Source organism: Delftia tsuruhatensis NBRC 16741, from assembly GCF_001571325.1.
In the GTDB taxonomy this organism is placed as follows: domain Bacteria; phylum Pseudomonadota; class Gammaproteobacteria; order Burkholderiales; family Burkholderiaceae_C; genus Comamonas; species Comamonas tsuruhatensis.
Genome location: NZ_BCTO01000007.1, coordinates 112,632 through 166,520, shown reverse-complemented (window position 1 = coordinate 166,520; position 53,889 = coordinate 112,632). Strand labels below are relative to the sequence as shown.

Annotated in this window: 57 protein-coding genes (2 of these 57 running past the window's edge); 42 read left to right on the top strand and 15 right to left on the bottom strand. The window is 67.1% G+C overall.

Annotation, left to right across the window (positions count from 1 at the left end; all coding sequences use genetic code 11):
* Positions 1-1,372 carry the 5' portion of a hypothetical protein gene (locus DTS01S_RS02075; RefSeq protein ID WP_016452028.1) on the bottom strand. The gene continues 17 nt to the left of window position 1, outside the view, so only the first 1,372 of its 1,389 coding nucleotides appear in the window; the start codon lies at positions 1,370-1,372; the stop codon falls past the left edge of the window.
* Positions 1,369-2,355, bottom strand: coding sequence for an ABC transporter ATP-binding protein (locus DTS01S_RS02070; protein ID WP_016452027.1), 987 nt, complete (start codon positions 2,353-2,355; stop codon positions 1,369-1,371). The genes DTS01S_RS02075 and DTS01S_RS02070 overlap by 4 nt, the downstream gene beginning before the upstream one ends.
* A gap of 268 nt (positions 2,356-2,623) precedes the next feature.
* Between DTS01S_RS02070 and trxA the strand changes: the two genes are divergently transcribed.
* Complete coding sequence (gene trxA, locus DTS01S_RS02065; protein WP_016449132.1) at positions 2,624-3,580, top strand: thioredoxin; 957 nt, start codon at positions 2,624-2,626, stop codon at positions 3,578-3,580.
* Between the two features lie 63 nt (positions 3,581-3,643).
* Here trxA and DTS01S_RS02060 read toward each other — a convergent pair whose 3' ends face one another.
* Positions 3,644-4,450 carry an aminotransferase class IV family protein gene (locus DTS01S_RS02060; RefSeq protein ID WP_061287303.1) on the bottom strand — a complete coding sequence of 269 codons (807 nt, stop codon included), beginning with the start codon at positions 4,448-4,450 and terminating at the stop codon, positions 3,644-3,646.
* A 99-nt stretch (positions 4,451-4,549) separates the two neighbouring features.
* Between DTS01S_RS02060 and DTS01S_RS02055 the strand changes: the two genes are divergently transcribed.
* Entirely contained in the window at positions 4,550-5,461 is a 912-nt protein-coding gene (locus DTS01S_RS02055) for a LysR substrate-binding domain-containing protein (RefSeq protein ID WP_017406461.1), read from the top strand.
* A 3-nt stretch (positions 5,462-5,464) separates the two neighbouring features.
* Here the strand turns inward: DTS01S_RS02055 and DTS01S_RS02050 are convergent, their stop codons facing one another.
* Positions 5,465-6,361, bottom strand: a complete 897-nt coding sequence (locus DTS01S_RS02050) for a LysR family transcriptional regulator (protein WP_017406462.1) — start codon at positions 6,359-6,361, stop codon at positions 5,465-5,467.
* Between the two features lie 94 nt (positions 6,362-6,455).
* Here DTS01S_RS02050 and DTS01S_RS02045 point away from each other — a divergent pair, with 94 nt between their 5' ends.
* Positions 6,456-7,316: a DMT family transporter gene (locus DTS01S_RS02045; protein ID WP_016449138.1), complete on the top strand. Its 861-nt coding sequence runs from the start codon at positions 6,456-6,458 to the stop codon at positions 7,314-7,316.
* Between the two features lie 29 nt (positions 7,317-7,345).
* On the opposite strand, the gene DTS01S_RS02040 is transcribed toward DTS01S_RS02045, so the two are convergent.
* Both DTS01S_RS02040 and DTS01S_RS02035 read right to left on the bottom strand, forming a co-directional pair.
* Positions 7,346-7,930 carry a DJ-1/PfpI family protein gene (locus DTS01S_RS02040; RefSeq protein ID WP_016449139.1) on the bottom strand — a complete coding sequence of 195 codons (585 nt, stop codon included), beginning with the start codon at positions 7,928-7,930 and terminating at the stop codon, positions 7,346-7,348.
* A 142-nt stretch (positions 7,931-8,072) separates the two neighbouring features.
* Positions 8,073-8,996 (bottom strand): phosphoribosylaminoimidazolesuccinocarboxamide synthase, encoded by a 924-nt coding sequence (locus tag DTS01S_RS02035; protein WP_016449140.1) that lies wholly within the window; start codon positions 8,994-8,996, stop codon positions 8,073-8,075.
* Between the two features lie 364 nt (positions 8,997-9,360).
* Here DTS01S_RS02035 and hpf point away from each other — a divergent pair, with 364 nt between their 5' ends.
* From hpf to DTS01S_RS01990, 9 genes are all read left to right on the top strand, one after another.
* Positions 9,361-9,720 (top strand): ribosome hibernation-promoting factor, HPF/YfiA family, encoded by a 360-nt coding sequence (gene hpf, locus DTS01S_RS02030; RefSeq protein ID WP_016449141.1) that lies wholly within the window; start codon positions 9,361-9,363, stop codon positions 9,718-9,720.
* Between the two features lie 155 nt (positions 9,721-9,875).
* Complete coding sequence (locus DTS01S_RS02025) at positions 9,876-10,349, top strand: PTS sugar transporter subunit IIA (protein WP_016452020.1); 474 nt, start codon at positions 9,876-9,878, stop codon at positions 10,347-10,349.
* Positions 10,350-10,381: 32 nt separating this feature from the next.
* Complete coding sequence (gene hprK, locus DTS01S_RS02020; RefSeq protein WP_016449143.1) at positions 10,382-11,338, top strand: HPr(Ser) kinase/phosphatase; 957 nt, start codon at positions 10,382-10,384, stop codon at positions 11,336-11,338.
* A 246-nt stretch (positions 11,339-11,584) separates the two neighbouring features.
* Positions 11,585-13,762, top strand: coding sequence for a TonB-dependent receptor (locus tag DTS01S_RS02015; RefSeq protein ID WP_016449144.1), 2,178 nt, complete (start codon positions 11,585-11,587; stop codon positions 13,760-13,762).
* Positions 13,763-13,766: 4 nt separating this feature from the next.
* Positions 13,767-15,533, top strand: coding sequence for an enterochelin esterase domain-containing protein (locus DTS01S_RS02010; protein WP_017406463.1), 1,767 nt, complete (start codon positions 13,767-13,769; stop codon positions 15,531-15,533).
* A gap of 53 nt (positions 15,534-15,586) precedes the next feature.
* Positions 15,587-16,558 carry a siderophore ABC transporter substrate-binding protein gene (locus DTS01S_RS02005; RefSeq protein WP_353734936.1) on the top strand — a complete coding sequence of 324 codons (972 nt, stop codon included), beginning with the start codon at positions 15,587-15,589 and terminating at the stop codon, positions 16,556-16,558.
* A gap of 46 nt (positions 16,559-16,604) precedes the next feature.
* A complete protein-coding gene (locus tag DTS01S_RS02000; protein WP_026062663.1) occupies positions 16,605-17,588 on the top strand; it encodes an ABC transporter permease in 984 nt (327 codons plus the stop codon).
* Positions 17,585-18,583, top strand: coding sequence for an iron chelate uptake ABC transporter family permease subunit (locus DTS01S_RS01995; RefSeq protein ID WP_017406466.1), 999 nt, complete (start codon positions 17,585-17,587; stop codon positions 18,581-18,583). The genes DTS01S_RS02000 and DTS01S_RS01995 overlap by 4 nt, the downstream gene beginning before the upstream one ends.
* Positions 18,580-19,338 carry an iron ABC transporter ATP-binding protein gene (locus DTS01S_RS01990; protein WP_016449149.1) on the top strand — a complete coding sequence of 253 codons (759 nt, stop codon included), beginning with the start codon at positions 18,580-18,582 and terminating at the stop codon, positions 19,336-19,338. The genes DTS01S_RS01995 and DTS01S_RS01990 overlap by 4 nt, the downstream gene beginning before the upstream one ends.
* Positions 19,339-19,406: 68 nt before the next feature.
* Here the strand turns inward: DTS01S_RS01990 and queA are convergent, their stop codons facing one another.
* Both queA and DTS01S_RS01980 read right to left on the bottom strand, forming a co-directional pair.
* A complete protein-coding gene (gene queA / locus DTS01S_RS01985; protein WP_017406467.1) occupies positions 19,407-20,507 on the bottom strand; it encodes a tRNA preQ1(34) S-adenosylmethionine ribosyltransferase-isomerase QueA in 1,101 nt (366 codons plus the stop codon).
* Between the two features lie 97 nt (positions 20,508-20,604).
* Positions 20,605-21,858, bottom strand: a complete 1,254-nt coding sequence (locus tag DTS01S_RS01980; RefSeq protein ID WP_016449151.1) for an HD-GYP domain-containing protein — start codon at positions 21,856-21,858, stop codon at positions 20,605-20,607.
* A 184-nt stretch (positions 21,859-22,042) separates the two neighbouring features.
* Here DTS01S_RS01980 and recG point away from each other — a divergent pair, with 184 nt between their 5' ends.
* From recG to ubiA, 6 genes are all read left to right on the top strand, one after another.
* Positions 22,043-24,307: an ATP-dependent DNA helicase RecG gene (gene recG / locus DTS01S_RS01975; RefSeq protein ID WP_061287265.1), complete on the top strand. Its 2,265-nt coding sequence runs from the start codon at positions 22,043-22,045 to the stop codon at positions 24,305-24,307.
* A 343-nt stretch (positions 24,308-24,650) separates the two neighbouring features.
* Positions 24,651-25,424: an MHYT domain-containing protein gene (locus DTS01S_RS01970; protein ID WP_043789162.1), complete on the top strand. Its 774-nt coding sequence runs from the start codon at positions 24,651-24,653 to the stop codon at positions 25,422-25,424.
* Between the two features lie 226 nt (positions 25,425-25,650).
* Positions 25,651-26,616 (top strand): LysR substrate-binding domain-containing protein, encoded by a 966-nt coding sequence (locus DTS01S_RS01965; protein WP_016449154.1) that lies wholly within the window; start codon positions 25,651-25,653, stop codon positions 26,614-26,616.
* Between the two features lie 120 nt (positions 26,617-26,736).
* Positions 26,737-27,324 (top strand): Dps family protein, encoded by a 588-nt coding sequence (locus tag DTS01S_RS01960; RefSeq protein ID WP_016449155.1) that lies wholly within the window; start codon positions 26,737-26,739, stop codon positions 27,322-27,324.
* A gap of 50 nt (positions 27,325-27,374) precedes the next feature.
* Positions 27,375-28,172, top strand: a complete 798-nt coding sequence (locus tag DTS01S_RS01955) for a phosphatase PAP2 family protein (RefSeq protein ID WP_061287263.1) — start codon at positions 27,375-27,377, stop codon at positions 28,170-28,172.
* A gap of 126 nt (positions 28,173-28,298) precedes the next feature.
* Complete coding sequence (ubiA, locus tag DTS01S_RS01950) at positions 28,299-29,168, top strand: 4-hydroxybenzoate octaprenyltransferase (RefSeq protein WP_046242069.1); 870 nt, start codon at positions 28,299-28,301, stop codon at positions 29,166-29,168.
* 73 nt (positions 29,169-29,241) lie between these two features.
* On the opposite strand, the gene proC is transcribed toward ubiA, so the two are convergent.
* The 4 genes from proC to DTS01S_RS01930 all read right to left on the bottom strand — a co-directional run bounded on the left by proC (position 29,242) and on the right by DTS01S_RS01930 (position 33,723).
* Positions 29,242-30,081, bottom strand: a complete 840-nt coding sequence (gene proC, locus DTS01S_RS01945; RefSeq protein ID WP_046242070.1) for a pyrroline-5-carboxylate reductase — start codon at positions 30,079-30,081, stop codon at positions 29,242-29,244.
* 32 nt (positions 30,082-30,113) lie between these two features.
* The gene (locus DTS01S_RS01940) at positions 30,114-30,905 is read right to left on the bottom strand and encodes a VOC family protein (protein WP_061287261.1); all 792 of its coding nucleotides are present in this window, start codon (positions 30,903-30,905) and stop codon (positions 30,114-30,116) included.
* Positions 30,906-30,943: 38 nt separating this feature from the next.
* A complete protein-coding gene (locus DTS01S_RS01935) occupies positions 30,944-31,960 on the bottom strand; it encodes a tripartite tricarboxylate transporter substrate binding protein (RefSeq protein WP_061287259.1) in 1,017 nt (338 codons plus the stop codon).
* Positions 31,961-32,025: 65 nt separating this feature from the next.
* Positions 32,026-33,723 (bottom strand): thiamine pyrophosphate-binding protein, encoded by a 1,698-nt coding sequence (locus DTS01S_RS01930; RefSeq protein ID WP_061287258.1) that lies wholly within the window; start codon positions 33,721-33,723, stop codon positions 32,026-32,028.
* Between the two features lie 95 nt (positions 33,724-33,818).
* Between DTS01S_RS01930 and DTS01S_RS01925 the strand changes: the two genes are divergently transcribed.
* Positions 33,819-34,514, top strand: a complete 696-nt coding sequence (locus DTS01S_RS01925; protein ID WP_016449162.1) for a GntR family transcriptional regulator — start codon at positions 33,819-33,821, stop codon at positions 34,512-34,514.
* Between the two features lie 7 nt (positions 34,515-34,521).
* Here the strand turns inward: DTS01S_RS01925 and DTS01S_RS01920 are convergent, their stop codons facing one another.
* The 3 genes from DTS01S_RS01920 to DTS01S_RS01910 form a co-directional block, all read right to left on the bottom strand.
* Complete coding sequence (locus DTS01S_RS01920) at positions 34,522-35,679, bottom strand: esterase-like activity of phytase family protein (RefSeq protein ID WP_061287256.1); 1,158 nt, start codon at positions 35,677-35,679, stop codon at positions 34,522-34,524.
* A gap of 11 nt (positions 35,680-35,690) precedes the next feature.
* Complete coding sequence (glpK, locus tag DTS01S_RS01915) at positions 35,691-37,187, bottom strand: glycerol kinase GlpK (RefSeq protein ID WP_061287254.1); 1,497 nt, start codon at positions 37,185-37,187, stop codon at positions 35,691-35,693.
* Positions 37,188-37,260: 73 nt separating this feature from the next.
* Entirely contained in the window at positions 37,261-38,025 is a 765-nt protein-coding gene (locus DTS01S_RS01910) for a DeoR/GlpR family DNA-binding transcription regulator (protein ID WP_016452008.1), read from the bottom strand.
* Between the two features lie 277 nt (positions 38,026-38,302).
* Between DTS01S_RS01910 and DTS01S_RS01905 the strand changes: the two genes are divergently transcribed.
* The 23 genes from DTS01S_RS01905 to rpsD form a co-directional block, all read left to right on the top strand.
* Complete coding sequence (locus tag DTS01S_RS01905; protein ID WP_034363480.1) at positions 38,303-39,382, top strand: ABC transporter ATP-binding protein; 1,080 nt, start codon at positions 38,303-38,305, stop codon at positions 39,380-39,382.
* Position 39,383: 1 nt separating this feature from the next.
* Entirely contained in the window at positions 39,384-40,466 is a 1,083-nt protein-coding gene (locus DTS01S_RS01900; protein WP_016452006.1) for an ABC transporter ATP-binding protein, read from the top strand.
* Entirely contained in the window at positions 40,463-41,356 is an 894-nt protein-coding gene (locus DTS01S_RS01895) for a carbohydrate ABC transporter permease (RefSeq protein WP_034363482.1), read from the top strand. The genes DTS01S_RS01900 and DTS01S_RS01895 overlap by 4 nt, the downstream gene beginning before the upstream one ends.
* Positions 41,357-41,431: 75 nt before the next feature.
* Positions 41,432-42,247 (top strand): carbohydrate ABC transporter permease, encoded by an 816-nt coding sequence (locus tag DTS01S_RS01890; protein ID WP_013804448.1) that lies wholly within the window; start codon positions 41,432-41,434, stop codon positions 42,245-42,247.
* Positions 42,248-42,407: 160 nt separating this feature from the next.
* Positions 42,408-42,716, top strand: a complete 309-nt coding sequence (locus DTS01S_RS01885; protein WP_016449169.1) for a DUF2160 domain-containing protein — start codon at positions 42,408-42,410, stop codon at positions 42,714-42,716.
* 100 nt (positions 42,717-42,816) lie between these two features.
* On the top strand, positions 42,817-44,550 hold the full coding sequence (locus DTS01S_RS01880; protein ID WP_061287252.1) for an ABC transporter substrate-binding protein: 1,734 nt from the start codon (positions 42,817-42,819) through the stop codon (positions 44,548-44,550).
* A gap of 344 nt (positions 44,551-44,894) precedes the next feature.
* Entirely contained in the window at positions 44,895-46,484 is a 1,590-nt protein-coding gene (locus tag DTS01S_RS01875; protein WP_061287250.1) for a glycerol-3-phosphate dehydrogenase/oxidase, read from the top strand.
* Between the two features lie 520 nt (positions 46,485-47,004).
* Positions 47,005-47,166 carry a hypothetical protein gene (locus DTS01S_RS30830; RefSeq protein WP_016449172.1) on the top strand — a complete coding sequence of 54 codons (162 nt, stop codon included), beginning with the start codon at positions 47,005-47,007 and terminating at the stop codon, positions 47,164-47,166.
* Positions 47,163-47,531, top strand: a complete 369-nt coding sequence (gene rplN, locus DTS01S_RS01870) for a 50S ribosomal protein L14 (RefSeq protein WP_016449173.1) — start codon at positions 47,163-47,165, stop codon at positions 47,529-47,531. The genes DTS01S_RS30830 and rplN overlap by 4 nt, the downstream gene beginning before the upstream one ends.
* 10 nt (positions 47,532-47,541) lie before the next feature.
* On the top strand, positions 47,542-47,862 hold the full coding sequence (rplX, locus tag DTS01S_RS01865) for a 50S ribosomal protein L24 (RefSeq protein ID WP_016449174.1): 321 nt from the start codon (positions 47,542-47,544) through the stop codon (positions 47,860-47,862).
* 10 nt (positions 47,863-47,872) lie between these two features.
* Positions 47,873-48,412, top strand: a complete 540-nt coding sequence (gene rplE / locus DTS01S_RS01860; protein WP_016449175.1) for a 50S ribosomal protein L5 — start codon at positions 47,873-47,875, stop codon at positions 48,410-48,412.
* Between the two features lie 8 nt (positions 48,413-48,420).
* Entirely contained in the window at positions 48,421-48,726 is a 306-nt protein-coding gene (rpsN, locus tag DTS01S_RS01855; RefSeq protein ID WP_012202967.1) for a 30S ribosomal protein S14, read from the top strand.
* 20 nt (positions 48,727-48,746) lie between these two features.
* Entirely contained in the window at positions 48,747-49,142 is a 396-nt protein-coding gene (gene rpsH, locus DTS01S_RS01850) for a 30S ribosomal protein S8 (protein ID WP_016449176.1), read from the top strand.
* Between the two features lie 24 nt (positions 49,143-49,166).
* On the top strand, positions 49,167-49,700 hold the full coding sequence (gene rplF, locus DTS01S_RS01845) for a 50S ribosomal protein L6 (RefSeq protein ID WP_016449177.1): 534 nt from the start codon (positions 49,167-49,169) through the stop codon (positions 49,698-49,700).
* A gap of 11 nt (positions 49,701-49,711) precedes the next feature.
* Positions 49,712-50,077, top strand: coding sequence for a 50S ribosomal protein L18 (gene rplR / locus DTS01S_RS01840; protein ID WP_012202970.1), 366 nt, complete (start codon positions 49,712-49,714; stop codon positions 50,075-50,077).
* Between the two features lie 15 nt (positions 50,078-50,092).
* Positions 50,093-50,614 (top strand): 30S ribosomal protein S5, encoded by a 522-nt coding sequence (gene rpsE / locus DTS01S_RS01835; protein ID WP_016449178.1) that lies wholly within the window; start codon positions 50,093-50,095, stop codon positions 50,612-50,614.
* Positions 50,615-50,628: 14 nt separating this feature from the next.
* Positions 50,629-50,811 carry a 50S ribosomal protein L30 gene (gene rpmD / locus DTS01S_RS01830; RefSeq protein WP_012202972.1) on the top strand — a complete coding sequence of 61 codons (183 nt, stop codon included), beginning with the start codon at positions 50,629-50,631 and terminating at the stop codon, positions 50,809-50,811.
* A gap of 11 nt (positions 50,812-50,822) precedes the next feature.
* A complete protein-coding gene (gene rplO, locus DTS01S_RS01825; RefSeq protein ID WP_016449179.1) occupies positions 50,823-51,254 on the top strand; it encodes a 50S ribosomal protein L15 in 432 nt (143 codons plus the stop codon).
* A gap of 24 nt (positions 51,255-51,278) precedes the next feature.
* Positions 51,279-52,598 (top strand): preprotein translocase subunit SecY, encoded by a 1,320-nt coding sequence (secY, locus tag DTS01S_RS01820; protein WP_012202974.1) that lies wholly within the window; start codon positions 51,279-51,281, stop codon positions 52,596-52,598.
* A gap of 132 nt (positions 52,599-52,730) precedes the next feature.
* Complete coding sequence (gene rpmJ, locus DTS01S_RS29335; protein WP_003050535.1) at positions 52,731-52,844, top strand: 50S ribosomal protein L36; 114 nt, start codon at positions 52,731-52,733, stop codon at positions 52,842-52,844.
* Between the two features lie 22 nt (positions 52,845-52,866).
* The gene (gene rpsM / locus DTS01S_RS01815) at positions 52,867-53,232 is read left to right on the top strand and encodes a 30S ribosomal protein S13 (protein WP_012202975.1); all 366 of its coding nucleotides are present in this window, start codon (positions 52,867-52,869) and stop codon (positions 53,230-53,232) included.
* A gap of 18 nt (positions 53,233-53,250) precedes the next feature.
* Positions 53,251-53,655 carry a 30S ribosomal protein S11 gene (gene rpsK, locus DTS01S_RS01810; protein ID WP_012202976.1) on the top strand — a complete coding sequence of 135 codons (405 nt, stop codon included), beginning with the start codon at positions 53,251-53,253 and terminating at the stop codon, positions 53,653-53,655.
* A 90-nt stretch (positions 53,656-53,745) separates the two neighbouring features.
* Positions 53,746-53,889, top strand: the 5' end (the start) of a protein-coding gene (rpsD, locus tag DTS01S_RS01805) for a 30S ribosomal protein S4 (RefSeq protein WP_034363487.1). 480 nt of this gene lie beyond the right edge of the window; 144 of the gene's 624 nt are visible here — the first part of the coding sequence; it begins with the start codon at positions 53,746-53,748; its stop codon lies off the right edge, out of view.

The window sequence follows — 53,889 nt, the reverse complement described above, 5'->3', positions numbered from 1 at the left end:
GCTGCTCGCGCGCAAAACCCAGCACACGCTGGCGAAACACATGGGCCAGCCAGGCCAGGGCCATCGCCACCTGCACGGCCAGCGACAGCCACATGCCGCTGGTGACGGGCTTGGTCAGGCCGGCTGCCAGCGGCTGGGCCAGCATGGCGGCATCGGCCCCGGCAAGGCCAAAGGCCAGCAGCGGCAGCACGATGTTGACCAGCAGCCAGGTGACGGCGAACGCGGCCAGCGGCGACTTGATGCGCCCGGCCAGCAGGGAAAAGCCCGTGGCCAGCGCGGCATCACGCAGCAACTGCGCCGTTGCCAGTGCCGCCAACTGGGCTGTACCGGGCAGGATGGGCTGGCCGCCTGCGGGCCACAGCAGCCACAGCGCACAGGCCAGCACGGCCAGCAGCCAGCTCACGGGCCACAGCGGCAGGGCCTCGAGCGCGCCACGCCAGCGCCCCTGCAACACGCACCATTGCACCTGGCGCCAGCTGCGCAGGCCTTCGTCCATGCCGTGCAGGCAGACATAGGCCGTGCCCGCCAGCGCCAGCCCCGTGGTCCATGCGAAGAAGGAGGCCGGGCCGGGGCCCTGCAACTGCATTGCATCGAGGTGCATGCCGCCAAAGGCCAGGCCCGCCACGCACAGGCCCAGCGGCCAGGCCCAGGGCAGGGTGCGCACATCCAGCCGCGTGCACAGCAGCCGCCACAGGGCCAGCAGGCCCAGCCCCAGCGCGATGGCGCCGAACAGGTAGATGGCGCCGCGCCCGTGCAGCGGTACGGACCACCACAGCACAGGGCGGCCTTCCTCGCGGCCCAGCTGCTCGGTCAACCGGCCCAGGATGGGGCCGGGCAGCACCATCACGAACAGCAGCGGCACCAGCACGAAGCGGATGCGGCGCGCGGGCTGCTCCTTCGGCCCCCAGCCCATGAGCACGGAGTGCATGCTCCAGGCCTGCAGGGCCAGGCCCCACAGCACGGCCTGCAGCACGGCGTGCACGCCCCAGGCCAGCCCGCCCGGCTGGCCCGCCGAGGTGGCCAGCACGGCCAGCGCGCACCACAGCATGTACAGCCAGGCCGGCAGCGGGGCGCCCAGCAGCTTGCCCCAGGCCATCTGCCAGGGCGTGAGGGCCGACAGGCGCTGCCAGTCCCAGGTGTGCTGGCGCGCTTCCTCGTTGAGGCCGCGCCCGGCCAGCACGCTGCCCAGGCCGGCCGCGGCGATCCACATGCCGACCAGGGCGGCGATCAGCAGCGTGTGCAGGCGGCGGTCGGGCTGGACCAGGGCCATTGGCGTGGCCAGCAGCAAGGCGGTGAGCAGCAGGCTCCAGCCCAGCTGGGACGGCCGCCAGTTGAGCCAGAGCTGGCGCTGGAATTCGGGGTTGTGCGTCATGGCTGCTCCGCAGGGGTGGGGGTTGCTGCGTTCTGCAGGCCGCGCGCATAGCGGTCCTGCAGGCGCTCGCGCACCGGGGCCAGGCTGGCCACGGGCAGGCCGGTACCGACCAGGCGGGCCAGCAGATCGGCGCGCTCGCGCGGCAGGGTGGGCAGCCACAGCTGCAGATGCACCAGGCCCTGGTCATCGGGCGGCGGCACAGGGGTGTCGGGAAGGACCAGATGCAGCTGCCGTGCCAGCGACCCGGCCGAGGCACCCGGGGGCGGCGCCAGCTCCAGCGCGTACAGTGCCAGCGGGGCATCGTCGCCGGCGGCAGGTGACTTGATGCCGCCGTGCAGGGCCTCGTGGCTTTCCACGCGGCCGCCGCGCAGGCTCAGGATGTGGGTGCAGTACTCGTCCAGTTCGCTGAGGATGTGGCTGGAGACGATCAGGGTCATGCCCTGGGCCTGCAGCGCACGTATCAGCCGGGACAGGCTGGCGCGTGCCTCGGGGTCCAGGCCGCTGGCCGGCTCGTCCAGCAGCAGCACGCGCGGCTGGTGGACGATGGCCTGGCCGATGGCCACGCGCTGGCGCTGGCCGCGAGACAGCTCGGTGGGCAGGCGCTCCAGCAGGTCGGCCAGGCCCAGCTGCCCGGCCACGTGCGCCACGCGCTGCGGCGCCTCGGACGGGGGCACGCCCATGGACAGGGCTGCGTACTGCAGGCAGCGCCGCACGCTCAGGCGGTCATAGAGGCCGAAGAAATCCGACAGATAGCCCAGGTGCCGGTGCACTTCGCGGGGCTGCTCCTGCACGGCAATGCCATGCACCTCGACCTGGCCCGACAGCGGCTGGTCCAGCCCGGCGATGCAGCGCATCAGCGTGGATTTTCCGGCGCCGTTGGGGCCTACCAGGGCCGTGACGGTGCCTGCGGCGATATGGACGCTGACGCCGTCCAGCGCGCGGTGGCCCGGGTACTCGAACACCAGCTGCGAAACCTTGATCAAGGCGAGCCCTCCCTCATTGTGTTGATGGCAGGCCGCAATGGCGGCTCAGCGCGCCAATATAGCCCAGCGCTGCCGCGCCTCGTCCCCGGCCGGGCGGCTTGAAATGCACGCAGCCGGCTCCCAGCTGGGGTGGTTGCCGTCCATGGCGCCCACGCCATGGAATTGCTGGAGAATCACACGGTCCGCATCGGAGGCATCCGGCCGCCGAACTCCGAACCGCCACAGTTCGCGCGCCCTGGCCGCGCGCCTTGCCACAGGGTCTGATCACATGATTGATGTCACCATTGAGAATTTCGAAGCCGAAGTCGTCGCCGCCTCCATGCAGGTGCCGGTGCTCGTCGACTTCTGGGCGCCCTGGTGCGGCCCGTGCAAGACGCTGGGCCCCATCCTGGAAAAGCTGGAAGTGGCCTACGAAGGCCGCTTCAAGCTGGTCAAGATCGATTCCGACCAGGAGCAGCAGCTGGCCGGCATGTTCGGCATCCGCTCCATCCCGACCTGCATCCTGATGATGGGCGGCCGGCCCGTGGACGGCTTCATGGGCGCCCAGCCCGAAGGCAAGCTGCGCGAGTTCCTGGACAAGCACCTGCCCTCCGAAGGCGAGCTGGCGGCCGAGGCCGAAGCCGACGAGGCCCACCAGCTGCTGGAAGCCGGCGACACGCAGGCCGCCCTGCAAAAGCTGGCTGACGCCCTGGCCGCCGACCCGGCCAATGACGATGCGCGCTTCGACTACGTGCGCCTGCTGATCGCCACGGGCGGCTACGAAGAGGCCGGCGCCCTGCTGACCGAGCCGCTCAAGCGCATTCCCCAGCCCACGCGCTTCGAGGCGCTCAACCAATGGCTGCAGTGCATGCTCTTCGTGCACAACGACGATCGCGGCAACTGGGAGTTTGCCCAGTTCGATGCCGTCATCGCACAGAACAAGCGCGACTTCGACACCCGCTTCGGCAAGGCCCAGGCCCTGGCCGCCGAAGGCCAGTGGGCAGCCAGCATGGACGAGCTGCTGGAAATCATCATGCGCGACAAGGAATGGAACGGCCAGGCCGCGCGCAAGCTCTATGTGGGCATCCTGGAACTGCTCACACCCCCGAAGCCCAAGAAGCAGGACGCCATCCCCGGCAAGAGCAGCGGCGGCATCGAACTGCTGGGCAAGGGCGCGGCCGAGCAGGACGAGGCCACGCAGCTGGTCAACGGCTACCGCCGCAAGCTCAGCATGGCGCTGAACTGAGTCCTGCCGCACGCCGGTGAAGAGACGGGGAGCCTTGCGGCTCCCTTTTTTCATGGCGAGGGCTCAGGGTGCAACCGGCTCCTCGGCCGCATGCGCGCGGTGCAGCAACTGCACGAAGCCGGGCGCATCCGGCAGATGCACATCGGCCAGGCGCCTGACCGCAATGCCGGGGGACCATGAATTCATCACCACGGCGCCGGCCATGTCGGGCAGGTCGGCCAGGGTCAGCACGGCCTCGCGCTGCGCCACGCCCAGGCGCTGCAACTGGCGCCGCAGCATGGACTCGGTCGTGCCCTGCAGCACCTGGGCGCGCGGCCAGACCACGGCATCTCCATCCCAGAAGGCCAGGTTCCAGATGGTGGCCTCGCCAATACGGCCGTGGCGATCGGCAAAGGCGGCATCGTCAAAGCCCTGGGCTACGGCGCGACGCAGCAGATGCGTCTTCGCCACCTCGCCCACATGCTTGAGGTGGGGCAGCATGCGTTCATGCTCGAACAGCGCCAGGCTCAAGGGCCCGGTAGGGCCCGAGGCGGGTGCCGAGGTCCGCACCAGCATGCGCGGCCGCGCATCGGCGGCCGTGAATTCCCCGGCAGGCGAGTACACCGTGGCGGTCAGCGAAACATCCTGCGGGCCGTTGGCAAGCGCCGCCCGCAGCTGTGCCTGGGCATGGTCATCGGACAAGGCCTGGCCGTACAGCTCCAGCGAGGCCTGGCGCAAGCGCTGCAGATGCAGGTCCAGCCCGCGCAGCCGGCCGCCGCGCACCTGCATGGCCGTGAAATGGGCATGGCCTGCAAAGGCCAGGGCGGCGAGTTCGGCCGCCGTAGCGGGCTGCCCATCGATAAGGCTGGTGAAGAAAGAGGCGGTTTCCATGGATTCATCCATCAACAAGTTTTCTTGATTGTTCGATGGCGGTTCCAAAAGAGGAAGCAAGTAGTATTCGATGCTCCATCAAGAAAGATTTGAAGATCCATGCGCCAGCTTCCACCGGGCACACGCGCCCTGCGCAGCTTCGAGGCCGCAGGGCGCCACCTGAACTTCACGCGTGCGGCCGACGAACTGGGACTGACCCCGGCGGCGGTCAGCCACCAGATCAAGGAGATGGAGGAACAGCTGGGCCTCGTCCTCTTCACGCGCAACAGCCGCAGCATGCAGCTCACGCCCGCAGGCAGCGTGCTGCTGGAGGCCACGGCCGAGGCGCTGGGCCTGCTGCGGCGCGCCACCGGCCGGGCGCGCCAGCTGGCCCGGGGCGAGACGCGGCTGCGCCTGTCGCTGGGCGCGCGCTTTGCCACGCAGTGGCTGCTGCCCCGGCTGCCGCGCTTTCGCGCCGCGCATCCGCAGATCGAACTGAGCTTTGACATCAGCGACGAGGTGCGCGACTTCGACGCCGATGACATTGATGCCGGCATCCGCTTCGGCACCGGCCGTGATGCGCACACCCTGGCGGTGCGCCTGTTCGACGCCAGGGTCATCCCCGTCTGCAGCCCGGCCCTGCTGCAGTCCGGCCCGCCGCTGGCCAGCCCCGCCGACCTGCTGGGCCACACGCTGTGCCACGTGGACTGCATGGTGGACGGCCAGGTCTGGCCGAACTGGCCGATGTGGATGGCGGCGGCCGGCGTGGAGGGCCTGGACGCAGGCCGCTGCATCGCATTCACCGACTCCAGCCATGTCGTGCAGGCCGTGCTGGACGGCGGCGCCGTGGGCCTGGTCGAGCAGGACCTGGTGGCCGAAGACCTGGCCCGTGGCCGCCTGGTGCGCCTGTTCGACATCGCCGTGGGCCTGGGCCCGGCCTATGCCTACCACCTGCTCTACCCCCGGCGCAGCCAGGGCCAGCCGGCCATCGAGGCCCTGCGTGCGTGGGTGCTGCAGGAGGCCGGGCTGTAGCGCCTACTTCCGTACGGGATCGGCAAATCGCATCAACCCGCGCACCACGGCCTGCACGGCCGGGTCTTGCTGCGAGGCGCTGCGGCAGGCCAGACCCAGCGGGCGTGTCAGGGCGGGACTCAGCCCGCGCTGCTGAAGGGTGCGGCTGACGGCGTCCATGGGCTCCTCGCGTGGCAGGACGGTAGGACCGTGGCCTGCGGCGACCAGGGCGCGTATACCTTCGGGATAACTCATCTCCATGCGCGGCTGGGGCAGCAGGCCTGCCTGGGCAAACCATTGCGACAGCAGGCGGTGCATCTGGGTGCCGGCGGCAAAGCCTATCCAGGGCTGGGCGTTGAGCCATTCGGGCGTGATCTGGTCGGGCAGCGGCATCTGCGGCGGCGCGAACAGCTCCATGGGGTCGTTGCGCCAGGCCAGCACCTCGAGCCCCGCAGCCACGGGCTGGGGCAGGCCGACCAGGGCCAGGTCCAGGCTGCCGGCCGCCAGGCGCTGCATGGCCTGGGCCGAGCTCACGACTTCCAGGCGCAGCTCCACGCTCGGTGCGTGCTCGGCCAGCCATTGCAGCAGTTCGGGCAGCAGCAGGGGGCTGACGCCGGCCGAGGCGCCTATGCGCACGCTGGCGCCAAAGCCCTCGGCACGCTTGCGCACCTGGCGCAGCAGGGATTCGCTGTCTGCCAGCAGGCGGCGTCCGCCTTCGGCCAGCAGTTCGCCCGCAGGCGTCAGCTGCGCCTGGCGCTTGCCGCGCACCAGCAGCGGTGTGTCCAGGCGCGCTTCCAGCTCCTGGATGTGCAGGCTGACGGCGGGCGGCGACAGGTGCAGGGCCTGGGCGGCGGCAGCCAGCGTGCCCAGGTCGGCCACGGCCACCAGGGTCTGGAGCTGGTCGAGGTTCAGGCGTCGCATCAGGTTTCCTGAAGATAAGGTTCCGAAAATTCGACTTTATCTAATCTGGGTGTGAATCCATCATCCCGTCCCGTATCAGGAACGAGGCCATGGAATGGAATTGAGCAACGCGGTGCTGGCCGCAGCCCTGGGGGCCGCGCTGATGAATGCGGGATGGAACAGCGCCATCAAGCTGGGCGGCGACAAGATGGTCGCCATGGCGCTGACCACGGGGCTGGCCAGCCTGTGGTCTCTGCTGGTGCTGCCCTGGCTGGACTGGCGTGCGGCGGCGCTGTGGGATGCATCGGTGTGGTGGTGGCTGGCGGCCTCGGTGGCCGTGCACACCGTCTACCACTTCGTGCTGCCGCGCGCCTACCAGCATGGCGAGTTCGGCGTGGTCTACCCGGTGGCACGCGGCAGTGCGCCACTGTTCGTCACGCTGGGCGCGGCGCTGCTGGCCGGTGAGTGGCCGGGCGCGACCGGGCTGGCCGGCGTGCTGTGCCTGTCGCTGGGCGTGCTGGCGCTGTCGTTGCGCAGCGGCGCGGCCAGCGGTTATGGCGGCAGCGGCTATGCGCTGGCCACGGGCGCCATGATTGCCTGCTACACGGTCATCGACGGGCTGGGTGCGCGCGCATCCGGTTCCGCGCTGCTCTATGCGGCCCTGCTCACGCTGGGCGATGGCCTGGCCACGGTGCTGATCGTCGCCTGGCGGCGCGGTCCTGCCGTGCTGCGCGCCGATGCACGCACCTGGCGCCTGTGCGCCCTGGCCGCCGCCATGCAGCTGAGCGCCAGCTGGATGGCGACCTGGGCGCTGTCGCAGGCACCCATGGGGCTTGTGTCTGCACTGCGTGAAAGCAGCGTGCTGTTGGCAGGCTGGATTGCCGCCTGGCTGATGCGCGAGCGCCCGGGCCGCGTGCGCATGCTGGCCTCGGCCCTGGTGTTCGGCGGCATCGTGCTGGTGCGCTGGGGCGGTTGATCCGCCCGGCGCCAACGGCGGCTGCGTGCTCAGCCGTGGCTGATGCGCGTGCCCAGCAGGGACAGGAACTGTGCGATCCAGGCCGGATGGGCCGGCCAGGCGGGGGCGCTGACCAGGTTGCCTTCGGTGTGCGCCTGGTCCACGCCGATGTCGGCGTAGGTGCCGCCGGCCAGTTCGACCTCGGCACGGCAGGCCGGGTAGGCCGAGCAGGTGCGGCCCTTGAGCACGCCGGCGCCGGCCAGCAGCTGGGCGCCATGGCAGACGGCGGCCACGGGCTTGTTGTTGTCGAAGAAGTGGCGCACGGCGGCGCGCACGGCATCGTAGTTGCGCAGGTATTCAGGGCCGCGTCCGCCAGGGATCACCAGGGCGTCGTACTGCTCGGGCTTGATGTCGGCGAAGCTGGCGTTGAGCGTGAAGTTGTGGCCGGGCTTTTCGCTGTAGGTCTGGGCGCCCTCGAAATCATGGATGGCCGTCTTGATGTGGTCCCCCGCCTTCTTGTCGGGGCAGACCGCGTGCACCGTGTGTCCCACGGCCTGCAGGGCCTGGAACGGGACCATGGTTTCGTAGTCCTCGCAGTAGTCTCCGCAGATCATCAGAATCTTCTTGCCGGCCATGTGCTTGCTCCTTCGAAAAAAGTCAGAGGGAGCAAGCATTGTGGCAGTGTCGGTGACGCCGGCGTGACCGGCTGCAGAAACGGGCCCGCGCAATGAAAAAGAGAGCCTAAGCTCTCTTTTGCGGGGACAGGCAGGCGGCAGCTCAGGCCGTCAGGCGCTGCAGCGCTTCGCGGTACTTGGCGGCCGTCTTCTCGGTCACCTCCTGGGGCAGGCGGGGCGCCGGGGCGCTCTTGTCCCAGGGCTTGCCGTTGACCTGGGCCTGCTCCAGCCAGTCGCGCACGAACTGCTTGTCGTAGCTGGGCGGGTTCTCGCCCTTGGCCAGCGCCTGGGCATAGCCTTCCACGGGCCAGTAGCGCGAGCTGTCGGGCGTGAGCACCTCGTCCATCAGCACCAGTTCGCCGTTTTCGTCCAGGCCGAATTCGAACTTGGTGTCGGCAATGATCATGCCCTTTTCGAGGGCGATGGCGGCAGCTTCCTTGTAGATGCGGATGGCTGTATCGCGGATCTGGGAGGCCAGCTTCTCGCCGACCATCTCCACCGTGCGCTCGTAGGTGATGTTCTCGTCATGGTCGCCCATCTCGGCCTTGGCGGCCGGCGTGTAGATGGGCTCGGGCAGCTTGGCGGCGTTGGTCAGGCCTTCGGGCAGGGGAACGCCGCAGACCGAGCGCGATTCCTGGTATTCCTTCCAGCCGCTGCCGGCCAGGTAGCCGCGCACCACGGCCTCGATCAGCACGGGCTTGAGGCGCTTGACCAGCATGGAGCGGCCCGTGACCTGGGGCACTTCGGCGGGCGTGACCACGGATTCGGGCGCTTCGCCAGTCAGGTGGTTGGGGCAGATGTGGCCGAGCTTGTCGAACCAGAACAGCGCCATCTGCGTCAGCAGCTCGCCCTTGCCGGGGATGGGCTCGCCCATGATCACGTCAAAGGCCGAGAGGCGGTCCGAGGCCACCATCAGGATGCGGTCATCGCCCACGGCATAGTTGTCGCGCACCTTGCCGCGCGCGAGCAGCGGCAGCGAGGCAATGTTGGAAGTGTGCAGGGCGGAGGGACGGGACTGGGTGGTCATGTGAGGCAAGGGGCAATCTGGCAAAGAGGCTGCAGGGGCCGGAGGGCTGCAAGCGGCACGCGCAGGAGCGCGATTCTACCCAACGGCGCCTCACGGTGACGGACGGCCTGTGGCCACCCCCACCCCAGGGGCGCAGCCTGGCAAACCCGCCGATTGTGCGCCCAATCGCATGGCGCGCAAAACCCGCCTCCAAGGCCCTGCACCGTCCTGCGCTATCGGCTTGCGGCGTTGCTTTTGACCCGACCCGGGCGCATAGTGGATTCGCAAGCAAACGAATGCGCATTCCGGCCTGCAAGCACCTGTCCCGGCGGATCGTCCCCCGGTGGACCGGGCTGTTTCCATCCAGAGCAAGGAGTGTTTAGATATGAATCTGACGATTAGTGGGCATCACCTGGAGGTCACTCCCTCGCTGCGCAGTTACGTCATGGCCAAGCTCGAACGCATTCTTCGACACTTTGACCAGGTGGTGGATGTCAAGGTCTTGCTGACCGTTCATAACCAGAAGGAGAAGGAAAAGCGCCAACGTGCCGGTTGCACGCTGCGCGTCAAGGGCCAGGATCTCTTTGTCGAAACCTCTCACTTCGACCTTTATGCCGCCGTTGACGCGCTGGCTGACAAGCTGGACCGCCTCGTGGTGCGCTACAAGACCCGCCAGCAGGGCAGCCGCTACGGCACGGCCAAGCGGCTCGATGATGCTGGACTGACCCTGGCGTCAGTCGGGTGACAGGTAAGGCGCCGGCCCTGTGCGGGCGCTTACAATACCTGCGTTTTTGTGGCTGATGTGCCACGCACGACCACCGCCCTTCGGGGCGGTTTTTGATGGGGGTCAGGGTTTCCCCACGGTTTCCGGCACTGCGGTGCATAATTGTTTCCCGAACCATGAACCGTCTTGCCTCCATCCTGCCCGCCGCTCAAGTGCTCGTGAGCGTCGACGTCACCAGCAAAAAGCGCGCTTTCGAAGAAGCAGGTCTGCTATTCGAGAGCCTGCATGGCCTGTCCCGCGCACTCATCACCGACAGCCTCTTCGCGCGTGAACGCCTGGGCTCGACGGGGCTGGGCCATGGCGTGGCCATTCCCCACGGTCGCATCAAGGGGCTGACCGCTCCGATGGCAGCCGTGTTCCAGCTGGACCATCCCATTGGCTTCGATGCGCCCGATGAGCAGCCCGTGGGCCTGCTGATCTTTTTGCTGGTGCCCGAAGCGGCGACGCAAAAGCATCTGGAAATCCTTTCTGAAATCGCCGAACTGCTCAGCGACAGCCAGCTGCGCGAGCGGCTGAAGTCCTGCGGCGATGCGGCCCGGCTGCATGGAATGATTGCCGGCTGGCAGTCTTCCGCCGCTCCGCTGGTCTAGACTTTCGTCTTCCCCTTTTCACGGGCCTTGCCATGAGACCCAGTGCCATCAGCGCCGACGTCCTTTTCGAGGAGTTCCGCTCCAGCCTGCGCTGGGAGTGGGTGGCGGGCCTGGGGGCCTCGGAGCGCCGCTTCGACGAGATGGCCGTGCGCTCGGCGCGCTCGGGCGCCGATCTCGTCGGCTACCTGAACTACATCCATCCCTACCGGCTGCAGGTGCTGGGCGAGCGTGAGATCGCCTATCTGACCAACGCCACGCCGCAGGACTGCCAGCGCCGCGTGGCACGCATCGTCACGCTGGAGCCGCCCGTGCTGGTGCTGGCCGATGGCCAGACGGCGCCCGAGGCGCTGCTGTCCATGTGCGAGCGCGCCCACATTCCCATGTTCGCCACGCGCGAGCAGTCGGCCTTCGTGATCGATGTGCTGCGTGCCTACCTGGCCAAGCATTTCGCCGACCGCACGACCATGCATGGCGTGTTCATGGACATCCTGGGCATGGGCGTGCTGATCACGGGCGAGTCGGGCCTGGGCAAGAGCGAGCTGGGGCTGGAGCTGGTGACGCGCGGCAACGGCCTGGTGGCCGACGATGCCGTGGACCTGTACCGCATCAACCAGACCACGATCGAAGGCAAGTGCCCCGAGCTGCTGCAGAACCTGCTGGAGGTGCGCGGCATCGGCCTGCTCGATATCCGCGCCATCTTTGGCGAGACGGCCGTGCGCCGCAAGATGCGTCTCAAGCTCATCGTGCACCTGGTGCGCAAGGAAACCATGGAGCGCGAATACGAGCGGCTGCCAGCCGAGCCGCTGACGCAGGATGTGCTCGGCGTGCCCGTGCGCAAGGTGGTGATCCAGGTGGTGGCGGGCCGCAACATCGCCGTGCTGGTCGAGGCCGCCGTGCGCAATGCCATCTTGCAGCTGCGCGGCATCGACACCTACCAGGAATTCGTGCAGCGCCACCGCCGCGCCATGGAACGCGGCGACACCTTCTAGCGGTCTGCGCCGTCGTGGCGTCCGGCTGCCTGTTGCCGGCGGCCTGTTGCCTGGGCCCCACTGTTTTCCCCGGGATTGTTTGCGGACCGTGCGCCCATGTTTGCGCGCGGTGCGTTGTCGTCGTTTTCTCAAATAAGAATAATTCTCATTTTCTATAATTCGGGCAGATGCCGTATCCGGCCTGTATCCCGACGGGCTGCGGGCCTGGATGCGGCGCATTTTCTTCCGCCTTGAAAGCCCTCCCGGATGTCCTCTCGTTCCCGCACCGGCCTGCCGCGCGCAGGCGCTGTCAGCCCCTTCGCCCCCGTTTCACCGTTCCACGGCCTGGGCACCATCGCCCGTGTCTGCGCCATGGTTGCCGCTGCCGCTTTGCCCGCCGCGTCCTGGGCGGCCGACGCCGAACTGGGCGAGATCACGGTGCGCAGCACCACCGATCCCCAGGCACTGCCCACCGTGGCGCCGGGCGGCCAGGTGGCCAAGGGCGCGGGCCTGGGCGTGCTGGGCCAGCGCGATGTGATGGATACGCCGTTCAACATCACCTCCTACACGGCCGAAGGCATTGCCGACCAGCACGCGACCACGCTGATGTCGGTGCTGGAAAACGACCCCTCCGTGCGCTTCACCACCAACACCGGCCACGCCTACGAGAACTTCACCATCCGCGGCCTGGGTGTGAATGCCTCGGAACTGGGCTTCAACGGCCTGTACGGCCTGGCGCCCGATGGCCATGTGCCCACCGAGATGATCGAGCGCGTGGAAGTGCTCAAGGGCCCGGGGGCGCTGCTGAGCGGCATGACGCCGGGCGGCGCCGTGGGCGGCACCATCAACCTGGTGACCAAGCGTCCGCTGGCCCGGGACCTCACGCGCGTGACCACCATGTTCAGCAGCTCCTCGCAGCTGGGCCTGCAGGCCGATGTGTCGCGCCGCTTCGGCCCGGAACGCCGCCTGGGCATACGCATCAACGGCAGCACCTCGGGCGGCGATACCGAGATCGACGGCCAGAACCGCCGCCATGGCCTGGGCGCACTGGCGCTCGACTACCAGGGCGACGGTTTCACGCTGGGCCTGGATGCCTACAGCTACCGCTCCAACATCCGTGACGGCAGCCCGATGATGGTCAGCATGCAGAACCTCAAGCAGGTGATTGCAGCGCCCGACGCCAAGACCAATCTCTTCCCGGGCATACGTGCCCAGCAGCAAAGCGATGCGCTGATGCTGCGCGGCTCGGTGGACCTGGGGGCGGACTGGACGCTGTTCGGCTCGGTGGGCAGCGGCAAGCATTCCTATGACGGCATGCTCAACGGCACGCGCGTGGTGCTGCGCGCCCAGGGCGACGGCTCGGCCGTGGGCCAGACCTACAACCAGTACGGCTACACCGACAGCATGGCGGCCGAGTTCGGCGTGCGCGGGCGCCTGCGCACGGGTAGCGTGAACCATCTGCTGGTCGCCTCCGTGAACTGGATGAACCAGAAGGGCGGCCGCGCGGCCGTGGCCACCAGCGCCAGCTACATCACCAACATCTACGACCCTGCGCCCATCACGCTGGCCGGCCCCTACGGCGCCATCAAGCAGGAGCGCGACGACGTGCTCAGCAGCCTGGCCCTGGCCGACACGCTGAGCTGGGGTGGCGACACCGTACAGCTCACCGTGGGCGCGCGCCTGCAGCGCGTGAACCAGAAGATGGCGCGCTATGACGAACATGCCATCTCGCCCGCGCTGGGCCTGGTGGTCAAGCCCTGGGGCGATGCGGTCTCGCTGTACGCCAACCATGTGCAGGGCCTGAGCGCGGGCTCCATCGTCGGCGCCACCTACGCCAATGCCGGCGAAGTGTTCGCGCCCTACAAGACCAAGCAGTTCGAGATCGGCGCCAAGTGGCGCACGGGTGATTTCACGCAGACGGTCTCGCTGTTCCAGATCGAGCGGCCTTCGTCCGTGGTGGAGACCGCGACCAACCGCCTGCTGATGGATGGCGAGCAGCGCAACCGGGGCCTGGAGTGGAATGTGTTCGGCGAGCCGCTGCGCGGCACGCGCGTGCTGGGCGGCCTGGCCTATACGCAGGCCATCCAGAGCAAGACCCAGGGCGGCGCGCGCGACGGCTACGGCGTCTACGGCGTGCCGCGCTGGACGGCCAACCTGGGCGGCGAGTGGGATGTGCCCGCGCTGCCGGGCGCCACGCTCACCGGCCGCCTGATCTACACGGGCGCGCAATGGGTGAATTCGGCCAACACGCTGAAGATGCCCAGCTGGACCCGCGTGGACGTGGGCGCGCGCTATGCCACCCGCATCGCGGCCAAACCCGTCACCTTCCGCGCCACGGTGGAGAACCTGTTCGACAAGTCCTACTGGGCCGGCAGTTTCAACGACAACTTCGCCACCACGGGCGGCCCGCGCACGGTGCGTGTCTCGGCCACGGTGGACTTCTGACGCCATGGCGCAAGCTGCACGACAAGGCCTGTGCGTGGCCGCCTCGCTGCTGTGCCTGCTGGGCGCAGCCGTCCATGCCGCTGAAGACATGACGGCAACCGCATCGCGGCAGGCCCTGGCCGCACGGCCGGGCACGCTGGCGCCGGGCCAGGCGGCCACAGGGGTCCTGGCTGCCGGTGGGCGCGAGTCCTGGCGCGTCGATCTGCCTGCCGGCCATGTGGTCCAGGGTGAATTCGAGGGGCAGGGCGTGGCCCTGGACCTGGAGGATGTCCAGGGCCGGCACCTGCGCCGCCTGGCGCGGGCCGATGGCGGCGCGCAGTCGCTGATGTGGGTCACGGAGGGAGCCGGACGGCAGCGGCTGGTGGCCAGGCGTGTGGCCCTGGCTGACCCCCGTTCCGGCGGTGAGGCGCAAGAAGCGGGGCGCTTCGCGCTGCGGCTGACCTCCAGCCTGGCGCCTGCCGGCAACAAGGCCTCGGCCACCTCCGAGCCTCCGGCACTGCAAAGCCCGCGGCTGCGGGCTCTGGCGCAGGCAATCCAGCGCGGCGCGGGTGCTGGTGTGGCTGCCGACGCCTTCTGGCGGCGCGTGCAGGAGGAAGGAACACCCATGGTCGAGCCCCTGTCCGAGGGGCACTCCCTGGTCACCTTCCTGTGGCGCGGCCAGCCGCGTGCGGGCATGCAGGGCGTGCGCCTGTTCGGCAGCCCGGCCGGCAACCATGATCCGCTGCAGCATCTGCCCGGCAGCGATGTCTGGTGGGCCAGCTTCCGCATGGCGGACAACGCCAGGCTCAGCTACCGGCTGGCGCCCGATGTGCCGCTGATCGAAGGCTCGGCCATGGAGCAGCGCCGCGCCCTGCTGGCCACGGCGCAGCGCGATCCGCTCAATCCCAAGACCTTCCCGCAGCCGCCCGAGGGCGGCTTCATCGATGTCTTCCAGGGCGCCTCCGTGCTGGAGCTGCCCAAGGCCCCACCCCAGCCCTGGACGGCGCCGCGCGCGGGCGTGGCGCAAGGACAACTGGTGCAGCATCGCCTGCGAAGCCGCGTGCTGGGCAACAGCCGCGATGTCTGGACCTACCTTCCCGCAGGCGGCCAGGCGCCCGAGGCGCTGCTGGTGCTGTTCGACGGCAATGCCTATGCAAAGCAGGTGTCCACGCCCACCCTCATCGACAACCTCATGGCCGACGGCCTGATCCCGCCCACGGCCGTGGTCCTGGTGGACAACGCCAGCCCGCAGGCACGCGGCAGGGAATTGCCGCCCAACACCGCCTTCGCGCGCTTTCTGGATGAGGAGCTGATGCCCTGGGTGGGGGAGCAGGGCCTGGGCCAGCCTGCGGCGCGCACGGTGATCGGCGGCTCCAGCTTCGGCGGCCTGGCCTCGGCCTATGCGGGCCTGGTCAATGCGCGCTGGTTCGGCAATGTGCTGAGCATGTCGGGATCGTTCTGGTGGTCGCCGGCCGGCGAGGTGCCGGGCTGGGTGCAGCGCCGCTATGCCCAGGAGCCGCGCCAGCCCGTGCGTTTCTATCTGGATGCAGGCCGCTACGAGCGTGCACGCGGCGGGCAGGACGGCATCCTGGAAACCAACCGCCACCTGGCCGACGTGCTGCGCGCCAAGGGCTACGAGGTCACGCAGGCCGAGCATGAAACCAGCCATGACTACCTGCAATGGCAGGGATCGCTGGCCTGCGGCCTGGTGGCCCTGCTCAACCCCGGGCGCTTTGCCCAGGGCCTGCCGGCCTGCGAGCGCATGCCGGACAGCACGCCCGCACTTCCCTGAGGCCGCCAAGGCCAATGTTTGAACTTCCTGGCGATACAGCAATCATTGAAAGAATGAACACCTTGAATGCAAATCATTCCCGGCGCCACATCCTGGCGACGATGGGCCAGGGCGCGGGCATGCTGGTCACGCTGCCTCTGGCACTGTCCATGGCCCATGCGCAGACGGCAGCGGTCGGCAAGACCGTGACCGTGCCGCACGCCAAGGGCGAGATCCAGGTGCCCTTCAAGCCCGTGCGCGTGCTGGTGTTCGAGCTGGCAGCGCTGGACACGCTGCAGGCGCTGGGCGGCGAGGTGCGTGGCGTGCCCGAGTTCAAGATGCCGCCGCTGCTGGCCCGCTATGCCGATGCGAAATACGCACGCATCGGCAGCCTGTTCGAGCCCGACTACGAGGCCGTCAAGGCGCTGTCGCCCGACCTCATCATCGTGGGCGGCCGCTCCGAGGCCAAGTACAAGGAGCTGTCGCGCTTCGCCCCCGTGCTGGACCTGAGCGTCAGCGACCAGCACCAGATGGCCGATATCTACCGCAACATCCGCACGCTGGGCGCCGTCTACGGCCTGCAGGACAAGGCCGAGGCCGAGGTCCGGGCCGTGGAGCAGGCCATCGCCGCGCTGCATGGCAAGGCGCAGAACGCGGGCAAGGGGCTGGTGCTGCTGACCTCGGGCGGCAAGCTCAGCGCCTACGGTCCGGGCTCGCGCTTCGGCATGCTGCACGATGTGTTCGGCGTGAAGCCGGCCATCGACAACCTGACGGTGGCGCGCCATGGGCAGGTGGTCTCCTTCGAGTTCCTGCTCAAGACCAATCCCGACTGGCTGTTCGTCATCGACCGCGACGTGGCCATCGGCCAGGATGGCAAGACCGCCCAGCAACTGCTGGACAACCCGCTGGTGCGCGCCACCAAGGCCTGGCGCGGCAAGCAGGTGGTCTATCTGAACGCAGCCAACTGGTACACCCTGTCCAACGCCGGGCCGGGCGCGCTGAAGGCCAATATCCAGCAGCTGTCGGATGCCTTTGCCCGCACATGACGCCAAAGCGTTGAGCCCGCCTGTCGCCACCGCGCACGCCGTGCCCATGTCACGCCCCTCTCGCCAGGCCCTTGCCTGGCTTTTCGCGCTGGGCCTGCTGCTGGCGCTGTCGCTGGCCAGCCTGATGGTGGGCGCGGGCGACATGCACTGGAGCGTGCTGTGGTCGCGCAGCGAGGACGACCTGGCCAGCCAGGTGCTGGTCTACAGCCGCGTGCCGCGCACCCTGGCCCTGTTGCTGGCCGGCGCGTCCATGGCGGTCTGCGGACTGCTCATGCAGATGCTGGCACGCAACCACTTCGTGGAGCCTTCCACCGTGGGCACGGTGGAGTCGGCCAGCCTGGGCATGCTGGCTGCGTTCCTCTGGGTGCCGCACTGGCCGGTGATGGCCAAGATGGGAATTTCGGCCGTGGCGGCACTGCTGGGCACGGCGCTGTTCCTGGCCGTGCTCTCGCGCATCCGGCTGCGCTCGTCGTGGATGGTGCCCCTGGTCGGCCTGGTGCTGGCCGGCGTGCTGGAGGCTGCGGGCAGCTTCGTGGCGCTGCAGTTCGACATGATGCAGGCGCTCAAGTCCTGGTCCAACGGCGATTTCTCGCTGGTGGTTCAGGGCCGCTACGAGTTGCTGTGGCTGTCGCTGGGTGTCACCGCCCTGGCCTGCCTGGCGGCCGACCGCTTCACCGTCGCCGGCCTGGGCGAGAGCTTTGCCACCAATCTGGGCCTGAACTACCGGCGCCTGGTCTGGCAGGGGCTGGTGGTGGTGGCCGTGGCCACTTCCGCCGTGGTGGTCACGGCCGGCAGCCTTCCCTTTGTGGGACTGATCGTGCCCAACGTGGTGCGCCTGGTCCTGGGTGACAACGTCCGCCGCAGCGTGCTGTGGGTGGCGCTGATCGGCGCGGGCCTGACCCTGCTGTGCGATCTGGTCGGGCGCATGCTGATCGCGCCCTATGAAATCCCCGTGGGCACCGTGCTGGGCGTGCTGGGCAGTGCCCTGTTCCTGGCGCTCATCCTGCGCCGCCGCAAGGACCGTGCATGAGCAGCCTGCCGCAATCCGTTGCTTCCGACGATCCGGCTGCGCGCAGTTGGGGCCGGGGCCGACGCCTGGCGCTGCTGGGAGGGCTGGCGCTGCTGTGCCTGCTGGCCTTCATGACCGTGGGCGTCAGGACCGACTGGGCCTTCGTGCTGGAGCACCGGGGCGCCAAGGTGCTGACCATGGCGCTGGTGGCCTGCGCCATCGGCCTGTCCACCGTGGTGTTCCAGACCGTGTCGCACAACACCATCCTCACGCCTTCGGTGATGGGGCTGGATGCGTTGTACCTGTTCGTGCAGGCGGCCATGGTGCTGATGCTGGGCGCGGCAGGCGTGTCCGCCATGGGCGAGGTCGGGCGCTATGCGCTCAACATCGTGCTGATGGTGGGCTTCAGCGTGCTGCTGATGCGCTGGCTCTTCGTGGGCCATGCCAGCAGCCTGCACCTGATGCTGCTGGTGGGCATGGTGGGCGGCATCTTCTTTCGCAGCCTGGCGGGGCTGGCCATGCGCGTGCTCGATCCCAATGAGTTCACGGCGCTGCAGGACCGCATGTTCGCCAACTTCAACGCGGTGAACCTGCAGCTGCTGGTGCCGTCGCTGCTGCTGATCGCGCTGGGCAGCGCCTGGATCTGGCGGCAGCGCCACGTGCTGGACGTGATCTCGCTCGGGCGCGATGCCGCCATCGGCCTGGGCCTGGACTACGATGGCCGCGTGCTGCGGCTGCTGGCCGTGGTGGCCTGCATGGTGGCCGTGTCCACGGCCCTGGTCGGGCCTGTCATCTTCTTCGGCCTGCTGGCCAGCAACATGGCGTATCACGCCATGGGCACGCGCCGCCATGCCTGGGTGCTGCCTGCGGCCGTGCTCTGGGGCTGCGTGCTGCTCATGGGCGGCCAGGTGCTGCTGGAGCAGCTTTTTCAATTCAATACCGTGCTGAGCATCGTGGTGGAGTTCCTGGGTGGAATCGTCTTCATCGTGCTGCTCATGCGCAAGGGGACCCAATGATCGAGGTGCGTGATCTGCTCAAGCGCCATGGCGGCACGACCGTGCTGCAGGAGCTCAACTTCAACGTGCCCGAGCGGGCGCTGACGGCCATCATCGGCCCCAACGGGGCCGGCAAATCCACGCTGCTGTCCCTGGTCAGCCGCCTCATGCCGATCACGGAAGGCCAGGTGTTGGTGGCTGGCCGCGACGTGGCCACCACGCCCACCGAGGCGCTGGCGCGCATCATGGCCATCCTGCGCCAGGACAACCAGAGCACGCTGCGCCTGACGGTGCGCGACCTGGTGGGCTTCGGCCGCTTTCCGCACAGCAAGGGCCGGCTGGGCCCCGAGGATGTGCGCCATGTGGACGAGGCGCTGGAGTACCTGCAGCTCACGCCGCTGGCCGAGCGCTTTCTCGACGAGTTGTCAGGCGGCCAGCGCCAGCGCGCCTACATCGCCATGGTGCTGTGCCAGGACACGCCTTTCATCCTGCTGGACGAGCCGCTGAACAACCTGGACATGGCCCATGCCGTCAGCATGATGGGCCTGCTGCGCCGCGCCGTCACCGAACGCGGCAAGACCGTGGTCATGGTGCTGCACGACATCAACTTCGCCTCCTGCTACGCCGACCACATCATCGCGCTCAAGGACGGCCGCCTGGCCGTGGCGGGCACGCCGGCCGAGGTCGTGCAGGACGAGGTCCTCAGCAGCCTCTACGGCATCCCCGTCAGCGTGCACGAGGTCAAGGGCCGCAGGCTCTGCCATTACTTTGGCTGAACATGCGGCGTTTCGGGCTTGGCGCGGCCTGAGGCGAGGGACACCAAGCAAGGGCCTAAGCCGGCCGCTCAGGGGGTGCTTTTCTTCTTCAACAGCATGGAGTCGCCATAGCTGAAGAAGCGGTACTCCTGCGCGATCGCATGGCGGTACAGCGCCATCACCTGCTCGTAGCCGGCGAAGGCGCTGACCAGCATCATCAGCGTGCTCTTGGGCAGGTGGAAGTTGGTGATCAGCAGATCGACCACCTGGTACTCGAAGCCCGGTGTGATGAAGATGCGCGTATCGCCTGAGAAGTTGCCCGTCTGGGCCCAGGACTCCAGCGTGCGCACCGTGGTCGTGCCCACGGCGATGATGCGGCCGCCGCGCTGGCGGCAGCGTTCCAGCGCGGCCAGGGTGGCCAGCGGGATTTCGTACCACTCGCTGTGCATCTGGTGGTCGGCCAGGTTCTCGGTCTTCACGGGCTGGAAGGTGCCGGCGCCCACGTGCAGCGTGACGCTGGCGCGTTCGATGCCGCGCTCGGCCAGGCGGGCCAGCACGGCGTCGTCGAAGTGCAGGGCGGCCGTGGGTGCGGCCACGGCGCCGGGGCGGGCCGCGAAGACGGTCTGGTAGCGCTCGCTGTCTTCGGCGGCATCGGGGTCGTTGCCGGTTTCCTGTTGGCGCTCGATGTAGGGCGGCAGCGGCAGATGGCCGAAGCGCTCCATCAGCTCATGGGGCGTCTCGCCGCGCGGGCCTTCAAAGCTCAGGTGGAACAGCGGGCCGTTCTCGTCGGGCCAGCGGCCACGCAGCACGGCGTCGAAGCCGCCACCGTTCTTGCCGCCGCACAGGTGGATGCGCGAGCCGGGCAGGGGTTTCTTGCTGACGCGCATGTGGGCCACGACGTCGTTGCCTTCCAGTACGCGCTCGACCAGCAGCTCCAGCCGGCCGCCGCTGGCCTTCTCGCCGAAGATGCGCGCCTTGATCACGCGCGTGTCGTTGAACACCAGCAGGTCGCCGGGCTGCAGCAGATCGGGCAGCTCGTGGAAGATGCGGTCGGCGGGCGGGTTGGCATCGTCGCGGCCGTCGAGCAGGCGCGAGGCACTGCGCTGGGCGGCAGGATGCTGGGCAATCAGCTTCTCGGGAAGCTCGAAGTCGAAATCGCTGAGCGAGAACACACGGGACAGGGAGGACATGCAGTGCTTGAGGGCCGGACATGGCCCGTTCCAAGTTCGTTGAACGGAAGCTGGCAATTGTCGCAAACCCTGGGGTCATCCCCGGAATTGCCGGTGGTCACCTGGCCATGGCGGCCTGGGGCTGGCGCTCGAACTCCAGCCACAGCGATTCCAGATCGGGGAAGTCCCAGTCCGCAGGGTCTTCGCGCGCGATGATGCGGTCGTTGCCCTGGCTTTCGGACAGGTCCTCGATCTCCGGCGTGATGCGGCAGGACTGGCGCAGCGAATAGAAGACCTTGACGCGCGGCGCCAGCAGGCTGGCCGGCGAGGCATCGACCACCACCGCCAGACGCTGCGAATGCAGGCGCACCAGCGAGCCCAGCGGGTAGATGCCCACGGTCTGCACGAACTGCTCGAACAGCCGCTTGTCGAAATGGCGCGGACTCCACTCGGCCATGCGACGCAGCGCCTCCGAAGGCGGCCAGCCCTTCTTGTAGGGCCGGTCCGAGGTGATGGCATCGTAGACGTCGCAGATCGCCGTCATGCGCGCCAGCAGGCCGATGTCGCCCTGCTGCAGCCCGTCGGGGTAGCCGCTGCCGTCCACCTTTTCATGGTGGTGCAGGCAGGCATCGATGACCTCGTCGTCCAGGCCCAGCGGGCGCAGCAGCTGCTCGCCGTGGCGTGGATGGGCGCGCATCAGCGCCCATTCGGCGTCGTCCAGCGGGCCGGGCTTGTTGAGCACGGTCACCGGAATGGCGGTCTTGCCCAGATCGTGCATGAGGCCGGCCATGCCGGCCTTGCGCAGGCTGTGGTCGTCCAGGCCCATGCGCTTGGCCAGGGCCACCATCAGCGCGCACACGGCCAGACTGTGCATGTAGGTGTAGTCGTCGGCGGTCTTCAGGCGGGCCAGGCCGATCAGCGCATGGGGATTGCGTGCAACGGAGGCCGTCACATCGTCCACCAGCTGTCCGGCGGCCGAGGCGTCCACGGGCCGGCCCAGCCGCGCATCGCTGAACAGGCGGCTCAGCAATTGCCTGGCCTGGGCGCAGGTCTGGGCCGCGCGGCGCAGCTCGGTGGCGGTGGAGATGGGGGCCGTGCTCTGCTCGGACGCAGGGCGGGCGTTGTCGGGGATCTGGTGGCGAAGCTCGTCCTGCGGGTCGAAGCGCAGGCAGGGCACCTGCACGCCCACGTCCAGGCCTTTGCGCACATCGATCCAGACCTCCTGGATGGAGGTGGCGCGCAGACGCTGGAGATCGGCCTCGGAGCGAAGCAGGAAACGGGTTCGCCAAAAGGGATGCTCCATCCAGGAGCCGCAGAACTCGTGCAGGAACATGCCCAGAGTGACATGCTGGACATTGATACGCTTCAACATGGCATTCGGTGGCGGGGTAACACTACGTAACGTCAGCGTGCATGGTAGCGGCTTCCCCAGAGACCCGGGGCGTCAAGGGTGCTTTGGGCAGGGCCGGCCGGCGTGAACGTGGCGTGTTGCCTACACCTGTATATTCATACACTATGCTGCCAGCCAACGCGCATGTTCTGAAACAGGAAAGCCCATGCCCCTGAACGTCTCCTCTGCCTTTCCCGACCTGGGGCGCGACGCCCCTGGTGGCAAGGCCGCGCGCGCCGGCAAGGCAAAGGCTGGCGCAGGCAAGGGCGGCGCCAGGAAGGCCGGCAAGGCCTCGGCCACTTCGGGCGACAAGGCCGCCACGCCTGCACAGTCCGCTGCCAGGCCTGCCGCCAGTCCCGCGCAGAAGGCGCTGCAGAAAATGGGACTGGTGCGCGACATCGACCTGGCGCTGCACCTGCCGCTGCGCTATGAGGACGAGACCCGCATCACCGCGCTGCGCAATGCGCGCGAAGGCGATACGGTGCAGATCGAGGCCACGGTCACCCACAGCGAAGTGCAGCTGCGCCCTCGCCGCATGCTCAAGGTCACGGTGGACGACGGCACGGCCGAATGCGTGCTGACCTTCTTCAGCTTCTACCCTTCGCACCAGAAAACCCTGTCCGTGGGCGCGCGGCTGCGCATACGCGGCGAGGTCAAGGGCGGCTTCTGGGGACGGCAGATGCTGCACCCCGCGTTCCGCGCGGCCGGGGGGGATCTGCCCACGGCGCTCACGCCCGTCTATCCGGTGGCGGCAGGACTGCCCCAGGCCTATATCCGCCGCGCAGCGGCCACGGCCATGCTGCGGGCCGACCTCTCCGATACGCTGCCCGCAGGAGAGCACCCGCCCGTGGCCCATTTCCACGGCAACGGCGGGCTGCCGCCGCTGTTCAGCCTGCGTGACGCGCTGCAGTTCCTGCACCATCCCACGCCCGATGTGGCCCTGGCCACGCTGGAAGACCATTCGCATCCGGCCTGGCAGCGCCTGAAGGCCGAGGAACTGCTGGCCCAGCAACTGTCGCAATACGAGGCCAAGCGCGAGCGCGCGCGGCTCAGGGCGCCCGTGCTGCGCGCATTGCCCATGGACAGCGCCCAGGGACTGGCGCGCCAGTTTCTCGACCAGTTGCCCTTTGGCCTGACCGGTGCCCAGCAGCGCGTGGTGGGCGAGATCCTCGCCGACATGCAGCGCCGCATGCCCATGCACCGGCTGCTGCAGGGCGATGTGGGATCGGGCAAGACCGTAGTGGCGGCGCTGTCGGCCGTGGCCTGCATCGAGGCCGGCTGGCAGTGCGCGCTGATGGCGCCCACCGAAATCCTGGCCGAGCAGCATTTCGGCAAGCTGGTCGGCTGGCTGGAGCCGCTGCTGGCTCCGCTGGGCAAGCGCGTGGCCTGGCTGGCCGGCGCGCAGAAGAAGAAGGAGCGCACCGCCATGCTGGAGCTGGTCCGCAGCGGCGAGGCGGCCCTGGTGGTGGGCACGCATGCCGTCATCCAGGACCAGGTGGAGTTCAAGAACCTGGCGCTGGCCGTCATCGACGAGCAGCACCGCTTCGGCGTGGCCCAGCGGCTGGCGCTGCGCCAGAAACTCGCAGCCTCGGGCATGGAGCCCCATCTGCTGATGATGAGCGCCACCCCGATCCCGCGCACCCTGGCCATGAGCTACTACGCCGACCTGGATGTCTCCACCATCGACGAGCTGCCGCCTGGGCGTACGCCCATTGTCACCAAGCTCATTGCCGACAGCCGCAAGGACGAAGTCATCGAACGCATCGGCGCCCAGGTCGCTCAGGGGCGCCAGGTCTACTGGGTGTGTCCGCTGATCGAGGAAAGCGAGGCGCTGGACCTGTCCAACGCCACGGCCACCCACGCCTACCTCAGCGAGATGCTGCCCGATGTCATGGTCGGCCTGCTGCATTCGCGCATGCCCACGGCCGAGAAGAAGGCGGTGATGGAGCTGTTCTCGGCCGGCGTCATGGGCGTGCTGGTCTCCACCACGGTGATCGAAGTGGGCGTGGATGTGCCCAATGCCTCGCTCATGGTGATCGAGCATGCGGAGCGCTTTGGCCTGTCGCAGCTGCACCAGCTGCGCGGGCGCGTGGGACGGGGCGCTGCAGCTTCGGCCTGCGTGCTGCTGTATTCGGTGGGAGACAGCGGCCGCCTGGGCGAGACGGCCAAGGACCGGCTGCGTGCCATGGCCGAAACCAACGACGGCTTCGAGATCGCGCGGCGCGACCTGGAGATTCGCGGTCCGGGCGAATTCCTGGGTGCGCGCCAATCAGGCGCTCCCATGCTGCGCTTTGCCGATCTGGAGCAGGACCTGATGCTGCTCGACTGGGCCCGCGAGCTGGCGCCTCGCATGTTGGAGCAGCACCCGCAACTGGCCCAGCGGCATGTGGACCGCTGGTTGGGCGGCAAGGCCGAATTCCTCAAGGCCTGATGGGCCGGCCCCTGCTTGCGGGATGTTTCTGTTACGTATTTTTACGCGCACGGGCGCTGCCCGGTGGCGGCCTGCTCCGCAGGCCTGCAGCCCGCGCCAGGCAAGGTTTGCGTGTGCGTTGTAGCTGTCGGTAGGGAGCGCTTCATGCGGTCCTGGCGGTGACATCTGCGCGCGGCGACGGCATTGAGTATTTGTGACATTTTGGTACATTGAGTCGCAAAAAACAGGGTAGGTCCATCCGGGAGGGGATGGCCTGCCACTCCTCCCCACGCTTCCCCACGGGGAGGACGGCCGTGATCACTCTTGTGTTGTCCCATCTTTCTGAGAATGAGGAGCCGTCCACATGAATGAAGCCGTTCAAGCGAATGAACTCGTCGAGACCTCCTGGCGCATGGGCCTGGTGGCCCTGTCCTATGGCATTGCCGTGCTGGGCTCCTTCGTGGCCCTCACGGCGGCACAGCGCATTCGCGGGCGCACGGGAATCAGCTGGCTGAATCTGCTGGCGGCCGGCACGGCGCTGGGCGGCATAGGCGTGTGGTCCATGCATTTCACGGGCATGCTGGCGCTGAACCTGGGCATGGGCTCGGGCTACTCCATGGTCGAAACCCTGGTGTCCCTGGTGGCTGCCGTCGCTGCGACCTCGGTGGCGCTGGCCTTTGTCGCGCGGCGGCCCGAAAGCGGGTTGCGCGTGCTGGGCGCCGGCACCCTGCTGGGCCTGGGCGTGGCCTTCATGCATTACCTGGGCATGTACGGCATGCGCTTTCCGGGCTTCATCGTCTGGTCCGTTCCCACCGTGGTGCTGTCCGTGGCCATTGCCGTGGTGGCGGCCAGCGCCGCTCTTTGGCTGTCGTTTCGCACCGGCTCGCTGGGCATGCGGGCGCTGGCGGCTGCCGTGATGGGGGCGGCAGTATGCTCCATGCATTACACGGGCATGGCCGCAGCAGACTTTGTATGCATTTCCGAGACACAGCGGTATGCTCGGCCGCAAGGTTTTGCCGTGATCAGCGCTTTGGACCTTCCCGTCTTTACCGTGATCGTGGCCATAGGCCTGGCAGCATTGATAGGCATGGACCAGCTCATGCAGCAGCGCGACCGGATGCGCCGGCCGCTGCACTAGGTGGATAAATGCAAAAAGCCGGCAGGTCGGGGAGCGCGCAGTGGTCATGCGTGGACGAGGACTGGCACAATCGAAATAGGACAAATCCTAGAGTCTGCACAGGAACTTTTGAGGGGAGCACCCCGGCAACCGGGCCGCAAGGCCTGGTTGCACGAAGGTTTCGGCCCAGGTTCCAGGTCTAAGACCATCGTATTTCCCGAGGTTCCCTCCCAGACACAGCTCGCCAATGACACTTACCGAACTCAAATACATCGTGGCCGTGGCACGTGAAAAGCATTTTGGCCGCGCCGCCGAAGCCTGTTATGTGTCCCAGCCCACGTTGTCCGTGGCGATCAAAAAGCTGGAGGAGGAGCTCGATGTCAAGCTCTTCGAGCGCAGCGCCGGCGAAGTGTCGGTCACGTCGCTGGGAGAGGAGATCATCCGGCAGGCGCAAAGTGTGCTGGAGCAGGCCGCCGAGATCAAGGAAATCGCCAAGCGCGGCAAGGACCCGCTGTCGGGCGTGCTCACGCTGGGCGTGATCTACACCATCGGCCCCTACCTGCTGCCCGATCTGGTGCGCAACTCCATCCTGCGCACGCCGCAGATGCCGCTGATGCTGCAGGAGAACTACACCATCAAGCTGCTGGAGATGCTGCGCACGGGCGAGATCGACTGCGCCATCGTCGCCGAGCCCTTCCCCGACACCGGCCTGGCGCTGGCGCCGCTGTATGACGAGCCCTTCATGGCTGCCGTGCCCAGCACCCATGCGCTGGCCCAGAAGGACCATGTCTCCACCAGCGATCTCAAGAACGAGACCATGCTGCTGCTGGGCTCGGGCCACTGCTTCCGCGACCATGTGCTCCAGGTCTGCCCCGAGTTCGCACGCTATGCCAGCAATGCCGAAGGCATTCGCCGCACCTTCGAAGGTTCGTCGCTGGAGACCATCAAGCACATGGTGGCCGCCGGCATGGGCGTGACCCTGGTGCCGCGCCTGTCCGTGCCCGCCGATGCGCTGGAGACCACGGCGCGCCGCCGCAAGACCGACGAGCCGCACATCCGCTACCTGCCCATCCTCGAGGACGACGGCTCGGCCCCGCCCACGCGCCGCGTGGTCCTGGCCTGGCGCCGCAGCTTCACGCGCTACGAGGCCATCGCCGCCCTGCGCAACGCGGTCTACGCCTGCGCCTTGCCCGGCGTCAAACGCCTGTCCTGATGACTGCACCGCTGCGCGGGCCGTGCCTCCAGGGCCACCGCGCTTGCGTTATCGTTGCTTTCGGTCTCCGGGCGGTCTGCCCGGGGCATATTCCATCCGTACGAAGTTGAAAGGGATCCCATGGCCAAAAATGCCAGCAAAGACAAGTCCGGTGCAAAGAAGCCAGAGGCCGTGCAGGCCGCCAAGACCGTGCAGGCAGCGACGGCCGATGTCGCACCGGTGTCCGTGCGCTCCAGCGCCATCCACATCGGCATCAGCGACAAGGACCGTGCCGCCATCTCCAAGGGCCTGTCGGCCCTGCTGGCCGACACCTACACGCTCTATCTGACAACGCACAACTTCCACTGGAACGTCACGGGCCCGATGTTCAACACACTGCACACCATGTTCATGGGGCAGTACACGGAACTGTGGAACGCCGTTGATCCCATCGCCGAGCGCATCCGCGCCCTGGGCCATTTCGCACCGGGCTCCTATGCCGACTTCGGCAAGCTCACCAGCCTGGCCGACGTGCCCCACGATCCGCCCAAGGCCCTGGAGATGGTGCGCATCCTGGTGGCAGGCCATGAAGCCGTGGCACGCACGGCGCGCAGCCTCTTCCCGCTGGCCGACAAGGCCAGCGACGAGCCCACGGCCGACCTGCTGACCCAGCGCCTGACCGTGCATGAGCAGACCGCCTGGATGCTGCGTGCCCTGCTTGAAGAGTGATGCTGCACATGTCCCAAGCACCTGCCACGGCCCGGGAGTGATGACCGCGCATGCTCCGGACCTGGATTGACGCACACGCCGCCACGAGCGGCCTGTGCCTGGTACTGGCCGCCTTGGGCGGCCTTTTTTTCTACCTGCGCCTGCCCGCCGCCGCGCGGCTGCGCCATGCAGGCCTGCCCATGCCACGCGCCGCATGGCAGGGCCTGGTTGCGGTGGGCCTGCTGGCCGCGCTGGCCCTGGGCGTGATGGTGCGCGACATGCTGGGCCTGGGCCAGCCCGCAGGCTGCGCCTCCTGCACCGACTGGCCGGTGCTGGACGATGCCCTGCACCAGTGGCTTGCTGGCCATGCCACCGATGCCTGGGTGCGCCCCGTGGTCGCCTTTACCCAGCTGGGCCATGTGGGCTGGATGGTGTCGCTGTCTGTTGCCGTGCTGGCGCTGCTGCTGTGGCGCCGCGACTGGCTGCATGCGGCCGCCTGGGTGGTGGCCACGGCGGGAGTCGGCCTGTGGATACGCGCCATCAAGACCAGCGTGGGCCGCCCGCGCCCCGTGGGCGGCTGGGTACCCGAGGGCGGCTTCAGCTTCCCCAGCGGCCACAGCGCCGGCACCTTCGTGCTCTATCTGATGCTGGCCTGGCTGCTGCTGCCGTACCTGCGGCCTGCCTGGCGCTGGTGCGTGGGCCTGGCGGCCCTGGCCGTTGCCCTGGGCGTGGGCGCCAGCCGCGTCGTGCTGCGCGTGCACTATGCCAGCGATGTGCTGGCTGGCTGGCTGCTGGGCCTGGCCTGGATGGCGCTGGTGATCTGTGCCGTGGAGTGGGCGCAAACCCGCGTTGCCGGCAGGCGCTGCTGAGGCGCGCCGCCGAGCCCGCCCGCCCAGCGGCGACAATGCGGGCATTTTCGAATGTGATGCGTGCGATGGTCGGCCCACGGCCGCCATCGGCGCCCAGACGCCATGCCTACCTCCTCCTCTACGCCCATGCCTGCGCCCCGGCGCAGCAAACTGTCGCTCTACCTGGACCTGGTCCGCTTCAACCGGCCGGCCGGCTGGCTGGTCCTGGTCTGGCCCACGCTGGCCGCACTGTGGGTGGCGGCGGGCGGCTTTCCGGGCTGGCATCTGCTGGTGGTCTTCGTGCTGGGCACGGTGCTGATGCGCAGCGCCGGCTGCTGCATCAACGACATCGCCGACCGCGACTTCGACCGCCACGTCAAGCGCACCACGCAGCGCCCCATCACCTCGGGACTGGTCTCGGTGAAGGAGGCCGCGCTGCTGGGCGCGGCCCTGGCCCTGGTCTCGCTGGGCCTGGTGCTGACCACGCGCTGGGAGGCCGTGGCCTGGTCCGTGCCCGCCGTGCTGTTCACCATCCTCTACCCGTTCACCAAGCGCTTCTTCGCCATGCCCCAGGCCTTCCTGGGCATTGCCTTCAACTTCGGCATCGTCATCGCCTTCGCCGCCGTGCAGGGGCAGGTGCCCGCCACGGCCTGGATTCTGTGGTTGGCCAACATGTTCCTGGTGCTGGCCTATGACACCGAATACGCCATGGTGGACCGCGACGATGACCTCAAGATCGGCATGAAGACCTCGGCCATCACCCTGGGCCGCTTCGACGTGGCGGCCGTCATGGGTTTCTTCGTGCTCTGCGGCCTGCTCACGGTCTGGGCGTTGGCACCCTTCGGCCTGGCCTGGCCTTTCTGGCTGGGCCTGGCCGTGGCTGCGGCCCAGGTGATCTGGCACTTCACCCTGATCCGCCACCGCACGCGCGAAGGCTGCTTCGTGGCATTCAGCAAGAGCCACTGGATCGGTGCCAGTCTGTTCGCGGGTGTGGCGCTGGGGTTTGCGCTGCGCTGAGGGCTCAGCGCTGAAAAAAGAAGGGAGGCCGGTGCCTCCCTTTTGCATGGTGCCTGGGCGCGCTGCGCCGGACTCAGCGGCCGAATTCGGCGGCCAGCTCCTTGGCCCGTGTTTCCGCCGCCCGCATGGCGGCCACGAAATGCTCGGGCACCTGCTGCGCCTGCAGGTGCGTGATGGCGGCGTGGGTGGTGCCTCCCTTGCTGGTGACGCGCTGGCGCAGCACCTCGGCGCTTTCGCTGGAGCGGGCGGCCAGCTCCGAGGCGCCCTGGAAGGTGGCCACGCCCAGGCGGTAGGACTGCTCGGCCGTGAGGCCCATGTCCACGCCGGCCTGTGTCATGGCTTCGAGGAACAGGAAGACATAGGCCGGGCCCGAGCCCGACAGGGCGGTCACGGCGTCCAGGTGCGCTTCCTGGTCGACCCAGACGAACTGGCCCGTGGTGGCCACCACCTGCTCGATGGCGCTCTTGCCTGCGGCATCGACCTGGGCGCATGCGAACAGGCCCGTCATGCCCTTGCCCACCAGGGCGGGCGTGTTGGGCATGGCGCGCACGATACGGCCCGTGCCCAGCCACTGGGCGATGGCGTCCGTGGGAATGCCGGCGGCCACGCTCAGGTGCAGGGCCTGGGCGGTATGCGGCGCCACGGCCTGGGCGGCTTCCTTGAAGGTCTGGGGCTTGACGGCCCAGACCACGATGCCGGCACCGTCCAGCGCGCTGGCGGCGGCCGCGGCATCGGCATGTGCCGTGATGCCGAAGTTCGTGCGCAGCGCGTCGCGTGCAGCCTCGAAGGGTTCGACGACGACGATGCGGTCTGCGGATTGGCCCTGGCCGATCAGTCCGCCGATGATGGCGCTGGCCATGTTGCCGCCACCGATGAAGGCGATGACAGGAGAGGCTGTGGAAACGGTGTTCATGCTGGTGGCGGTGGAGAAGGAAAACGAAGAGTTTAGAGCGTGTTCCCACCGTGCCAGCGCATGTCCACGCCATGGCTGGCGGCCAGGTCCAGGGGCTGTGCCGGGGCGCCGGGCCGCTGGCGCAGGGTGAGCGCGCAAGGGCCCTCTCCGCGCGTGGCAAGGCGCTGGCGCAGTGCGTCGCAGGCCGCCAGTGCCTGCGCGCCTTGCAGCAGCAGGTCGAACCCCGGCAATGCCAGCCGCGCGCCCTGGTTGTCCAGCTTCTCCAGCGGCAGGCCCGGGCCCAGCAGCGCCCGGTAGCGGTCCAGGCTGGCGTCCAGGTCGTGCACGGCGACGGTCAGCGAGGCCACACCCAGCGCGCCGTTGGGATGCTCGCGCACGCTGCCCTCGGGCACGCGCAGCGCGCGCGGCGTGACGTCGCCGCACAGGAAGGGCAGGTCGGGCGTGGCGTGGCGCGCCGTCTGCCACAGCAGTTGCGCGCCATCGGGGCGCACGCGGCCTCCGTCCACGGGGCCGACCAGGGTGTCCAGCCCCCGCCCGCGCGCCTCGGCCAGGGCCTGGGAGGTGCTTTGGGGCAGCAGGGCGAAGTCCACCAGCCCTTCGCCATGGTCGCGCAGCGTGCGGTACCAGCGCTCTTCAGGGGCCGGAGCGGTCCAGGCAATGATCTCCAGGTAGGCGCCGTCGGCAAAGACGATCAGCGCGTTGTGCGAGGTGCGGCCCGGATGGCGGCCGCCGATGACGACCTGGAAGCCCAGCGCGCGGTAGTCCGCCACGGCGGCCTCGAGGTCCTGCACGGCGATGACGATGTGGTCCAGCGGAAGTGCCATGAATGCTCCTGTGTTGTAAGGGGGGGCCGTCCGGATTCTCAGTCTTCGAGCTGAATCTTGTTGTCCCGCACGAAGCGGCCCCAGCGCTCATATTCCTGGCGCACCCAGCGGTCGAGGGCGGGTCCGTCCGTGGCCATGACTTCGAAGCCCGACTGCATGAGCTTGCTGCGGATGTCGGGCGTGTTCAGCGTGGCCTGGAAGTCTTCGGTGAGCTTGTGCACCGTGGCGGCCGGCGTGGCGGAAGGCGCGAAGACGCCGATCCACGAATAGGCCTCGAAGCCCGCAAAGCCCGATTCGGCCACGGTGGGCACGTCGGGCAGCTCGGGCAGGCGCTTGAGGCCGGTCACCGCCAGCGGCTTGATCTTGCCCGCCGAAATCTGGCCGCGCAGCGCCGCGTAGCTGAGCAGCGTGAGGTCGGACACATTGCCGAGCACGGCCTGCACGGCCGGGCCGCCGCCGCCGTAGGGCACGTGCAGCACGTAGGTGCCCGAGCGGCGCTTGATGTCTTCCATCACCAGGTGGTTCATGGACCCCAGGCCGGTCGATGCGTAGCTGTATTTGCCCGGGTTGCGGCGCGCCAGCTCCAGGAAGCCGGCCAGGTCCTTGGCGGGCACCGAGGCCGAGGCGCCGATCACCAGCGGAAAGCGAAGCGCCAGCGACACGCCCGTGAAGTCCTTGAAGGTGTCGTAGGGCAGCCGGGACTTGGCGATGGGATTGATGGCATGGGTGTCGAAGCTGAACAGCAGGGTGTTGCCGTCCGGGGCCGACTTGGCCACGTACTGGGTGGCGATCTGGCTGGCGGCGCCGGGGCGGTTCTCGACGATCACCGACCGCCCGGCCACCTCGCCCAGGCGCGGCTGCAGTATGCGCGCGGCGATGTCGGTGCTGCCCCCTGGCGGGAAGGTGATGACCAGCTTGAGCGGGGCGGCACTCTGCGCGAACGCCGTGCCCGCCGGCCCCAGCAGGGATGCGGCGGCCATGGCCAGCAGCAGCTGGCGGCGGTAGAGGTGGCGTGAAGGGCTGCGTGTAGGGCTGCGTGAAGGGCGGCAGGGCATGGAAACTCCTTTTCAAGCGCATTGACGGGCAGAGGGGAGAGGGGGTCTGTGCGTGGGGCCTGGCGTCAACCCATCCATTGGCTCACCGGCACGGCCGTGTCCTGGAGCTCTTGCGAGATCACATCCACCAGCGCCGGGCCGTCGTGCATCAGCGCAGCCTTGAGCGCGGCTTCGAGGTCTGCCGGGTCATGCACCTGCCATGCCTTGACGCCGAAGGCCTCGGCCACGCGGGCATGGTGGGTGCGGTTGAAGTCGACGGAGAAGTAGCGTTCATCGTAGCCGGACTTCTGGCTGGCCTTGATCCAGCCGAACACGCTGTTGGAGAACACGATCATCTTCAGCGGCACGTTGCGGCGCACGATGGTTTCCAGCTCGCCGCAGGTGAAGCCGAAACTGCCGTCGCCCATGACCGCGACCACCACGGAATCGGGCTGGCCGATGGCTGCGCCAAAGCCGGCGGACATGGCAAAGCCCAGCGCCCCGTGCGCGCGGTTGGTGATGAAGTGCCGGCCGGCCTGGGGCGCGTCGAAATAGGCCGTGAAGTAGGGGCAGGGCGTGCCGGGGTCGGCCACCACGATGGCGCGCGCGGGCAGCAGGCGGTTGAGCGTGTCCACCACGCGCTCGGGCTTGATGGGGCGCTCCAGCGAGGCCGCCAGCGGCGCGAAGAAGGCCTGCTTGGCGGCGCGCGCGGTGGCCGCCAGCGCGGCGCCGTCCGCGGCATCGGCGGGGCGGCGGGCGATGCGCTGCTGCACGGCCGCGTGCAGCGCCTGCAGGCCCAGCAGGGCGTCGCCCACCAGGGCCACGTCGGTGCGGTAGTTGGTGCCTATGGTCATGGCGTCCACGTCCAGATGGACGATGGTCACCTTGCGCGAGGGCATCTGCCAGTGCTCGGTGGTGGTGGAGCCGGCCCGGGCGCCGATGAACATCACCAGGTCCGCCTGCGCCACCACGGCGCGCGTGGCCTCGACGCCGCCATTGGTGCCCACCACGCCGGCATTGAGCGGATGGCTGCCGGCAAGACTGCCCTGGCCGCTGACGCTGGAGCACACGGGCGCGTTGAGCAGGGTGGCCAGCGCATCCAGCGCGGCGCCGGCGCCCGCGATGAGCACGCCGCCGCCGCAGATCAGCACGGGGGAGCGTGCCGCCACCAGGCGGTCGGCCGCCTCGGCCACGGCCGCCGGATCGGGCGCGGACCTGTAGGCGGGATAGCGGTCATGCCCTGGCTGGGCCCAGACATCGGCCGGATCCAGCGCGTGCTTTTGCACGTCGTAGGGCAGGCAGATATGGGTGGCGCCGGGCCGGCCCGTGGTCATGGCGCGAAAGGCGCTGCGCACGGCATGCGGAATCTGGTCCACGCGGTCGATGGTGGTATTCCACTTGGTCAGCGGCCTGTACAGCGCCTGCTGGTCCAGTTCGGTCAGCGGGAACTTGCCACGCGCGCCCACGGAAACGTCCGAGGTGATGCCCAGCACGGGCACCGAGGACTCGTTGGCCTCGGCCAGGCCGGGCAGCAGGTAGGTGGCGCCGCCGCCGCTGGGGCCTTCGCACACGCCCACCTTGCCGGTGACGCGCGCATAGGCGTCGGCCATGTAGCCGGCGCTGCGCTCGTCCCGCGTGAGGATGTGGTCCATGCCGTGGTCCAGCCGCGCCATGGCGTCGTAGAAGGGCAGGCTGGTGTCGCCGCACAGGCCGAAGATGTGCTTGACGCCGTTGAGCTGAAGCATGCGGACCATGGCGTCGGCGCCATTGAAAGCGGTGGTCATGTCGGGAGTCTCCGGGCAGGTTGGCTGAGGGGTTTTTAAGAATCCATTTCAGTATACTTAAAATCATCCAAAGCGCCAGAGGGCACAATGGCGCCATGAAAATCTCCAACATCCGCCACGAACGGGGCTCCAGCGTCTACAGCACGCTGCGTGACATGGCCATTTCCTACGAGTTCAAACCGGGCGAGCGCCTGAGCGAGAGCGAACTGGCGCTGCGCCTGGGCGTGAGCCGCACGCCCGTGCGCGAGGCACTGACGCGGCTGGTGGCCGACGGTTTTCTGCTGCCCGCCAGCCGCGGCTACATGCGGCGCGAGCTGGACGTGAAGGAGTCACTGGACCTGTACGAGGCCCGCGTGGCCGTGGAGCGCGAATGCGTGCGCTTGGCCGTGGAGCGCGCCACCGATGCCCAGATCGACGAGGCGCGGGCCTATCTGGAGCAGAGCCAGCGCGTGGCCTCCGACACGCCGGTGCGGCAGCTGGTGGACCTGGACGAGGGCTTTCACCTGCGCATTGCCGACATGGCTGGCAATGCCGAGCTGCGGCGCATGCTGGTGAGCCTGAACGAGCGCATCCGCTTCATCCGGTGGATCGACATGGAGAACGTGGGGCGCGCCTCCACCCAGCACGAGCACCTGGAAATCCTGCAGGCCTTGAGCGACCGCGACGCCCAGGCCAGCGAGCGCCTGATGGCCGAGCACATCGGCCTGCGGCGCGAGCAGATCGTGGAGGCGATTGCGCGCGGTCTGACGCGCATCTACCTGCCGCAGGAGCAGGTGCAGGCCACGCCCTGAAGCGCCTTCAGGGGGCGCAGGGCGTCGAGGGCCGGTAGGCGGTGACCAGGATCTGGTTGGCCTGCGCCGGGTTGAAGTTGTCGTCGCTGACGAACACCAGCACGCGCGTGCCATCGGGCAGCGGCGGGCCCCAGGACATGGCCTCCATGTTGTCCAGCCGCCCGCGCTGAACCGTGGACAGGTCCGCAATCAGCTGCTTGGCTGCCACCTGCGGCGGGTTGCGCATGAAGCTGTCCATGGCCAGCGTATCGGGCGCTTGCAGGCCGATGCGGTACAGCCGCGCGCCAAAGCCGTGGCCCGGGCTGTAGGAGCGCTCCAGTACCAGCAGATGGTCGGGACCGTCCGGCAGGATTTCGCTGATGCCGTTGACCTCGCGCTGGGGCAGGGCCCAGCTGGCGGCCGGCACGGCATCGGGCTGGTAGGCGATCTGGCGCAGCAGCCGGCCGTCGTCCAGGCTGACCAGGCTGATGCGCACGGGCGCGCCTGCCGTGGCGGCGCTGGCGCGCGGTCCGTCCTGGCGCAGCGGCGTCTCCAGGGCCAGCCAGGCCTGCTGTCCGTCCGGCGTGACGGCCAGCCCCTCGAAGCCGAAGTTCGAGCGCAGGCCCGGCCTGCCGTCCTTGTCCTTGAATGCGTAGAACCACCGCGCGATCTGGCGGCCCGTGGCGTCGGTCCTCACCAGCGAGGTGCCAAAGCCCCGGCCCGGGTCGCCTTCGTCGGTCCACAGCAGGCCGCCGTCCGGCAGCAGGCGGATGGCTTCGGGGTCGGGCACGGGCTGGGTGGCGGGCGCGGCATGGCGCGGGCGCAGCCAGCGGCCCTCGGCATCCCGCAGCGGGTGCACTTCGGTGACCTGCGCCTGCCAGGGGTTGGGGCCGGCGCGCTGGCCGGCGTCCAGCGGCTCCATGCGCAGGCGCATCCAGCGCGCGGGGCCGCGGGCCGAGCGGTCATCGCTGATGGCCACGTAGTCGCCGCGCTGCGCGTCGTAGTCCAGGCCCGAGATGCCGCCTGTGATGGCGCCGTCGATGGGCTCGTCCCGCGCAAGGGTGGTGCTGCCCAGCCATTGCAGGCGTGCGCAGGCGGTGGGCTGCGGGACCGGCAGCGCCTGCGGTGGCGCGGCACAGCCTGCCAACCACAGGCCGCAAGCAACCAGGCTGGCAAGCCGGCGCAAGACAGTCAGCCTCAGGCCGCCAGCGCGGTCTGGGCCACCGCATGCTCCCAGCGCGCCATCAGCTCGTCGGCGCGGTGCTTGTCCAGCGTGGGCACGAAGCGGCGCTCGGCCTTCCACAGCGCCGACAGTTCCTCGGTGCTCTGGTAGATGCCCGAGGACAGGCCCGCCAGGTAGGCCGCGCCCAGGGCCGTGGTCTCCACGCAGGCCGGGCGCACTACGGGAATGCCCAGCAGGTCGGCCTGGAACTGCATGAGCAGGTTGTTAACGCAGGCGCCGCCGTCCACGCGCAGTTCGCTCACCGGCGCGCCGCCGCTGGCCACCGCGTCGCGGCTCATGGCCAGCAGCAGGGCGGCGCTCTGGAAGGCGATGGATTCCAGCGCGGCCCGCGCGATGTGGGCGATGGTGGTGCCGCGCGTCAGGCCCGTGATGGTGCCGCGTGCATCGGGCTTCCAGTAGGGGGCGCCCAGTCCGGTGAAGGCCGGCACCATCATCACGCCGCCCGAGTCGGGCACGCTCTCGGCCAGTTGCTGCACCTGGCCGCTGTGCTCGATGGCGCGCAGCCCGTCGCGCAGCCACTGGACCACGGCGCCGCCCACGAAGACGCTGCCTTCCAGCGCATAGGCCGGCGCAGCGCTGGGCTGTGCCGCAGCGGTGGTCAGCAGGCCGTTGGCAGAGGTCTGGAACACGCCGCCTGTGTGCATGAGCATGAAGCAGCCCGTGCCATAGGTGTTCTTGGCCATGCCGGCGGAAAAGCAGGCCTGGCCGAAGAGGGCGCTTTGCTGGTCGCCGGCCACGCCGCCGATGGCGATCTCGCCGCCCAGCACCTCGGCTGCCGTGCGGCCGAAATCGGCGGCGGAAGGCAGCACCTCGGGCATCAGCGCGCGCGGAATCTCCAGCAGCGCCAGCAGATCGTCGTCCCACTGGTTGGTGTGGACGTTGAACAGCATGGTGCGGCTGGCGTTGGAGACATCGGTCACATGGCGGCGCCCGCCCGTGAGCTGCCAGATCAGCCAGCTGTCCACGGTGCCGAAGGCCAGCTCGCCGCGCTCGGCGGCGGCGCGTGCGCCATTGACGTTGTCCAGGATCCAGCGCAGCTTGGTGCCCGAGAAATAGGCGTCGATCAGCAGGCCGGTCTTGCGCTGGATGGTGTCGGCATGGCCGGCCTCGCGCAGCTGGGCGCACAGCGGCTCGGCGCGGCGGTCCTGCCAGACGATGGCGTGGTGCAGGGGTTGGCCCGTGGCGCGGTTCCAGACCACGGTGGTCTCGCGCTGGTTGGTGATGCCCAGGGCGCGGATGTCGGCCGCCGCCAGCCCGGCCTTGGCCAGGGCCTCGCGCGCCGTGGCCAGCTGGGTGCGCCAGATCTCGCGCGGATCGTGCTCCACCCAGCCGGGGCGGGGATAGATCTGCGGCAGCTCCAGCTGGGCAGAGGCCACGATGCGGCCCTGGGTGTCGAAGACGATGCTGCGCGAGCTGGAGGTGCCCTGGTCCAGGGCAAGCAGATAGGTCATGGTGCGGTATCCAGGAAAAGCAGGGCCGGTGCGCGTGTCCTGTGCGGGCGGTGGCGCAGCGGCTGCGGAAAACTTATTGCGCCACCACGCATTGCACCTCGGCTTCGCGAAGCAGTGCGTCGAAGGGCGCAGGGGGCGCGGTATCGGTGAACAGGCGGTCGATCTGGTCCAGGCGTGCCAGCTCCACCATGGCCTGGCGGTGGAACTTGCTGTGGTCGGCGGCCAGCCAGACCTCGCGCGACTGGGCAATGATGGTCTGGGCCACCTTGACCTCGCGCATGTCGAAGTCGCGCAGGCTGCCATCGGGCTCGATGGCCGAGATGCCGATCAGGGCGATGTCCACCTTGAACTGGCGTATGAAATCCACGGCGGCCTCGCCCACGATGCCCCGGTCGCGCGTGCGCACCACGCCGCCGGCCACGATGACTTCGCAGTCCGCGTTGGAGCTGAGGATGGCCGCCACGTTGAGGTTGTTGGTGATCACGCGCAGGCCCCGGTGCTTGAGCAGGGCCTGGGCCACGGCCTCGGTGGTGGTGCCGATGTTCAGGATCAGCGAGCAGCCGTTGGGAATGGCCTCGGCCACGGCGCGCGCAATGCGCGACTTGCCTTCGGCATGCAGCACCTGGCGCTGGGGGTGGCCCAGGTTCTCGACCGTGGCGCTGGGCACGCGCACGCCGCCGTGAAAGCGCACCATCAGCCCGGCATCTGCCAGCTTCTGAATGTCGCGGCGCACGGTCTGAAGCGTCACGCCCAGGATCTCGGCCAGCTGCTCCACCGTGGTGGACTGGCGGCTGCGGACTTCGTCCAGCAGCTGTAGTTGGCGGGGGTTGGTGTTCACGGCAAATCCATCGGAGGGGCGATCGGGGGGGCGGGTGGATGGTCGGGCAGTCAATCGGGCCGGGCGACGGGTTTATAGCGCATTTGACGCGGCCAGCCGTGGGCTGGGGAACTTTAAAACGAAGAAAAAGGAACAGCACCTAGGGTATGTGTTGATGGGCTGCGATCCGGAAAGAACAAAAATGAAGACGTTCGGGCCTTCAAACGCGCTTTGGAGGCCCGCCTTTCTCCTTGTTCAAATGCTGCCCCGGTGGCGGCCTCGTCAAAAGAGGGCAGTCGTGGAACTGGTGTTGGAGAGAATCAGCAAGCGTGTGGGCGGCCAGACCTGGCTGCACCCCATGCACCTGGAACTGGAAAGCCGCGCGGTGACCGTGCTGCTGGGCGCCACGCAGGCCGGCAAGACCAGCCTGATGCGCATCATGGCCGGCCTGGACGTGCCCACCGAAGGCCGGGTGCGCGTCGATGGCGTCGATGTGACCGGCATGCCCGTGCGCGAGCGCAACGTGGCCATGGTCTACCAGCAGTTCATCAACTATCCCTCGCTCACGGTGGCGGACAACATCGCCTCGCCGCTGAAGCTGCGCGGCGATCGCGACGTGGCGCAGCGCGTGCGCGCCCTGGCCGAGCGGCTGCACATAGAGATGTTCCTGGACCGCTATCCGGCCGAGCTGTCGGGTGGCCAGCAGCAGCGCGTGGCCCTGGCGAGGGCGCTGGCCAAGGGCGCTCCGCTGATGCTGCTGGACGAGCCGCTGGTCAACCTCGACTACAAGCTGCGCGAGGAACTGCGCGAGGAGCTGACCCAGCTGTTCGCCACCGGCAGCTCCACCGTGGTCTACGCCACCACCGAGCCCGGCGAGGCCCTGCTGCTGGGCGGCCACACGGCCGTGCTGCACGAGGGGGAGCTGCTGCAGTACGGCCCCACGGCGGAGGTGTTCCACCGACCCAATTCGCTGCGTGTGGCGCGGGCCTTCAGCGATCCGCCCATGAACCTGGTGCCCGCGCAGGCCGTGGACACCGGGTTGGAGCTGCCCGGCGGCGCGCGGCTGCCCATGGCGCTGCCGGTGGGCCTGGCCGCTGCCGGCCCCCTGACCCTGGGCCTGCGCGCCAGTGCGCTGCGCCTGCAGGCCCGGCCCGGGGATGTTGCGCTGCAAGGCGTGGTGGAACTGGCCGAGATCTCGGGGTCGGACACTTTCGTGCACGCCACCACGCCCTGGGGCGAGCTGGTGGCCCAGGTCACGGGCGTGCACCACCTGGATCTGGGCAGCGCGGTTACGCTGCACCTGGACCCGGCCCATGCCTACGTGTTCGGCACGGACGGCGCGCTGCTGCTGGCGCCGGCGCGGCCCGGAGGACGATGAGATGGCCCGCATAGAACTCGATCTGGCCCACTCCTACAAGCCGAACCCGCAGCAGGACAGCGACTATGCGCTGCTGCCGCTGAGCATGGTCTTCGAGGACGGCGGCGCCTACGCGCTGCTGGGTCCCTCGGGCTGCGGCAAGACCACCATGCTCAACATCATGTCGGGCCTGCTGGTCCCCTCGCAGGGCAAGGTGCTGTTCGACGGCCGCGACATGACGCGCGCCACGCCCCAGGAGCGCAACATCGCCCAGGTGTTCCAGTTCCCGGTGATCTACGACACCATGACCGTGGCCGAGAACCTGGCCTTTCCGCTGAAGAACCGCCGCATGCCTGCCGACCGCATCCGCGCCCGCGTGGGCCAGATCGCCGAGATGCTGGAGATGAGCGGCCAGCTCGACCAGCGCGCGGCGGGCCTGTCGGCCGACGCCAAGCAGAAGATCTCGCTGGGCCGGGGCCTGGTGCGGCCCGATGTCTCGGCCGTGCTGTTCGACGAGCCGCTCACGGTGATCGACCCCCAGCTCAAGTGGCAGCTGCGCCGCAAGCTCAAGCAGATCCACCATGAACTGCGGCTCACGCTGATCTATGTGACGCACGACCAAGTGGAGGCCCTGACCTTTGCCGATCAGGTCGTGGTCATGACGCGTGGCCGTGCCGTGCAGGTGGGCACGCCGGCCCAGCTCTTCGAACGGCCCAGCCACGCCTTCGTCGGCCACTTCATCGGCTCGCCGGGCATGAACTTCGTGCCGCTGCAGCAGGACGGCGGCCGGCTGCTGGCCGAGGGCCAGTACCTGTCTCTGCCCGCCGCACTGGCCAGCGTGGCGCCCGGCCTGCCCCTGAGCCTGGGCATACGCCCCGAGTACCTGACACTGGCCTCGGCCGACGCGCCCGGCGCCGTGGCCTGCACGGTGGAGCGCGTGCAGGACGTGGGCACGCACCAGCTGCTGGTGGCGCGCCTGGGCGAGCGGCTTCTCAAGCTGCGCTGCGGCGCCGACGCCTTCCTGCCCGCCGCAGGGCAGACCGTCTGGGTGCAATTGCAGGGCCCCCACACCTGCTACTACGTCAACGAGGAGCTGCAGGCATGAGCCAGACCATCAAGCCCGTCAACCAGAAGGCCTGGCTGCTGATCCTGCCGGTCATCATCTGCGTGGCCTTCTCGGCCATCATCCCGCTGATGACGGTGGTGAACTACTCGGTGCAGGACATCATCAGTCCGGACCGGCGCGTGTTCGTGGGCACGGAATGGTTTGCCCAGGTCATGCGCGACGAGGAACTGCACTCGGCCCTGCTGCGCCAGATCGGCTTTTCGCTGGCCGTGCTGCTGGTGGAGATCCCGCTGGGCATCGCCCTGGCCCTGTCCATGCCGGCCCAGGGCTGGAAGGCCTCGGCGGTGCTGGTCGTGGTCTCGCTGTCGCTGCTGATTCCGTGGAACGTGGTCGGCACCATCTGGCAGATCTACGGCCGCGCCGACATCGGCCTGCTGGGCGCGGCGCTCAACGCGCTGGGCGTGGACTACAACTACACGGGCAATGCCACCCATGCCTGGCTCACCGTGCTGGTCATGGATGTCTGGCACTGGACGCCGCTGGTGGCCCTGCTGTGCTACGCGGGCCTGCGCTCCATTCCCGACGCCTACTACCAGGCCGCGCGCATCGACGGCGCCAGCAAGTTCGCGGTGTTCCGCTACATCCAGCTGCCCAAGATGCGCGGCGTGCTGATGATCGCCGTGCTGCTGCGCTTCATGGACAGCTTCATGATCTATACCGAGCCCTTCGTGCTCACGGGCGGCGGGCCCGGCAATGCGACCACCTTCCTGTCGCAGTACCTGACGCAAAAGGCCGTGGGCCAGTTCGACCTCGGGCCGGCGGCGGCCTTCTCGCTGATCTATTTCCTCATCATCCTGCTGCTGTGCTTCATCCTCTACAACTGGATGCAGCGCGTGGGCACGGCAGACAAGGAAGGGGCAAGAGAATGACCCCCACGCTCCCTTCGTTCACTGCCCCCCGAGGGGGCTCGGCCTGCCTTGGGGTGGCCCTGCGGGAGGCCGGACATGACTGAAGACCGCCGTTTCCACAAGCGCACGCTGTTCCTCGTCGCCTACCTGCTGTTCGCCGTGCTGCCCATCTACTGGATGGTCAACATGAGCTTCAAGACCAACGAGGAGATCCTGTCGAGCTTCTCGCTGTGGCCCCAGCATTTCACCTGGGCCAACTACCAAACCATCTTCACCGACGCCTCCTGGTACTCGGGCTACATCAACAGCCTGATCTACGTGGCCATCAACACCGTGATCTCGCTGACGGTGGCGCTGCCGGCGGCCTATGCGTTCTCGCGCTACCAGTTCCTGGGCGACAAGCATGTGTTCTTCTGGCTGCTGACCAACCGCATGACGCCGCCGGCCGTCTTCCTGCTGCCCTTCTTCCAGCTCTACACCACGGTGGGCCTGATGGACACGCACATCGCCGTGGCCCTGGCCCACCTGCTGTTCAACGTGCCGCTGGCCGTCTGGATCCTGGAGGGTTTCATGAGCGGCATTCCGCGCGAGATCGACGAGACGGCCTATATCGACGGCTACTCCTTCCCGCGCTTTTTCCTCACCATCTTCCTGCCGCTGATCAAGGCCGGCGTGGGCGTGGCGGCCTTCTTCTGCTTCATGTTCAGCTGGGTGGAACTGCTGCTGGCGCGCACGCTGACCAGCGTGAACGCCAAGCCCATCGTGGCGACCATGACGCGCACCGTCTCGGCCTCGGGCATGGACTGGGCGACGCTGGCGGCGGCCGGCGTGCTGACCATCGTGCCGGGCGCCATCGTGATCTGGTTCGTGCGGCATTACATCGCCAAGGGTTTCGCAATGGGGAGGGTGTGAGGCACCCCCTGAGGCGCTTGCGCGCCTTCCCCCTCTCTGCCCGCTTCGCGGGGGAGGGGGACGACAGCCTCGCGGCGGGGCGGCCCTTGCTTGCTGTCCCTCGCTTGGGGCCGCGCCAGTTTCGACGGGCAGTGGTTTTTGTTTCTGAAAGGACTCGTCAATGTTTTCCTGGATGGCCTGGACGCTGCCGGTGGCGGTGTTCTTCAGTTGCATCGTGCTGATGCTGGTGGGCATGACGCTGTGGGAGTTGCGCAGCCCGACCGTGATGCGCAAGGGCTGGCTGCCGATGGCGACGACGCGCGGGGACCGGCTGTTCATCGGGCTGCTGCTGGCGGCCTATGTCAATCTGGCCTGGGTGGGGCTGGGCGAGAAGATGGCGCAGTGGTTCTCGCTGGAGGCCGAGCCTTCGGTGTGGATCAGTTTCGTGCTGTCCATGCTCGTGCTGGCCGTCGTGATGCGCAAAGGCTGATCACTTCATTCCATTTATCGACAGCCGGGTCCGAAGCTCCCCCGGGGCCCGCTGGTGCATGTGCATGTCGGGGAGACAGCAAGAATCTAGGAGACGGCAGATGAAACAACGACTTCACACCATCGCCCTCGCGGCGGCCCTGCTGGCGGCGGGGCAGGCGGCCTGGGCCGGAGAGGCGGAAGCCAAGAAGTGGATCGACGCGGAGTTCCAGCCCAGCACGCTGTCCAAGGACCAGCAGATGGCCGAGATGAAGTGGTTCATCGAGGCGGCCAAGAAGCTGCAGGCCAAGGGCGTCAAGGAGATCGCCGTGGTCTCCGAGACCATCACCACGCACGAGTACGAGAGCAAGACGCTGGCCAAGGCCTTCACCGAGATCACGGGCATCACCGTCAAGCACGACCTGATCCAGGAAGGCGACGTGGTCGAGAAGCTGCAGACCTCGATGCAGTCGGGCAAGTCCATCTATGACGGCTGGATCTCCGACTCCGACCTGATCGGCACGCACTACCGCTACGGCCGCATCATGAGCCTGACCGACTACATGGCCGGCGCCGGCAAGGACTTCACCAATCCGGGCCTGGACATCAAGGACTTCATCGGCACCAGCTTCACCACCGCGCCCGACGGCAAGCTCTACCAGCTGCCCGACCAGCAGTTCGCCAACCTCTACTGGTTCCGCGCCGACCTCTTCGAGCGCAAGGACCTCAAGGACAAGTTCAAGGCCAAGTACGGCTACGAGCTGGGCGTGCCGCTGAACTGGAGCGCCTACGAGGACATCGCCGAGTTCTTCACCAACGACGTCAAGCAGATCGACAGCAAGCCCATCTACGGCCACATGGACTACGGCAAGAAGGACCCGTCGCTGGGCTGGCGCTTCACCGATGCCTGGCTGTCCATGGCCGGCGCGGCCGACAAGGGCATTCCCAACGGCATGCCCGTGGACGAGTGGGGCATCCGCGTGGCCGACGACAAGTGCACGCCCGTGGGCGCCTCGGTCTCGCGCGGGGGCGCCACCAACTCGCCGGCCGCCGTGTTCGCGCTCACCAAGTACGTGGACTGGATGAAGAAGTACGCGCCCAAGGAAGCCATGGGCATGACCTTCGGCGAGTCCGGCCCCGTGCCGGCCCAGGGCCATATCGCGCAGCAGATCTTCTGGTACACCGCCTTCACGGCCGACATGACCAAGCCCGGCCTGCCCGTGGTCAATGCCGACGGCACGCCCAAATGGCGCATGGCGCCCGGCCCCAACGGGCCGTACTGGAAGGACGGCATGCAAAACGGCTACCAGGACGTGGGCAGCTGGACCTTCTTCAAGGACCATGACGCCAACCGCACGGCCGCCGCCTGGCTCTACGCGCAGTTCGTCACCGCCAAGACCACCAGCCTCAAGAAGACCATCGTCGGCCTGACGCCCATCCGCGAAAGCGACATCCGCTCCAAGGCCATGACCGACATGGCGCCCAAGCTCGGCGGCCTGGTCGAGTTCTACCGCAGCCCCGCCCGCGTGGCCTGGACGCCCACCGGCAACAACGTGCCCGACTATCCCAAGCTGGCCCAGCTGTGGTGGAAGAACGTGGCCCAGGCCGTCACCGGCGAGAAGACGCCCCAGGGCGCCATGGACAACCTGGCCGAGGAAATGGACCAGGTCATGGCCCGCCTGCAGCGCGCAGGCATGGCGCACTGCGCGCCCAAGCTCAACCCCAAGGGCGACCCGGCCAAGTGGCTCAGCGACAAGCAGGCGCCGTGGAAGAAGCTGGCCAATGAAAAGCCCAAGGGCGAGACGATTGCGTATGACACGCTGCTCAATGCCTGGAAAAACGGCAAGGTGCGTTAGCACCCCCTGAGGCGCTTGCGCGCCTTCCCCCTCTCTACTTGCTTCGCAAGGGAGGGGGACGACGCCCTCGCCGCGAGGCGGCTCTTGCTCGGCGTCCCTGAGTTGGGCCGTGTCGGCTTTGGACAACATGCCCTGTGCTGGTCTCCCGGCCTATCTCCAAATTCGTTGACTGCAAAAAACACGAAACGAAAGATAGCGAAGAAAAAAATACAAAAACGAGCGAAAATAGCGGAAAACCCGATTCCGTCCCCTTCGCATTGGGCGCAGGCGTGGCGTCCCGGGTGCTGACATGGCGGCTACATGGCGCCCTGTTAACTTGCCCCACATTCCTTCGTCGAAGATCCATGTCCCTCGCTGCTTCCCCTCTGCCCACCGGCCGCGCCGCCCTGCTGGAACGCCTGGCCCAGCCTGAAACCTACGATCTGGCCATCATCGGCGGCGGTGCCACCGGCCTGGGCGTGGCCCTGGACGCGGCGGCGCGCGGGTTCAAGGTCGTGCTGGTGGAGTCGCATGACTTCGCCAAGGGCACGTCCTCGCGTGCCACCAAGCTGGTCCATGGTGGCGTGCGCTACCTGGCGCAGGGCAACATCGCCCTGGTGCGGGAAGCGCTGCATGAGCGCACCACGCTGCTGCACAACGCGCCCCACCTGGCGCAGCCGCTGGCCTTCGTCATGCCGTCCTACAAGCTGCTGGACACGCCGTTCTACGGCATCGGCCTCAAGATGTATGACGCGCTGGCCGGCAAGGCAGGCCTGGGCGCCACGGAATTCCTCTCGCGCTCCAGCACCGTGAAGTGCCTGCCCACCGTGCGGCAGCAGGGCCTCAAGGGCGGCGTCAAATACTGGGACGGCCAGTTCGACGATGCCCGCCTGGCGCTGGCGCTGGCCCGCACGGCCGCTGCCAAGGGCGCGCTGCTGGTCAACTACTGCCCCGCGCTTGAACTGCTGCATGAAGGCGGCAAGGTCGCCGGCCTGGTCTGCGAAGACACGGAATCGGGCCGGCGCTTCACGCTGCGCGCCAAGTGCGTGGTCAACGCCACCGGCCCCTGGGTGGACCTGTTCCGCCAGCAGGACGCCGAGGCCCAGGGCCGTCCCGTCAAGCCCATGGTCGCGCCCAGCCAGGGCGTGCACGTGGTCGTGGACCGCGACTTCCTGCCCAGCGACCATGCCCTGCTCGTGCCCAAGACGGCCGACGGCCGCGTGCTCTTTGCCGTGCCCTGGCTGGGCAAGGTCATCCTGGGCACCACCGACACGCCGCGCAACGACCTGGCGCGCGAACCCCTGCCTTTCCCCGAAGAACTGGACTTCATCCTCACCGAGGCAGGCCGCTACCTCACGCGCCAGCCCACGCTGGCCGACGTGCGCAGCATGTGGGTGGGCCTGCGCCCGCTGGTCAAGCCCCAGGACGACGATGGCGAAAACACCAAGAAGATCAGCCGCGAGCACACCGTCATGTCCAGCCGCACCGGCCTGGTGACCGTCACGGGCGGCAAGTGGACCACCTACCGCGCCATGGCCGAAGACGTGCTCTCCGAATGCTTTGCCATCGGCCGCCTGCCGCACCGCCCCGGTGGTGTCACGGCCCGCCTGCCGCTGGCCGGCGCCCCGGCCGAGTCCGCCGTGCACCACCGCATGAACCAGATCCAGGGCCTGCATTCCTACGGCACGGAAGCCTCGGCGGTGCAGGCGTTGCCGGGCAACGACGAATGGCTGGCCGACGGCCTGAACGAAGCCATGGTGCGCTTTGCCGCGCGCTTCGAATACGCGCGCACCGTGGAAGACGTGCTGGCGCGCCGCAGCCGCCTGCTGTTCCTCGACGCGCGCAAGGCCGCCGAAGTGGCCCCGCGCGTGGCGGCCATCCTCCAGGAGGAGCTGGGACACGACGCCGGCCTGGCGGACTTCATGCCGCTGGCGGCGCAGTACCTGCCTGCCTGATCCTGTCCATCTCCATGCACAACGCCCTGCAGCGCAGGGCGTTGTGCTTTCTGCGTAAGACGCTTGCGCCACGAATGATTGTCAAAATTGATGAATATATGTACTCGATTGGTTTTATGAATGAGAATGCGGTTCATGGCGCCCAGCTTCAGTGCCAGTGAACAGCAGCCAGCACAAGGCTGACGAGGGAGGGAAGCAAAAAGAAAGCGCTTGAAAGTGCGTTTTCCGCAGGGCAAGGGCCGCGCCCAAGCCCGACGCGGTGGCCCCAAAGCCGCTGCGCGGTCTGTGCCGTCGTCGGCGCGGTCCGTCCGCAGCCAACAATTGCGTTGAGTCTGCCACCCTTTGCCGAGCCCGCGTGGCTCGGCTTTTTTATGGGCGTCTCCGGTGGCATGGGCCGATCGGGAGGCCCGGGCGGCCCCTCGGTTGCCGGCGCCCTTGTGGGCGTTGCGCAACGCTGCCGGGCAGGGGCGGGAAAAGTCGCTAAGGGTTTGACGCGCAAAGGAATTTCTGGGACAATCCCATGCTTCACGTGAAAATCGTGAAGTTATCTGCCCAGTGGAAGCGCCGAGAAATGGTTTTCGGCGTGGACGACGGGCCCAAGACTGACTGGCTGCTCGCGGCCCTTGAGAAGACTCTGGGGCTGTCGGGTGTTTGCTGGAGCAAGTTGGGAATATTGAAATGATCCAAACAGAATCTCGGTTAGAGGTTGCCGACAACACCGGCGCGAAGTCTGTTCAGTGCATCAAGGTGCTGGGCGGTTCTCATCGTCGCTATGCGAGTGTTGGTGACATCATCAAGGTGAGCATCAAGGAAGCTGCACCGCGTGGACGCGTCAAAAAAGGCGAGGTCTACAGCGCGGTCGTGGTGCGCACGGCGAAGGGTATTCGCCGCGCTGATGGCTCGCTCGTCAAGTTCGACGGCAATGCCGCCGTGCTGCTGAACGCCAAGCTGGAGCCTATCGGCACCCGCATCTTTGGCCCCGTGACTCGTGAACTGCGCAACGAAAAGTTCATGAAGATCGTGTCCCTGGCACCTGAAGTTCTCTAAAGGAAGCACCATGAACAAGATTCGCAAGGGCGACCAAGTCATCGTGCTGACCGGCCGTGACAAGGGCAAGCAAGGCGTGGTCTCGGCTCGCAAGGACGACTCCCACCTGCTGATCGACGGCATCAACCTGGTGAAGAAGCACGTCAAGCCGAACCCCATGAAGGGCACCACCGGCGGCATCGTGGAAAAGGCCATGCCTATCCACCAATCCAACGTGGCCATCTTCAATGCAGCGACCGGCAAGGCCGATCGCGTGGGCATCAAGGTGCAAGCCGACGGCACGCGCGTTCGCGTGTTCAAGTCCAACGGCGCCGAAATCAAGGCGGCCTAAGGGGTAACACATGGCACGACTGCAAAAACTGTATCGCGAAAAGATCGCGGCTGAACTGAAGGAAAAGTTCGGCTACACCTCCACCATGGAAGTGCCCCGCCTGACCAAGATCACCCTGAACATGGGTGTGAGCGAAGCCGTGGCCGACAAGAAGGTGATGGACAACGCCGTGGCCGACCTGACCAAGATTGCTGGTCAGAAGCCCGTGGTGACCAAGGCCAAGAAGGCTATCGCCGGCTTCAAGATCCGCGAAGGCCAGGCCATCGGCTGCATGGTGACCCTGCGTGGCGTTCAGATGTATGAATTCCTGGATCGTTTCGTCACCGTGGCTCTGCCCCGCGTGCGTGACTTCCGTGGTATCTCCGGCCGTTCGTTCGACGGTCGCGGCAACTACAACGTCGGCGTCAAGGAACAGATCATCTTCCCCGAAATCGAGTACGACAAGGTGGACGCTCTGCGTGGTCTGAACATCAGCATCACGACTACGGCAAAGACCGACGACGAGTGCAAGGCACTGCTCGCCGCTTTCCGTTTCCCCTTCAAGAACTGAGGTGGCGCATGGCTAAAGTTGCATTGATTCAGCGCGAACTCAAGCGCGAAAAGCTGGCGGCCAAGTACGCTGCCAAGTACGCAGAACTGAAGGCAATCGCCGCTGACGCAAAGCGCAGCGACGAAGAGCGCGACGCCGCTCGCCTGGGCCTGCAGAAGCTGCCCCGTAACGCGAACCCCACTCGCCAGCGCAACCGCTGCGAGATCACGGGTCGTCCCCGTGGCACCTTCCGTCAATTCGGTCTGGGCCGCGCCAAGATCCGTGAACTGGCCTTCGCTGGCGACATCCCCGGTGTCACCAAGGCCAGCTGGTAAGCAAGCAGGAGAGATTAAACATGAGCATGAGTGATCCCATCGCTGACTTGCTGACCCGCATCCGCAATGCACAAATGGTCTCCAAGACCACCGTGACGGCTCCTTCCTCCAAGGTCAAGGTTGCCATCGCCCAGGTGCTGAAGGATGAAGGCTACATCGACGGCTTCCAAGTGAAGACCGACGCTGGCAAGTCCGAACTCGAAATTACCCTGAAGTACTACGCCGGCCGTCCGGTGATCGAGCGCATCGAGCGCGTGAGCCGTCCCGGCCTGCGCGTGTACAAGGGCCGCGACGCAATCCCCCAGGTCATGAACGGTCTGGGCGTGGCCATCGTCACCACTCCCAAGGGCGTGATGACGGATCGCAAGGCACGCGCCACCGGCGTGGGCGGCGAAGTGCTGTGCTACGTGGCCTAACGGACATTAAGGAGAAATACTGAAATGTCTCGCGTAGCAAAGACTCCCGTGGCCATCCCCGCAGGCGTGGATGTGTCCATCAAGGCTGACCAGATCAATGTGAAGGGCACCGGCGGCACGCTGTCGCTGGCCCAGAACGTTCTGGTGAAGATCTCCAACAACGAAGGCAAGCTGTCTTTCGAGCCCGTCAACGACTCGCGCGAAGCCAACGCCATGAGCGGCACCATGCGTCAGCTGGTGAACAACATGGTGGTGGGCGTGAGCAAGGGCTTCGAGAAGAAGCTGTCGCTGGTCGGCGTGGGCTTCAAGGCTTCGGCCTCTGGCGCCAAGCTGAACCTCGCGATCGGCTATTCGCACCCGGTGAACTTCGAAATGCCGGCCGGCATCACTGTTGCCACCCCCACGCCCACGGAAATCGTGGTCAAGGGTGCTGACCGCCAGGCCGTTGGCCAACTGGCTGCTGAGATCCGTGCCGTTCGTCCTCCCGAGCCCTACAAGGGCAAGGGCATCCGTTACTCGGATGAGAAGGTCGTGATCAAAGAGACCAAGAAGAAGTAAGGAGCTGCATTATGTTGACCAAGAAAGAGCAGCGTCTCCGTCGTGCCCGCCAGACCCGCATCCGCATTGCACAGCAAGGCGTGGCACGTCTGAGCGTGAACCGTACGAACCTCCACATCTACGCAAGCGTGGTGTCGGAAGACGGCACCAAGGTGCTGGCTTCGGCCTCGACTGCCGAAGCCGAAGTGCGCACCCAACTGGGCGCCATCGGCAAGGGTGGCAACGTGGCTGCCGCTACGCTGATCGGCAAGCGCATTGCCGAGAAGGCCAAGGCTGCAGGCGTGGAGAAAGTGGCTTTCGATCGCGCTGGTTTCGCATACCACGGCCGCGTGAAGGCTTTGGCAGAAGCCGCTCGTGAAGCCGGCCTGCAGTTCTAAGCGGAGCGGATAGAAATGGCAAAGTTTTCTCCCAAGGTGCAAGACGAAGGTCGTGACGACGGTCTGCGCGAAAAAATGATCGCGGTGAACCGCGTCACCAAGGTTGTGAAGGGCGGTCGTATCCTCGGCTTCGCTGCACTGACCGTGGTTGGCGACGGTGATGGCCGTGTTGGCATGGGCAAGGGCAAGTCCAAGGAAGTGCCTGCAGCCGTGCAAAAGGCGATGGAAGAATCCCGTCGCAACATGATCAAGGTGTCCCTGAAGAACGGCTCGATCCATCACACCGTGATGGGTCAGCATGGCGCAGCATCCGTGATGCTGAACCCCGCTCCCAAGGGTACCGGCATCATCGCCGGCGGCCCGATGCGCGCCGTCTTCGAAGTGCTGGGCATCACCGACATCGTGGCCAAGAGCCATGGCTCGTCGAATCCCTACAACATGGTCCGCGCGACTTTTGACGCTCTGAAGAACTCCACGACCCCTTCGGAAGTGGCAGCCAAGCGCGGCAAGTCGGTTGAAGACATCTTCACCGCCTGATCGGAGTCAATCACATGACAACGCAACAAACCGTGAAGGTGCAACTGGTGCGCAGCCCCATTGGCACCAAGGAATCGCACCGCGCCACCGTCCGTGGCCTGGGCCTGCGCAAGCTGAATAGCATCAGCGAACTGCAGGACACGCCTGCTGTGCGCGGCATGATCAACAAGATCAGCTATCTGGTCAAAGTCCTCTGAAAGGATTGATGATGGAACTCAATAGCATCAAGCCTGCAGCAGGTGCCAAGCATGCCAAGCGCCGTGTCGGCCGCGGCATCGGCTCCGGCCTGGGCAAGACTGCCGGCCGTGGTCACAAGGGCCAGAAGTCGCGTTCGGGTGGCTACCACAAGGTGGGCTTCGAAGGCGGTCAAATGCCTCTGCAGCGCCGTCTGCCCAAGCGTGGCTTCAAGTCGCATCTGCTGAAGTTCAACGCAGAAGTGACCCTGTCCGCTCTGGAACAGCTGGGCCTGGCCGAAGTCGATCTGGCAGCTCTGAAGCAAGCCGGTCTGGTTGGTGAAATCGCAAAGGTGGTCAAGATCATCAAGAGCGGTGAAATCAGCAAGGCTGTCAAGCTCAACGGCATCGGCGCTACCGCCGGCGCCAAGGCTGCCATCGAAGCTGCCGGCGGCAGCATCGCCTGATTAATGATCTGAAAGAAGACATCCGTGGCTACTAGCGCAGCTCAAATTGCAAAAACCGGAAAATTCGGCGATCTTCGCCGCCGTCTGGTTTTTCTGTTGCTCGCGCTGGTCGTTTACCGCATCGGGGCTCATATCCCCGTGCCGGGCATCGATCCAGCGCAGCTGCAGCAGCTGTTCAATGGCCAGCAGGGCGGCATTCTCAATCTGTTCAACATGTTCTCGGGTGGGGCGCTGTCGCGCTTCACGGTGTTCGCACTGGGGATCATGCCGTACATCTCGGCATCGATCATCATGCAGCTCATGACCTATGTGGTCCCTACATTCGAGCAGCTGAAAAAGGAAGGTGAATCGGGTCGTCGCAAGATCACCCAGTACACCCGCTATGGCACTCTGGGCCTGGCGATTTTTCAGTCCCTGGGAATTGCCGTGGCTCTGGAAAGCTCCGCAGGTCTGGTTCTGAGCCCCGGTTTCGGCTTCCGCCTCACGGCGGTGGTCAGCCTGACGGCCGGCACCATGTTCCTGATGTGGCTCGGTGAACAGATCACGGAACGTGGTCTGGGCAACGGCATCTCGATCCTCATCTTTGGAGGTATCGCCGCAGGTCTGCCGAGCTCCATCGGTGGTCTGCTGGAGCTGGTGCGCACCGGTGCCATGAGCATCCTGGCCGCGATCTTCATCGTTCTCGTGGTGGCAGCCGTGACGTACTTCGTCGTGTTTGTCGAGCGGGGACAGCGCAAGATCCTGGTGAACTATGCGCGTCGTCAGGTGGGTAACAAGGTGTATGGCGGTCAGTCTTCGCACTTGCCGCTGAAGCTGAACATGGCGGGGGTCATTCCTCCCATCTTCGCTTCCTCGATCATCTTGCTGCCGGCGACCGTTGTGAACTGGTTCAGTGCAGGGGAATCCATGCGCTGGCTGAAGGACATTGCTAGCACGCTGACCCCCGGTCAGCCGATCTATGTGATGCTCTACGCCACCGCCATCATCTTCTTCTGCTTCTTCTACACGGCCCTGGTGTTCAACAGCCGGGAAACCGCCGACAACCTGAAGAAGAGTGGTGCCTTCATCCCCGGGATCCGTCCCGGTGACCAGACGGCCCGCTACATTGACAAGATCCTGGTTCGCCTGACCCTGGCTGGTGCGGTGTACATCACATTCGTGTGCTTGTTGCCCGAGTTCCTGATCCTGAAGTACAACGTCCCGTTCTACTTCGGTGGTACATCACTGCTGATTATTGTGGTGGTGACCATGGACTTCATGGCCCAGGTGCAGAACTACATGATGTCGCAACAGTACGAATCGCTCCTCAAAAAGGCGAACTTCAAAGCGACACTTGGCAATTGAACTAAGTGATGGGCCTGGCCGGCGGTGCCGGCGGGTCCAGTAAGAGTTAGTAGACGCCCATTCGATCTATCCATCGCGGGCATGTTTCCCGGTCGATAGGCCGTAACGGATGTAGAGTTTTAGGAGAATGAAATGAGAGTTTCGGCTTCGGTCAAAAAAATCTGCCGTAACTGCAAGATCATCCGCCGCAAGGGTGTGGTGCGAGTGATCTGCACGGACCAGCGCCACAAGCAGCGCCAGGGTTGATAGGAAAGTTTGAGGACGAATAATGGCACGTATCGCTGGCATTAACATCCCGCCGCATCAGCACGCTGAAATCGGCCTGACCGCTATCTATGGGATCGGTCGCACCACTGCACGCAAGATCTGCGAAGCCGCTGGCATCGCATATTCCAAGAAAATCAAGGAACTGACTGACGGCGATCTGGAAAAGATCCGCGATCAGCTGACTTCCCTGACGCTGGAAGGTGATCTGCGTCGCGAAACAACGATGAACATCAAGCGTTTGATGGACATCGGTTGCTATCGCGGTTTCCGTCATCGTCGTGGCCTGCCCATGCGTGGTCAGCGTACCCGCACGAATGCACGTACCCGCAAGGGTCCGCGCAAGGGTGCCGCGGCTTTGAAGAAATAAAGAGATTGAAAGATCACTATGGCTAAGTCTCCCGCAAACAACGCTGCACAGCGCGTTCGCAAGAAAGTCCGTAAGAACATTTCGGACGGCATTGCCCACGTGCACGCTTCGTTCAACAACACGATCATCACCATCACCGACCGCCAAGGCAACGCTCTGTCGTGGGCCTCGTCGGGTGGCCAGGGCTTCAAGGGTTCGCGCAAGTCGACTCCCTTCGCTGCCCAGGTGGCTTCGGAAGTGGCTGGTCGTGCTGCCATCGAACAGGGCATCAAGAACCTGGACGTCGAAATCAAGGGTCCCGGTCCCGGCCGTGAATCCTCGGTTCGCGCCCTGGGCGCCCTGGGCATCCGCATCACTTCCATCGCGGACGTGACGCCGGTTCCCCACAACGGCTGCCGCCCTCAAAAGCGCCGTCGTATCTAAGCTTTTTCACCAAGCCCACCGCCGCCCAGATGTGTAACATCGCGGGCGGCTCCCGTGCTTGTGCACGGCAGATGACACAAAGGAAATCAAGTGGCACGCTATATCGGCCCCAAGGCCAAACTCTCCCGCCGTGAAGGCACTGACCTGTTCCTGAAGAGCGCACGTCGCTCGATCGCCGACAAGTCCAAGTTCGACACCAAGCCCGGTCAGCACGGCCGCACTTCCGGTCAGCGT

What these genes read in the sequence shown, in the direction of transcription:
- DTS01S_RS02025 (WP_016452020.1), top strand. Translation starts at nt 9,876, where the DNA reads ATGAACCGTCTTGCCTCCATCCTGCCCGCCGCTCAAGTGCTCGTGAGC.
- rplE (WP_016449175.1), top strand. Translation starts at nt 47,873, where the DNA reads ATGGCACGACTGCAAAAACTGTATCGCGAAAAGATCGCGGCTGAACTG.
- rplO (WP_016449179.1), top strand. Translation starts at nt 50,823, where the DNA reads ATGGAACTCAATAGCATCAAGCCTGCAGCAGGTGCCAAGCATGCCAAG.
- DTS01S_RS01900 (WP_016452006.1), top strand. Translation starts at nt 39,384, where the DNA reads ATGGCCCGCATAGAACTCGATCTGGCCCACTCCTACAAGCCGAACCCG.
- DTS01S_RS01970 (WP_043789162.1), top strand. Translation starts at nt 24,651, where the DNA reads ATGAATGAAGCCGTTCAAGCGAATGAACTCGTCGAGACCTCCTGGCGC.
- DTS01S_RS02060 (WP_061287303.1), bottom strand. Translation starts at nt 4,450, where the DNA reads ATGGAAACCGCCTCTTTCTTCACCAGCCTTATCGATGGGCAGCCCGCT.
- DTS01S_RS01890 (WP_013804448.1), top strand. Translation starts at nt 41,432, where the DNA reads ATGACTGAAGACCGCCGTTTCCACAAGCGCACGCTGTTCCTCGTCGCC.
- DTS01S_RS01880 (WP_061287252.1), top strand. Translation starts at nt 42,817, where the DNA reads ATGAAACAACGACTTCACACCATCGCCCTCGCGGCGGCCCTGCTGGCG.
- DTS01S_RS01955 (WP_061287263.1), top strand. Translation starts at nt 27,375, where the DNA reads ATGCTCCGGACCTGGATTGACGCACACGCCGCCACGAGCGGCCTGTGC.
- rpsN (WP_012202967.1), top strand. Translation starts at nt 48,421, where the DNA reads ATGGCTAAAGTTGCATTGATTCAGCGCGAACTCAAGCGCGAAAAGCTG.
- DTS01S_RS01940 (WP_061287261.1), bottom strand. Translation starts at nt 30,905, where the DNA reads ATGGCACTTCCGCTGGACCACATCGTCATCGCCGTGCAGGACCTCGAG.
- DTS01S_RS02015 (WP_016449144.1), top strand. Translation starts at nt 11,585, where the DNA reads ATGTCCTCTCGTTCCCGCACCGGCCTGCCGCGCGCAGGCGCTGTCAGC.
- trxA (WP_016449132.1), top strand. Translation starts at nt 2,624, where the DNA reads ATGATTGATGTCACCATTGAGAATTTCGAAGCCGAAGTCGTCGCCGCC.
- DTS01S_RS01980 (WP_016449151.1), bottom strand. Translation starts at nt 21,858, where the DNA reads ATGTTGAAGCGTATCAATGTCCAGCATGTCACTCTGGGCATGTTCCTG.
- DTS01S_RS01990 (WP_016449149.1), top strand. Translation starts at nt 18,580, where the DNA reads ATGATCGAGGTGCGTGATCTGCTCAAGCGCCATGGCGGCACGACCGTG.
- DTS01S_RS02000 (WP_026062663.1), top strand. Translation starts at nt 16,605, where the DNA reads ATGTCACGCCCCTCTCGCCAGGCCCTTGCCTGGCTTTTCGCGCTGGGC.
- queA (WP_017406467.1), bottom strand. Translation starts at nt 20,507, where the DNA reads ATGTCCTCCCTGTCCCGTGTGTTCTCGCTCAGCGATTTCGACTTCGAG.
- DTS01S_RS02010 (WP_017406463.1), top strand. Translation starts at nt 13,767, where the DNA reads ATGGCGCAAGCTGCACGACAAGGCCTGTGCGTGGCCGCCTCGCTGCTG.
- DTS01S_RS01895 (WP_034363482.1), top strand. Translation starts at nt 40,463, where the DNA reads ATGAGCCAGACCATCAAGCCCGTCAACCAGAAGGCCTGGCTGCTGATC.
- DTS01S_RS30830 (WP_016449172.1), top strand. Translation starts at nt 47,005, where the DNA reads ATGCTTCACGTGAAAATCGTGAAGTTATCTGCCCAGTGGAAGCGCCGA.
- DTS01S_RS01875 (WP_061287250.1), top strand. Translation starts at nt 44,895, where the DNA reads ATGTCCCTCGCTGCTTCCCCTCTGCCCACCGGCCGCGCCGCCCTGCTG.
- DTS01S_RS02050 (WP_017406462.1), bottom strand. Translation starts at nt 6,361, where the DNA reads ATGCGACGCCTGAACCTCGACCAGCTCCAGACCCTGGTGGCCGTGGCC.
- hprK (WP_016449143.1), top strand. Translation starts at nt 10,382, where the DNA reads ATGAGACCCAGTGCCATCAGCGCCGACGTCCTTTTCGAGGAGTTCCGC.
- DTS01S_RS02005 (WP_353734936.1), top strand. Translation starts at nt 15,587, where the DNA reads ATGAACACCTTGAATGCAAATCATTCCCGGCGCCACATCCTGGCGACG.
- hpf (WP_016449141.1), top strand. Translation starts at nt 9,361, where the DNA reads ATGAATCTGACGATTAGTGGGCATCACCTGGAGGTCACTCCCTCGCTG.
- DTS01S_RS01885 (WP_016449169.1), top strand. Translation starts at nt 42,408, where the DNA reads ATGTTTTCCTGGATGGCCTGGACGCTGCCGGTGGCGGTGTTCTTCAGT.
- rpsE (WP_016449178.1), top strand. Translation starts at nt 50,093, where the DNA reads ATGGCAAAGTTTTCTCCCAAGGTGCAAGACGAAGGTCGTGACGACGGT.
- DTS01S_RS02055 (WP_017406461.1), top strand. Translation starts at nt 4,550, where the DNA reads ATGCGCCAGCTTCCACCGGGCACACGCGCCCTGCGCAGCTTCGAGGCC.
- rpmD (WP_012202972.1), top strand. Translation starts at nt 50,629, where the DNA reads ATGACAACGCAACAAACCGTGAAGGTGCAACTGGTGCGCAGCCCCATT.
- rpmJ (WP_003050535.1), top strand. Translation starts at nt 52,731, where the DNA reads ATGAGAGTTTCGGCTTCGGTCAAAAAAATCTGCCGTAACTGCAAGATC.
- DTS01S_RS02040 (WP_016449139.1), bottom strand. Translation starts at nt 7,930, where the DNA reads ATGGCCGGCAAGAAGATTCTGATGATCTGCGGAGACTACTGCGAGGAC.
- rplN (WP_016449173.1), top strand. Translation starts at nt 47,163, where the DNA reads ATGATCCAAACAGAATCTCGGTTAGAGGTTGCCGACAACACCGGCGCG.
- rplF (WP_016449177.1), top strand. Translation starts at nt 49,167, where the DNA reads ATGTCTCGCGTAGCAAAGACTCCCGTGGCCATCCCCGCAGGCGTGGAT.
- DTS01S_RS02035 (WP_016449140.1), bottom strand. Translation starts at nt 8,996, where the DNA reads ATGACCACCCAGTCCCGTCCCTCCGCCCTGCACACTTCCAACATTGCC.
- rplR (WP_012202970.1), top strand. Translation starts at nt 49,712, where the DNA reads ATGTTGACCAAGAAAGAGCAGCGTCTCCGTCGTGCCCGCCAGACCCGC.
- ubiA (WP_046242069.1), top strand. Translation starts at nt 28,299, where the DNA reads ATGCCTGCGCCCCGGCGCAGCAAACTGTCGCTCTACCTGGACCTGGTC.
- rpsK (WP_012202976.1), top strand. Translation starts at nt 53,251, where the DNA reads ATGGCTAAGTCTCCCGCAAACAACGCTGCACAGCGCGTTCGCAAGAAA.
- rplX (WP_016449174.1), top strand. Translation starts at nt 47,542, where the DNA reads ATGAACAAGATTCGCAAGGGCGACCAAGTCATCGTGCTGACCGGCCGT.
- DTS01S_RS01995 (WP_017406466.1), top strand. Translation starts at nt 17,585, where the DNA reads ATGAGCAGCCTGCCGCAATCCGTTGCTTCCGACGATCCGGCTGCGCGC.
- DTS01S_RS01960 (WP_016449155.1), top strand. Translation starts at nt 26,737, where the DNA reads ATGGCCAAAAATGCCAGCAAAGACAAGTCCGGTGCAAAGAAGCCAGAG.
- glpK (WP_061287254.1), bottom strand. Translation starts at nt 37,187, where the DNA reads ATGACCTATCTGCTTGCCCTGGACCAGGGCACCTCCAGCTCGCGCAGC.
- DTS01S_RS02045 (WP_016449138.1), top strand. Translation starts at nt 6,456, where the DNA reads ATGGAATTGAGCAACGCGGTGCTGGCCGCAGCCCTGGGGGCCGCGCTG.
- rpsH (WP_016449176.1), top strand. Translation starts at nt 48,747, where the DNA reads ATGAGCATGAGTGATCCCATCGCTGACTTGCTGACCCGCATCCGCAAT.
- rpsM (WP_012202975.1), top strand. Translation starts at nt 52,867, where the DNA reads ATGGCACGTATCGCTGGCATTAACATCCCGCCGCATCAGCACGCTGAA.
- DTS01S_RS01925 (WP_016449162.1), top strand. Translation starts at nt 33,819, where the DNA reads ATGAAAATCTCCAACATCCGCCACGAACGGGGCTCCAGCGTCTACAGC.
- proC (WP_046242070.1), bottom strand. Translation starts at nt 30,081, where the DNA reads ATGAACACCGTTTCCACAGCCTCTCCTGTCATCGCCTTCATCGGTGGC.
- DTS01S_RS01930 (WP_061287258.1), bottom strand. Translation starts at nt 33,723, where the DNA reads ATGACCACCGCTTTCAATGGCGCCGACGCCATGGTCCGCATGCTTCAG.
- DTS01S_RS01935 (WP_061287259.1), bottom strand. Translation starts at nt 31,960, where the DNA reads ATGCCCTGCCGCCCTTCACGCAGCCCTACACGCAGCCCTTCACGCCAC.
- DTS01S_RS01965 (WP_016449154.1), top strand. Translation starts at nt 25,651, where the DNA reads ATGACACTTACCGAACTCAAATACATCGTGGCCGTGGCACGTGAAAAG.
- recG (WP_061287265.1), top strand. Translation starts at nt 22,043, where the DNA reads ATGCCCCTGAACGTCTCCTCTGCCTTTCCCGACCTGGGGCGCGACGCC.